The sequence below is a fragment of the Rhodoferax sp. genome (assembly GCF_028689295.1).
In the GTDB taxonomy this organism is placed as follows: Bacteria; Pseudomonadota; Gammaproteobacteria; order Burkholderiales; family Burkholderiaceae_C; genus Rhodoferax.
In genome coordinates, this window is the sequence record NZ_JAQTWL010000006.1 from 1 (window position 1) to 55,604 (window position 55,604).

The window sequence follows — 55,604 nt, forward strand, 5'->3', positions numbered from 1 at the left end:
AACCCGCCGAATCCGATGTGATGCAGCACCCGCCGCGCAATGTGCAGCAGCCCCTGTTCGGAGGCATGACGCTGGGACTTGCGCTGTTGCAAGGCCTGGGTGCGCTGGCCATGGTGATGCTGGCCACCGCCTGGGGCGCATCCCAGTTGACCGAAGGCAACACGCGCGCCCTGGCCTTTGCCGTGCTGGTGTTCACCAATCTGGCGCTGATTTTTTCCAACCGCAGCCGCGCCGGCTCGCTGTGGGCCAGCCTATGGGTGCCCAACCGCACACTCTGGTGGGTGGTAGCGGCCGCCGTGAGCCTGTTGGGTCTTGCGCTCTATGTGCCGTGGCTGGCACGCTTGTTTGTGTTCGAACCCCTGCCCTTGTCTTGGCTGGTGGCAGCCGCAGGGTTGGGGCTGGTCAGCGTGTTGTGGTTCGAGTTGCTGAAAACGCTCAAAAGAAAAATGGCGCCTCGCTAGTCAGCCACCTGCACCGGCACCCGCTGCGCCAGCGCGCACATTAGCTCGTAGCCCAGCGTGTCGGCGGCTTGCGCGACTTCGTCGATGCCCAACACCGCGCCGTTGGCCGCACGTCCCCACAGCGTTACCTCGGTGCCCATGCCGGACTCTGGCACAAGCGTCAAATCCACCGTGACCATGTCCATGCTGACGCGCCCAAGCAACCGGCTGCGTACACCCGCCACCAGCACCGGCGTCCCGGTGGGGACAACGCGCGGATAGCCATCGGCATAACCACAGGCCACCACGCCCAGGCGCATCGGTGCGTCAGCGACAAACTTCGAGCCATAGCCGACGCTGGCACCGGCCGCGATGTCCTGCACCGCGATGATTTTTGCCGCCAGAGTCATGGCCGGCTGCAAGCCCCACTCGCCGGCCGAGTGCTCGGGGTGATCGGGCGAGCTGCCATAGAGGCTGATGCCCGGGCGGATCCAGTCAGACGCCGCTACCGCGTCGGCGTGCCGCAGGCTGGCGGCGCTGTTGCATAAAGAGCGCTCGCCGGGCAGATCGCGCGTGACCTCGGAAAAACAGGCCATTTGCGCGGCAATGCCCTGGCTCCCATCGGCGTCGCTGAAATGCGTCATGAGCGAGATTTCGTCAACTTGCGGCAATGCGTTCAGGCGCGCCCAAGCGCTGCGGTAACGCGCCGGGGTGAAGCCCAGCCGGTTCATGCCGGAGTTCATTTTCAAGAACACGCGGTGGCCGACATGGGTCTTGCAGGCGGCCAGCATGTCGATTTGCTCATCGCAATGCACCGTGTGCCACAAGTCCAGGCGTGAACACAGCTCCAGGTCACGCGGCTCGAAGATGCCCTCCAGTAACAAAATGGGCCCGCGCCAGCCCAACTCGCGCACACGTTGAGCCTCGTCCAGGTCAAGCAAGGCAAAGCCGTCGGCGCTGCGCAGGCCGTCGAACACGCGCTCGATGCCATGGCCATAGGCGTTGGCCTTGACCACCGCCCAGACTTTGGCGTCAGGGGCGGTCTGGCGGTTGCGCGCCAGGTTGTGCTGCAGCGCAGCGGTATGAATGGTGGCGAGGATCGGACGTGGCATGGCGGATCTGGGGAAATAGCGTGTGGGGCGATTTTGACACTGCCCCGGCATGCTATAACCCGGTACCGTTTGGAGACAAGACACCCTCAAAGCGCCGCTTGGAGCGGTTGCCAAAAATATCGATGAAACGCGGCTTTTTTACCATCATGGCAGCGCAGTTTTTCAGCTCGCTGGCCGACAACGCCTTGTTTGTAGCCGCCGTGCAATTGTTGCGCACCAGCCACGCTCCGCAGTGGCAACAAGCCGCCCTGGTGCCCATGTTCGCGCTGTTTTACGTGGTGCTGGCCCCTTTTGTTGGCGCCTTTGCCGACTCCATGCCCAAGGGCCGGGTCATGCTGGCGAGCAACTTCATCAAGGTGGGCGGTTGCCTGTTCATGCTGTTTGGCACCCATCCGCTACTGGCTTACGCCGTGGTCGGCCTGGGCGCTGCGGCCTATTCACCTGCCAAATACGGCATCCTGACCGAACTGTTGCCAGCCTCGCAACTGGTCAAGGCCAATGGTTGGATCGAGGGGCTGACGATTGGCTCGATCATTTTGGGCGTGTTGCTGGGGGGCCAGCTGGTCGGGCGTCATGTCTCGCGGCACTTGCTCTCCATCGACATCCCCGGCATTGACACCGGCATCAACAACCCGGCCGAGGCCGCGATTGCCGTGCTGATTTTTGTGTACTTGCTGGCGGCCTGGTTCAACACCCACATTCCACTGACCGGCGGGCTGATGCGCCCGATGCCAAAGCACCTGCTGACCCTGCTACCCGATTTTTGGACCTGCAACGCCCGCCTGTGGCGCGACAAGTTGGGTCAAATCTCGTTGGCCGCCACCACGCTGATCTGGGGCGTGGCGGGCAATTTGCGCTTTATCGTGCTGGCCTGGGCCGCCGCCGCGCTGGGTTATTCGGTGACTCAGGCGTCGGCCCTGCAGGGGGTGGTGGCCATTGGCATGGCAGCGGGGGCGATGGTGGCGTCGGTGCGCATGCGCCTGGAGGACGGTCCGCGCGTAATCACCCTGGGCATCGTCATGGGCCTGCTGATCATCGGCCTGATCTTCATCACCAACGTCTGGGTGGCAGCGCCGTTTTTGATCTTGCTGGGCGCACTGGGTGGCTTTCTGGTGGTGCCGATGAACGCGCTGCTGCAGCACCGTGGTCATAACCTGATGGGCGCCGGCCGCTCGATTGCAGTGCAGAACTTCAACGAGCAAGCCTGCATTCTGGTGCTGGGCGCGCTCTACAGCCTGTCCACCGGGCTCGGTTTGCCGACTTTTGCTGCGATCACTGGTTTTGGCCTGGTGATTGCGGGTTTCATGTGGCTGATCCGGCGCTGGCATGCGCGCAACCTGATGCTGCACCATGAGGAAATCGACCGCTTGCTGGCCATCGCCCGCAACGACAAAGCCCACGGATGAGTTTATTAAAGGATCGCCATGACAACTGCTTATCATTTTGAAGTCCTGTCGATCGACGGGAAACCCGTTGCGTTGAAAAAGTTCAAGGGCAAGGTCATGTTGATCGTCAATACCGCCAGTGCCTGCGGCTTTACCCCGCAATTCGCCGGGCTCGAGAAACTGCATGAAAGCTATGGCAAGCAGGGCCTGGTGGTGCTGGGTTTTCCCTGCAATCAGTTCGGTGCGCAAGATGCGGGCAGCAACAGCGAGATTGCCGGATTCTGCCAGCTCAACTATGGCGTCACGTTTCCGATGATGGCCAAGATCGAGGTCAACGGCACTGGTGCCCACCCGCTCTACCAATGGTTGGCGGCCGAGGCCCCCGGCCTGTTGGGCAGCAAATCGATCAAGTGGAATTTCACCAAATTCCTGGTCGGCAAGGATGGCGCAGTGCTCAAACGCTACGCCCCCACGGACACGCCCGAGAGTCTGGCCAAAGACGTTGAAGCCGCGCTGGCGGCTTGATGCGGCACTTTAATGCTGCAAGGCGCGCAGCCGCTGCGCCGCGTCGCGCAGCCCGCTGGCGGTAGCGTCCCAGCCCAGGCAGGCGTCCGTGATCGACACACCGTAGCGCAACTCTTTGGGATCGGCCAGCTTCTGGTTGCCCTCGAACAGGTTCGATTCGAGCATCACCCCCTTGATGGATTGGCAGCCGTCCACAATCTGCCCCACCACATCTTTTAGCACCAGGCTTTGCAGGGTGTGATTTTTTCGCGAGTTGCCATGGCTGCAGTCCACCACAATATTCACCGGCAACTTGGCGCGGGCGAGTTCGGCCTCGGCTTGCGCAATCGCCACCGAGTCGTAATTGGGGACACTGCCGCCGCGCAAAATCAAATGGCCAAAAGCGTTGCCGCGGGTTTGCGTCAAAGCCACCTGACCCTCGCCATTGATGCCCAGAAAAGTATGCGGCTGGGCCGCTGACAACATGGCGTTGAGCGCGACGTCCAGGTTGCCGTCGGTGCCGTTCTTGAAGCCAACGGGTGAGGACAGGCCGCTGGCCAGCTCGCGGTGGGTCTGGCTCTCGGTGGTGCGCGCACCAATGGCGCTCCAGGCAATCAGGTCGCCCAGATATTGGGGTGTGATCGGGTCGAGCGCCTCGGTGCCGCAGGGCAGCCCCATATCGTTCAAGTCCACCAACAGTTGGCGCGCCAGGTGCAGGCCCTCGTCAATGCGGAACGAGTCGTCCATGCGCGGGTCATTGATCAAACCTTTCCAGCCGACGGTGGTGCGCGGCTTTTCAAAATAAACCCGCATCACGATGAAGAGCTGGTCCTGCAGTTCATTGGCCAGCGCCTTCAGGCGATGCGCGTAGTCCCGGGCCGCGTCCAGGTCGTGAATCGAGCACGGCCCCACCACCACCAGCAAGCGCGGGTCACGCCCTTGCAAGATGTTGACCACGGTGGCGCGCGCTGCGCTCACGGTGTGGGTGGCGCGTTCGCTGGCGGGCACGTCATCGTGCAGCGCGCTGGGCGGCAGCAGGGTGTGCTGCGCCAGCACGTTGAGGTTTTCGAGAGCGTTGGGGAAGGTCATGGTGGGTTCAATCAAGGCGGGCAGACGGGCTGATTTTATGAGCCTGGTCAGCAAGCCATCGAGATCAGTCCGGCGCGCGTGCCTGGCGCCACAATGAGACCAGTCCAACCACCCCCAAACATGCCTGTCTCCCGACCTTTTCCCCATGTTGTTGTCATCGGCGCCGGCATCGTGGGCGCTGCCACCGCCTTTTACCTCAGCCGCGCTGGCGCCCAAGTGACCGTGCTGGATGCGCAAGCGCCGTCAGCGGGCGCCACCGGTGCCTCGGATGGCGCGGTGTCGGTGGCCAGCAAACGCCCCGGCGTGATGATGCAACTGGCGCGCCAGGCGCGCGACCTCTACGCTCAACTGGTGCGCGAGGAGATCCTGACCGACCTGTTTCACACCCGCCCCACCTACTTGTTTGCCCGAACCGAGCAGGAAGTGGCGGTGATCGCGGCGCAGCAGCGCGACCTCGACAGCCAGGACGAGCCCACGCTGTGGCTCGACCGCGCCATGCTCGTGCGGCGCGTGCCGGGCGTGGGCGGCAGCGTACTGGCCGCCGGCATTGACTCGATGGCTTTTTTGGGTCTGGACAAGGTGATGATTCCGCGCAAGGGCCAGCTGATCGTGACCGACCGAGCGGCGTTTGGCTACGCGGTGCTGCCCGGGCCGCTGATGTCCGCCAGTTACCTGGCCTCCAAACACACGCCCACGCGCCAACAAAGTTCAGTCAACCTGGTGATCGACCCGCTGCGCACCGGCCAATTTTTGCTGGGCAGCAGCCGCGAGGCCGGCATTCTGGACCGCCAGACTGACATCCGCACGGTGGCGACCATCCTGCGCGAGGCCATCGATGTCTATCCGCCGCTGGCGCGCCAGCGCGTGATTCGCACCTTTGCCGGCATTCGCGCCACCACCGAAGACGGCCTGCCCATCAGCGGCCGACCACCCGAATTTCGTGCGCCGAGCCAGCGCCCTGAAGTGCGGCAAAGCTGGCGGCGCGCAAACCCTCGCAACGGCAGACCACGGTCTCGGGCGCGATGGCGAGGGCCGGTGCCTGGTAGAGCGCGCGCAACGCCGTTTGAGGGCGGCGGGCTGATTGCAGGCGGCCATCGAAATTGGCATCGGAACATGGCTTCCCCAGGGCCTTCGCAAGCTGTTGGGCGGCCCGCCGGCCATCACTGATGGCTGCCTCCGCACCCAGCACCTCGCGGCAATCCCCGGCCCAAACCACGGGCAAGCCTCTCCCCTCCTCACGCGGCAAGCCGGTCTGATTGGCATCCAGGCCATCGTGCAAGGCCAGATGAGCCACCTCATAGACGCGGGCCTGACCATGCCGATTGACCACGGCCACGCGCAAACCCTGCGGCATCGCTTCAATGGCGGTGACCCTGCAACCAGTGCGATAGGGAACACCCGAATGAAACAACTGGCAAGCATAGCCAAGTGCCTCGACCAACTGCGGCCAACTTCGCAAACCGTTGAAGGCCGCGCCGGGTTGCGCCAGCATGGCGCGGAATGGCCGACTGCGCTCCAGCAGCGCCAGCGGCGGATTGCCCGCGGCGGCCAATTGCGCCGCCAACGCCAGTGGCAGAGGCCCGCTGCCAGCGACCAGAATCGGTCCCTGCGGTACGTCACCGGTTTCCTTGAGCTGCAACCTGCATGCCGCCCGCCGTGATCACGCCCGGCAGTTCCCAGCCTGGCACCGGTAGCACCCGCTCAACGCCACCGACCGCCATCACCACGGCTTTGGGGCGAACACTGCGCACGCGCGCCGCGCGCCGGTCGTCGAGCAGATAACTGCCCTCGCTGTCCACTCCTAAAAGCACGCTTTGCAAATGCAGGGTGAGGCGATCACCTACCTGCGGCACCTGATCCAGCAAGCCTTGCCAGCGGCGTTCATGGCGAGAATTGCGCTTGATCGGACTCGTTCCGACGCCAGCGTAAGCGCGATGCACGGCACCACCGAGCCGGTCGCGCTGCTCGGCCAGCAGCACGCGCCAGCCCATGCCGGCCAGATCGACGGCCGCAGCGACACCGGCCGGACCACCGCCGACCACCAGCACGTCAGCTTGCAACACGATGCACCTCAGTGCCGGCGGCGCAGCCAGGGTGACCTGCACGCCAGAACGCGCAGGTGTCAGGCAGGCTTCTACCGGCGCCGCCCCATTGACCGACAGCAGACAGGCCTGGCAGGCGCCAATGCCGCAAAAGTAGCGCCCGCGCAAAGTACCCATGGCCGACCCGAGGTCATACAGACCAGCGCGGCGCATGGCTGCGGCAAAAGTTTCCCCGGGGCGGAAAACCACCGGATGCCCCAACCAAAAAAACGCACCGTCCATCATTCCCTTTTGCCATTACATTTGCACAAATTTAGTGGTTTATTAAACCTCAAAGCCATCCAGTCCAAAGCTGCGCCAGCCCTAAACCGGCAGTCGCGCGCCATCTCTATCGTCGCAACGTATTGACTCGCGAATTGACTAAACTGCGAAAAGCCATTTTTCGCCTCACGCCAAAACCAACTTCAGCTCCATAGAACGGCAGCACCATGAACCCCAACATTTCCCTGATCGGAGTGCCCACCGACATCGGCGCGGGTAGCCGCGGCGCCAGCATGGGGCCGGAGGCCCTGCGCGTGGCCAACATCGTCCCGGTACTGGAAAGCCTGGGCCTTCATGTGATCGACCGTGGCAACCTGAACGGGCCACGCAACCCATGGCTGCCGCCGGTTGACGGCTACCGTCATCTGGCCGAGGTCGCCACCTGGAACCATGCCGTCCACGACGCGGTGTATGCCGAGCTCCAGCAAAACCGTTTGCCCATTGTGCTGGGCGGCGACCATTGCCTGGGTATGGGTTCGATCAGCGCGGTGGCGCGCCGCTGCCGCGACACCGGCAAGAAACTGCGCGTGCTGTGGCTCGATGCCCACGCCGACTTCAACACCAGCGCGCTCACGCCCAGCGGCAACATCCACGGCATGCCGGTGGCCTGCCTGTGCGGCCATGGGCCCGATGTGCTCACTCGCATCGGCGGCCAGATACCGGCCATCAACCCCAAGTGGGTGCGCCAGATCGGCATCCGCAGTGTCGATGCCGGTGAAAAACGGCTGGTGCACGAGGCCGGGCTGGAGGTGTTCGACATGCGCTACATCGATGAGATGGGCATGCGCGCCGCCGTGGAGCTGGCGCTCGCTCTGGTCGATGCCAACACCCACCTGCATGTGAGCTTTGATGTGGACTTTCTGGACCCTGACATTGCCCCGGGCGTGGCCACCACGGTGCGCGGCGGCCCCACCTACCGCGAGGCGCAACTCTGCATGGAAATGATTGCCGACACCGGTCGCCTGGCCTCGCTGGACGTGATGGAGCTCAACCCGGCGTTTGACGTGCGCAACCGCACCGCCGAGGTGGCGGTGGACCTGATCGAGTCACTGTTTGGCAAGAGCACGCTGATGCGTCAGGCGGGCTAAGCGTCAACCAGGTGTTGATTTGGTGTGTAATTGCCGTTTTGGCAGCCCTGAACAGCTTTTTGACACCATGGATGAACTTGACCAAACCCTGATCGGCATGCTGCGCCAGAACGCGCGCATGAATGTGGCCGATCTGGCCTATAAGCTCAAGGTGTCGCGCGGCACTGTGACCAACCGCATGCGCAAGCTTGAAGACACGCAGGTGATACTGGGTTACACGGTGAAACTGCGGCCCGAATCCGAGCAGAACAGCATCCGGGCCTGGATGGAGGTGCTGGTCGAGGGCAACCAGACCCGACTGGTGATTGCCAGCTTGCTGGGCGAGCCCGGCGTGGCAGCGCTGCACGACACCAATGGCCGCTGGGACCTGCTGGCCGAACTGGAAGCCGCCTCCATGTCCGAACTGTCGCAGATTCTGGAGCGCATCCGTCTGATCAAGGGCATACGCAGCACCGAAACCAACATCCATCTGGCCACGTATCGCTAGCGCCGCGCTACGCATGAGCACACTCTCAACCCTGAAGATCAGCCCCAACCGCTGGCGCATGGCCGCGCTCTGCTGGCTGCTGTTGGCCGCCCTCCTGCCGGTCGGCCTGTCGAAGGCGGCCGACGTCCCGATGCGCACGGTGCGGGTGGGTGTCTATGAAAACGCGCCCAAGCTGGCTTTGGGCCAGGATGGTCAGCCCAGCGGCATTCTGGGCGATGTGCTGATGGCGGTGGCAGCGCGTGAGCGCTGGCAGGTGTCCAGTGTGCCGTGTGAATGGCAAGCCTGCCTTGACAAACTTGCCCGGCGCGAAATCGATTTGATGCCCGACGTGGCTTACACCGAGAAGCGCGCGCAAGGGTTTGATTTTCATAAGATTCCGGCGCTGCTGAGCTGGTCGCAAATATACAAGCGCAAGGACATCGCCATCCGGTCCATCACCGACCTGAGCGGCATACGCATCGCCGTGGTGGTGGGGTCAACGCAGGCGCAGTATTTGCAGAATCTGCTGGGCAGTTTCGCCATCACCGCCACGTTGGTCCATGTGGAGTCGTTCGAACAAGGCTTTGAGCAGGTGCGACAGCGCAACGCCGATGCGGTCGCCGTGAATCGTTTTTTTGGTGATTTGCAGGCTCCCCGATTCCAACTGGAGCCGACCGCCATCGTGTTTCAGCCGGTGCAACTTTTTTATGCCACGGCCAGCGGCACAAACCAGGATTTGCTGGCCGGCTTTGATCGTCATTTGGCGCGGTGGCAGAGTCAGGCCGATTCACCTTATGCGGTCGCCTTGCAGCGATGGATGCAAAATGCACCGGAATTTAGAGTACCGGGCTACCTGTGGTGGACGTTGGCCGGCCTGCTCATAGCGCTGCTGCTGGCGCTTGCCCTCAATGCTTGGCTGCGCCGCCAGGTGGTGCAGCAAACCGCCCATGTGCGCGCCGGCGAAGAACGGCTCAACACAATCCTCGACAGCGTTGATGCCTACATCTACATCAAGGACATGGAACTGCGCTACCAGTATGCCAACAGCCGGGTGTGCACCCTGTTCAGCCGCCCGCCGGAACAGGTGATTGGCCAAACCGACAGCACCTTTTTTGATGCCATCACGTCGGCCAAGTTGCGCCTCAATGATTTGCGCGTGATCGAGCAGGGCGAGCGGGTCGAAGAGGAAGAAGTCAACCGCAGCATCAATGGCTGTGTGGAGCAGAGCTTTTTGTCGGTCAAGCTGCCCCTGCGCGACTCCGATGGCCGCATTTTTGCCCTATGCGGCATCTCGACCGACATCACAAGGCGCAAGCAGGCCGAAGAAACCATCCATCAACTGGCGTTCTACGACCCATTGACCGGCTTGCCCAACCGCCGTTTGTTGCAGGACCGCGTGCAGCAGTTGCTTGGCGCAATGCCGCGCATGCCGCAAGGTGCCGCCCTGATGTTCATGGACGTCGATAACTTCAAGGAAATTAACGACACCCTGGGCCACGATGCGGGTGATGAACTGCTGCGACAGCTTGCCGAGCGCATGCGCGAATGCGTCAGGTCCCAGGACACGCTGGCGCGTCAGGGCGGTGATGAATTCGTGGTGATGCTGGTCAACCTCAGCACCCAACCTGGCGAAGCCGCGCGGCAGGCGCAACAGGTGTCCCAAAAAATCCTGACGCGCCTGCGCCAACCCTTCCAGTTAAGTGCGCAAACCTGCCAGTGCAGCGTCAGCATAGGCGTGGTTCTGATCGACGGTCCGGCCACCTCACGGGAAGAGTTATTCAAGCAGGCCGATTTGGCCATGTACCAGGCAAAAGTGGCCGGGCGCAACACTCTGAGGTTTTTCAATCCGGAGATGCAGAATCAGGTGATGGCGCGCACGACACTGGAAGCGGACCTGCGCTGGGCCCTGGCGCATGACGAATTTGTACTGTATTACCAGCCCCAGGTGGATGGCCAGGGGCGAACACTGGGCTTTGAGGCACTGCTGCGCTGGCAACACCCGATGCGCGGCCTGATCCCGCCCGCCGAGTTCATCCAGGTGGCAGAGGCCTGCGGCCTGCTTCTGGCCCTTGGAAATTGGGTGCTGCGCACCGCCTGTCTTCAATTGCAGGCCTTTTCAATGCAGGCCGGCCAGAGTTCATGGACGATCGGCGTCAACCTCAGCGCCGCACAATTTCGCCAGCTGGATTTTGTTGCCCAAGTGGAAGCGGCGCTGTCCTATTCTGGTGCCAATCCCGCACGTCTGGAACTGGAACTGACCGAGCGCCAACTGCAGCAGGATGTGCCCGACGTGATGGTCAAAATGAATGGTTTGCGAGATCTCGGCGTGCGCTTGTCGCTGGACGACTTTGGCACCGGCTACTCGTCGCTGGCCATGCTCAAGCGCCTGCCGCTGAACCAGCTCAAGATCGACCAGTCATTTGTGCGCGACATGATCTACGACACGCACAACGTCAGCATCATTCGCGCCATCGTCACGTTGGGTGAAAGCCTGGCGCTGTCCGTGATTGCCGAAGGCGTGGAGAGCATGGCTCAGCGCGATGCCCTGCAGGCGCTGGGTTGCCACCATTACCAGGGCTATCTGTTTGGACGGCCTGCCCCCATCCCGATTGCAGCCGATGCCTGAGCGTCGGCCGAAAACGTTCAGGCCGGCCGAATGCGCGCGCCAAAAATGGCCGATCCGACCCGCACCATCGTGCTGCCTGAGGCGATGGCGGCTTCCAGGTCGGCGCTCATGCCCATCGACAGGGTGTCGAGCGCCAGCCCTTGCGCATTCAAGTCTTCAAACAAGTCGCTGGCCATTTTGAATACGGCGCAAGCCGCCTCGAAATCTGGCGCAGGCTCAGGAATGCACATGATCCCGCGCAAGCGCAGGCGGCGCAGCCTGGCCACCGTTTGCGCCAGCGCCAGCGCGTCCGCAGGCACCACGCCCGACTTCTTGGGTCCGCCATCGACATTGACCTGAATGCACACTTGCAACGGCACTAGATCAGCGGGGCGCTGTTCGCTCAGTCGCTCGGCAATTTTGAGCCGATCCACCGTGTGCACCCAGTCAAAATGCCCGGCCACCAACCGTGTCTTGTTGCTCTGGATGGGACCGATGCAATGCCACTCGATCGGAAGCTGCCGCAGCGCGGTGATCTTCTCCACCGCTTCCTGGATGTAATTTTCGCCAAAGGCGGTCTGCCCGGCCGCGAAGGCCTCCTGCACGGCATCGGCGCCAAAGGTTTTGGAGACCGCCAGCAGCGTTACCGCTTCGGCTGGGCGACCCGCTCTCAGGCAGGCGGCCTGGATGCGCTGCCGCACGGCGCTGAGCTGTGTTGAAATCTTGGTCATAATTGCCAAGCGTAACAAACAAAAGGGACTTCTGTGGACATTACCCAGTTGCTGGCTTTCAGCGTCAAAAACAAGGCGTCCGATTTGCACTTGTCGGCGGGGTTGCCGCCCATGATTCGGGTCAATGGCGATGTGCGCCGCATCAACGTGGAGCCGCTGGACAACAAGCAGGTCCACGCCATGGTCTATGACATCATGAATGATGCACAGCGCAAAAAATACGAAGAATTTCTGGAAATTGACTTCTCCTTCGAAATAGAAAGCCTGGCGCGTTTTCGGGTCAATGCCTTCAACCAGAACCGCGGCGCCGGCGCGGTGTTCCGGACCATTCCGAGCAAAATCCTCACGCTCGAACAACTCAACTGCCCCAAGATTTTCGGCGAGCTGGCATTAAAACCGCGTGGCATGGTGCTGGTGACCGGCCCCACGGGCTCGGGCAAGTCCACCACCCTGGCCGCCATGGTGAACTACCTCAATGAAACCGAGTTTGGCCATATCCTGACGGTGGAAGACCCCATCGAATTTGTCCATGAGTCCAAGAAATGCCTGATCAACCAGCGCGAGGTGGGGCCGCACACGCAGAGCTTCGCGGCAGCGCTGCGCTCTGCCCTGCGCGAAGACCCCGACTGCATCCTGGTCGGTGAAATGCGCGATCTGGAAACCATCCGCCTGGCCATGACGGCAGCCGAAACCGGCCACCTGGTGTTTGGCACGCTGCACACCTCCAGCGCCGCCAAGACTATCGACCGGATCATCGACGTGTTTCCAGCCGCCGAAAAAGAAATGATCCGCGCCATGCTGAGCGAGTCGCTGCAGGCGGTGATCTCGCAGACGCTGTGCAAGACCAGGGACGGTCAGAGCCGGGTGGCCGCGCACGAGATCATGCTGGGCACCAGCGCCATTCGCAACCTGATTCGCGAAGCCAAGGTGGCGCAGATGTATTCGAGCATCCAGACCGGTAACAACGTCGGCATGCAAACCCTTGATCAAAATTTGACCGACCTGGTCCGGCGCAATGTCATCAGCGCGGCAGAAGCCCGCTCCAAGGCCAAAATTCCCGAAAACTTCCCAGGGTGATCTTATGGAACGCGATCAAGCAACCACTTTCATTACCGACCTGCTCAAGCTGATGACCAGTCGCAACGGCAGCGACCTGTTCATCACCGCCGATTTCCCACCGGCCATCAAGGTCGATGGCAAGATCACCAAGGTGTCGCCGCAGCCCCTGAACGAGGGGCACACGATGGCGCTGACGCGCTCCATCATGAACGACAAACAGGTGGCCGAGTTCGAACGCACCAAAGAATGCAACTTTGCCATTGCACCGTCTGGTCTGGGACGTTTTCGGGTCAATACCTTTTTGCAACAGGGCAAAGTCGGCATGGTGCTGCGCACCATTCCCATGACCCTGCCCACCATCGACGGCCTGAATTTGCCGCCCATCCTCAAGGAGATCGTCACCACCAAGCGCGGGCTGTGCATCATGGTGGGCGCCACCGGCTGCGGCAAGTCCACCACGCTGGCGGCCATGGTGGACTGGCGCAACGAAACCACTTTTGGCCACATCATCACCGTCGAAGACCCGATCGAGTTCGTCCACCCGCACAAAAACTGCGTGGTGACGCAGCGCGAGGTCGGCATCGACACCGACACCTGGGACGCCGCCCTGAAAAACACCTTGCGCCAGGCCCCCGACGTCATCCTGATGGGGGAAATCCGCGACCGCGAGACCATGGAGCACGCGGTGGCTTTTGCCGAAACCGGCCACCTGTGCCTGGCCACACTGCACGCCAACAGCGCCAACCAGGCGCTCGACCGGATCATCAATTTCTTCCCGGAAGAGCGGCGCGCGCAGCTCCTGATGGACTTGTCGCTCAACCTCAAATCACTGGTGTCGCAGCGCCTGATCCCCAAGCAGAACGGCAAGGGGCGTCTGGCGGTGGTCGAGATCCTGCTCAACTCGCCGCTGATTTCCGACCTGATCTTCAAGGGCGAGGTGACCGGCATCAAGGAGGTCATGAAGAACAGCCGCAACATCGGCATGCAAACCTTCGACCAGGCGCTGTTCGACGCCTACGAGAGCAACCAGATCACCTACGAAGACGCGCTGCGCAATGCCGATTCGGTCAACGATTTGCGCTTGCAGATCAAACTCAACAGCCAGCGCGGCAAGAACCAGAATTTGAGCGCCGGCACCGAGTACATGACCATCGTTTGAAACAAAACCGGAGACGAGCAAAGATGAACCCAAGAACTTACCAAGCCATCCCCGCAGCACGCGTTGCCTTTTTGGGCCTGGGCGTCATGGGCCACCCCATGGCCGGCCACTTGGCGCGCGCCGGCCATCAGGTCACGGTGTACAACCGGACAGCTGCAAAGGCAGTGGCGTGGTGCGAAGAATACACAGGTGCAGGCGGTCAAGGTGGCACAGTCCATCACGCGCCCACGCCCTGTCTGGCAGCACACAACGCTGATCTGGTGTTCTGCTGCGTCGGCAACGACGAGGACCTGCGCAGTGTGACGCTGGGCGGCGAAGGCGCCTTTGTCGGCATGAAGCCCGGTGCCGTGTTTGTCGATCACACCACCGCTTCGGCCAATGTGGCGCGGGAGCTCTATGCGGCGGCGCGGGCACAGGGACTCAATTTTGTCGATGCCCCGGTATCGGGTGGTCAGGCGGGCGCGCAAAATGGCGCGCTCACGGTGATGTGCGGCGGCGACCAGGCCGCTTTTGAGGCCGCACAACCGGTTGCCATGGCGTTTTCCAAGGCGTTTACCTACCTGGGCGCGAGCGGCGCCGGGCAACTGGCCAAAATGGTCAACCAGATTTGCATTGCCGGCCTGGTGCAGGGCCTCGCCGAAGCCATTGCCTTTGGCCAGAAAGCCGGCCTGGACATGAACCTGGTGCTCGACGTGATCGGAAAAGGCGCGGCGCAAAGCTGGCAACTCGACAACCGCGGCAAAACCATGGTGGCTGACAAATTCGACTTCGGCTTTGCCGTGGACTGGATGCGCAAAGACCTGGGGCTGGTGCTCGACGAGGCCAAACGCAACGACTCCAGCCTGCCTGCCACCGCCTTGATCGACCAGTTTTATGCCGATGTGCAGCGCATGGGCGGACGACGCTGGGACACCTCCAGCCTGATCAAGCGGCTACGCTAAAGCAGCTTATTTTTTCATCTCTGCCGCTGACGGTTTTGGTAACAGGGCGCGCAGCTCGTCTTCGCTGATGATCTCGAAAACGCGCACCACTTTTTGAACCCCTGGGATTGCACGCGTGATCTCGGTGGCGCGATCGGCTTCGCGCTGGGAGACGCGGCCCATCAGGTAAACAGTGCCGCGCTCCGTGACGACCTTGAACGCGTTGACGTAAAGGTCCTTGGCATCGAGCAGGGCGGCTTTGACCCGGCCCGTGATCAGGGTGTCGGAGGAGCGTTGTGTCATGGACGTATTGCCCAGCACCGCCAGCTCGTTCACTACCGACTGCACATTGTCCACGCGCGAGACGATCTGCTCCACCAGTTGGCTGTCTTGCAGGCTGGGAACTTCGCCGGTGAGCAGGACACGGCGGTTGTAACTGCTGATATTGACATGCACGCGCTCACTCAGGTTGTCACGGACGCGGCTGGCGCCGCGCAACTCGATCCCCTCGTCTTCCAGTTGGGTGCCCGAGGTGCGCCGGTCTGTTGCCACCAGCGAGCCCACCACGGCGCCTCCCACGATGACCGGAAAACAGGCGCTTAACGAGGCGCCCAGCGTGGCGCTGACGAGAATCAGGCCGAGAAGTTTTTTGGATGCAAATGTCATGGGTTTTCCTAATCGCCAAGTAACAGGGTGTCGACCGCATCGCACAGGCAATGCAGGGTCAGCAGGTGAACTTCCTGGATGCGCGCGGTGCGCTCGTGGGGCACGCAGATGTGCACATCGGTGTCGCGCAACGCCTGCGCCATTTTGCCGCCGCCGTGGCCGCTCAGTCCGATGACGACCATGTCGCGCGCATGCGCCGCGTCGATGGCGGCCAGCACATTGGCCGAGTTGCCGCTGGTGGAGATGGCCAACAGCACGTCGCCGGGCTGTCCCAAGGCGCGCACCTGGCGCGAAAAAACATGGCTGAAATCGTAATCATTGGCCACAGCAGTGAGGATCGAACTGTCGGTGGTCAGCGCGATGGCCGCCAACTCGGGGCGCTCGCGCTCGAAGCGGCCAACGAATTCAGCCGAAAAATGCTGGGCATCGGCGGCCGAGCCGCCATTGCCGCAACTCAGCACCTTGCCGCCGCTGGTGACGCAGGCCAGGAGCGCCTGCACTGCGTCGGCAATCGGCTGGCTGAGCAGCGGCGCTGCCTGGTACTTCAGGTCGGCGCTGTCAATGAAATGTTGTTGAATACGTTGTTGCAGCATGGCCGCAATGATACCCGCGGCAATCTTATGCCGGGCTTAACCTGGCCCTGGCAAGCCCCAGCTTTGCAAAGTCTTACATTCACCCCGCCTCAAAGGCACCAGCCAGCCATTCGATGCCGCCGGCTTGCACTGCCACCACATCAAAACGGCAGGGCGGCAGCGTGCCCAGGCGCATCAGGTAATGGCGCGCCGCAAACACAATGCGCTTTTGCTTTGCCCAATTGACGCTGGCCGCAGCGCCACCATGGCGGCTTGAGGCGCGTTGGCGCACCTCGACAAAGACACAGGTGCCATCGGCCGCACGCATGATCAGGTCAATTTCGCCACCGCCGCGTCCCGGCGTTCGATAATTGCGCTCAAGCAGCCGCAAACCGGCTCGTTGCAAATGCGCCAGCGCCAGCGCTTCAGCCTGATCGCCCAGCTGTTTGGTAGTGGATCGCTGCGCAGGTGCCGACCCCGTTTTGACAAGAGGAATACCCATTGACTTCAAGCTCCTTGAATCCGGTGAGCGCCAGCTACGCCGAAGCCCTGCGGGCCGCGCAACAGGCGTGTGGCCAGCAAAACTACCCGCGCGGCGCCTTGTATGTGGTGGCCACGCCGATTGGCAACCTGGCAGATATTAGCCTGCGCGCCCTGCATGTGCTGCAACTGGCCGATCTGATTGCCTGTGAAGATACGCGCCACACCCAGGCGCTGTTGCGTGCCTATGGCATCGACAAGCCGCCGACTCAGATGCTGGCGCTGCACCAGCACAACGAGGCGCAGGCGGGGCAAGCGGTGCTGGAGCGGCTGCGCCAGGGACTGCGCGTGGCCTATGTGAGTGATGCCGGCACGCCCGCCATCAGCGACCCCGGTGCCCGACTGGTGGCGGACGCGCGCCAGGCCGGTTTGGAAGTGCTGCCGCTGCCCGGCGCCAGCAGCATCACCACCGTTCTGAGTGTGGCCGGCCTCACTCTGGATGCCCAGCACCCGGATGGTTTTGTCTTTGCCGGTTTTTTGCCCAGCAAGAGCGGCGAACGCAACACCGCAGTGCAGGCGCTTGCCAAGGAGGCGCGGGCCGTGGTGTTGCTGGAGGCACCGCACCGAATCGAAGCCTTGGCTGCGGCACTGGCCATGTTGGGCACCCGTGCGGTCACGGTGGGACGCGAGCTGACCAAGCAATTCGAGGAAATTGCCACGCTGGCGGCGCAGGATTTTCCGGCCTGGCTGGCGCAGGACAGCAACCGCCTGCGCGGCGAGTTCGCGCTGGTGCTGCACCCAACCCCGGCTAACCTTGCCAGCGGCCCCGACAGTCGCGTGCTGCAATTGCTTCTGGCCGAGTTGCCCCTAAAAACCGCTGTCAAACTGGCCGCCGACATCACCGGCGAGCCGCGCAACGCGCTTTACGAACTGGCTCTGGCATTGAAGACAAAGCGGATTACGCCAAAGCTTGCTACTTGATGCAGACCGATCGCACCATTTTCAGGTCTGTCAGCCCCATCATGACTTTTTCCATGCCGTCCATCTTCAGGGTGCGCATGCCGCCCTCGACAGCGGCGGCAAAAATGTCGGCCACCCGGGCGCGCTCCTGAATCAGTTTCTTGATGCCTTCGTCGGCAATCAGCAACTCATGCAAGCCGACCCGGCCTTTGTAACCCGTTTGATTGCATTTGTCACAACCGGCATGGCGGTATAACTTGAGTGGCCCGCCAGCGCCGAACTGCGTTTGCCAGCCGGCAATGAGTTGCTTCAATTCTTCCTCATAATGGTTTTTCCATTGGGCGGAATGGCGCAGCTCGTCGGCGTATTCGACGGCAAACAGGCGTAGTTCCTCGGCATCTGGCACATAGGCCTCTTTGCAGACGCACAACTTCTTGGCCAGGCGCTGCGCCAGAACGCCAAGCAGGGCGTCGGCGAAATTGAACGGGTCCATGCCCATGTCCAGCAGGCGGGTGATGGACTCTGGCGCCGAATTAGTGTGCAGGGTGGAAAACACCAGGTGGCCTGTGAGCGAGGCTTCAATACCCATGGACACGGTTTCATGGTCGCGCGACTCACCCACCATGATGATGTCGGGGTCGGCCCGCAAAAATGAGCGCATGATCATCGCAAAGTCGATGCCCGCCTTTTTGTTGATCTGCACCTGGCGCAGGCCTTTCTGGGTGATTTCAACCGGATCTTCGGCGGTCCATATCTTGGTGTCGGGCGTGTTGAGGTTTTTCAGGATCGAGTGGAGCGTGGTGGTTTTGCCCGAGCCGGTGGGGCCGCACACGTAAAACAGGCCATAGGGTTTGGCAATGGTTCTGAGCACCCGTTCCATGTTGTGCGGGGTCAGGCCCAGCTTGTCCAGCGGAATCGGTTCGCCGGCTGCCAGAATCCGCATCACCACGTCCTCGACCCCACCCGCAGAGGGGATGGTGGCCACGCGCAGCTCGATGTCGATGGGGCCGTACTTCTTGAATTTGATCTTGCCGTCCTGGGGTCTGCGGCGCTCGGAAATATCGAGGTCGCACATGATTTTCAGGCGCGTCACCATGGCCTGGCGAAAATGCGCCGGCACCTCGATGTAGGGTTGCAGCGAGCCATCGATGCGAAAGCGGATACCGGTTTTGAGCTTGCCCGGCATGGGCTCAATGTGGATGTCGGAGGCCCCCTGATGGTAGGCGTCGAGGATGACCTTGTTGACGAATTTGACGAGTTCGTTGTCAGCCGCCGCAGACTCCAGCGAATCATCGTTGTTGCCATCGTCCATGGGCGAACTGTCCATGTCGGCGAGCATGTCACTGATGCTGCCGCTCTCGGCCTCGACGCCAAAAATCTGGCCCAGGGTCTGCATGAACTCATACCGCGTCGTGACCCGGTAAGAAAACTTGCTGATGCGCGGAAAAACCTGGGCCACGATGCGCGAACTGCGCACCGCTTCGGGATCCAGGCACATGATGACCAGACCATCCGGTGATTCTTCCAGCGGGATCCAGCCCTGCTCATCGATGAACTCGCGCTTGAGCGCACTGTGCAGACCCTCGGAGCGAATGTGGCCCTCGCTGAAAGGCTCATAGGGCACGGCAAAAAACTTGGCCAGCGACGGACCAATCTGTGCCGGGCGAACCTGATATTCGGTGAGCAGCACATGCTCGACCGTCAGACCCTGTTTGCGCGCTTGCTGCAGGCAGTGCTCCAGTTCCGACGCACTCATGACATCGCTGGTGACCAGGCCATCGTATTTGGTGACCATGCGCCGCACGCCGTCTTCCTGCTTGCGAATGCGCTGGCGGATGGCTGTGGCGAGGGTCTTGCAGAGCTGAGTGACGCCTTCAGTATCCAGATCGCTGAAAGCCTGGTCCTTTTTGCTGTTGATGATTTGCAGCACACCATACAGCGTGTCGCCAGCCAGGATCGGCGCCGTCAGCATTTGCCGCGTGCGATAGCCTGAGCGCTTGTCCACCTCTTTGAAGAATGTCAAGGACGGGTGCAGGTTTCTAAGCGCCTCGTCGTCATAAACATCAGGCAAATTGACCAGCTTTTGACTGAACGCCACATAACCCGCGACGCTTTTTGGCGAGATCGGCAGTTTCAGATCACGGCTGCTGTTGAGTCCGGTCTTGATCTTGGAGATGATGGCGTTGCGCTCCTCGTTGACCACATAAAGCGTCAGCCGATCGGCAATGAACAGATTGCAAATATCCTGACTGGATTCCAACATGATTTGTTCAATGTTGTCAGTCTCATGGATGCGTGCGGTAATTTCTTGAAGCCGCTTGTAAAAAAGAGCTTCTACGGTCATGCCGCCATGATCCAGATTGGAGAATTGGTTGGGAGCGTTCATGTTGACGCAAGCCTGGACATCACGAACCCCATTTATTTAGCTGCCATGTCGCACCCTGAAATCGTCGAATGATCAGCATTGGAAAAATTGCAGGACGGTCCCGCTCAAGGTGATTTGATCGCCCTCAGCCAGCATTCTGGGTTCCTGGCCAACCGGGGAGCCGTTGAGCAGGGGCGCGTCGTCCCCTTCAACCAGGTGCATAAAGTAATTTTGGTCGCGCCTTGTGATGGCGGCAACTGCAAGGCCAGGCTTGCCGAAGGTGGTGACCATTTTGGTCAGCGGCAATTCCCGCCCGGCGGCTGGCCCGGAAATGACTTTGATGCGGCCCACAAGGCCTGTGGCAGGCCCAGCCGGGCTTGCCGGTGGCGGTGGCGGTGGCGGTGGCGGTGGCGGTGGCGGTGGCGGTGGCGGTGGCGGTGGCGGTGGCATCAGACTGGCGTTGACTGTCAGGTCTTCCTGATTTTCTTGGCCGCCATCATCGTCGCCCGACCCGGATGAGAATTTGATTTTGAAATTGCCGATTTCAATGACATCGCCATCATGCAGCGTCTGCTTTTTCACGGCGATGCCGTTGACGTAAGTGCCGTTGGTGCTGTCGAGGTCCTCGATACTCACTTGCCGGTCTTCAAGGACCAGACATGCATGTCGGCCACTGACTGCCATATTTTCCATGACAACATCGCTGTGGGGACGCCGCCCCAGAGTGGTTCGATCCTTGATAAGCTGGACTTCCTGGATGATTTCACTGCCAAGCTTGATGGTGATTTTGGGCACAAACAGCTCCTGTAAACGTGAGTTCTAGACTAACTGACAAGCAAACGCGACAACTTGCCAGGTTCGTCTGGCGCATCTTTGGCGTGGATCAATACAACTGCAATATTATCCCGTCCACCTTTGGCATTGGCCAGATTAATTAGAGCAGACGCTAGCTTGACGATATTTTTCTCTTGAACCATCAGGCAGGCCATGCTGGCATCATCCACCATATCGGTCAAGCCATCGGAGCACATCAGGTAAAAATCACCGGCGACGACCTGGAAAGTCCGGACCTCAATGAGCACTTCAGTTTCCACACCAAGAGCGCGCGTCAATAGATTTCCGCCCCGCGCAGCGGCAGCATGTTCGCGAGAGATCAGACCGGCATCCACCTGCTCCTGCCGCATGGAGTGGTCTTTGGTGATTTGCGTCAACACTTCGCCGCGCAGCCGATAACAGCGTGAGTCTCCCAGATGCGTCAAAAACAGGTGATCGCGCTGAAAAATAGCCGCCACCAGAGTGGTGCCCATGCCTGAATAAACGGGGTTGTCGGTGGCTGCCTGCAGGATCGCCCGGTTGGCAGTAGCGACACTGGCGGCCAGCGCGCGGCAGATGTCGTCCCGATGGCTCAGCGGCGCGCTGCCGGACAGGCAACGGGTGAGTTCCGCCGTGATCGAAGTGGTTGCCATGCCACTGGCGACCTCGCCCGCGTTGTATCCGCCCATGCCATCGGCCAGCACGGCCAAGCTACAACTTTCGTCAAAAAGCACGGCATCTTCGTTGTTGCGACGAATCAAGCCCGGATCGGTTTTGGCACAAAAGGTGTAGTTCATGATTGGTTCATCAGCCAAGCGGAAAGGTGCGGCAAAATTCTTCCACCGCGCTCGATCGCTTCCAGAAACAACAAAGCCGGATTGTCCATCAGGAAATCCGGCTTTGTGGCCTTGACCCGGTCAAGCGCCTTGCTTCACAGGCTCGGTGCTTAGAGCATGGCCTTGAGCAGCTTGGCCATCTCGGACGGGTTTCGCGTGACCTTGAAGCCACACTCTTCCATCACCGCCAACTTGGCCTCGGCGGTGTCGCCCCCACCAGAAATCAGGGCGCCGGCATGTCCCATGCGTTTGCCAGCGGGTGCAGTCACACCGGCGATGAAGCCGACGATGGGCTTCTTCATGTTGAGCTTGCACCAGCGCGCGGCCTCGGCTTCGTCCGGGCCGCCGATCTCGCCGATCATGATGACGGCATCGGTGTCGGGGTCGTCGTTGAAGGCCTTCATCACGTCAATGTGCTTGAGGCCATTGATGGGGTCGCCACCAATGCCGACCGCGCTGGACTGGCCCAGACCGATTTCGGTCAACTGCGCAACGGCTTCATAGGTGAGGGTGCCTGAGCGGCTGACCACGCCAATGCGACCCTTGCGGTGGATATGACCCGGCATGATGCCGATCTTGATCTCGTCGGGCGTGATCAGGCCGGGACAGTTGGGGCCGAGCAACAAGGTTTCCTTGCCTCCAGCAGCCACTTTGGCTTTCATGCGGTTGCGCACTTCAAGCATGTCCTTGATCGGGATGCCTTCGGTGATGCAAATCGCCAAGTCAAGCTCGGCTTCAACGGCTTCCCAGATGGCCGCGGCTGCACCGGCTGGCGGCACATAAATCACGCTGACGGTGGCACCCGTGTCGGCGGCGGCTTCCTTGACCGAGGCGTAGATCGGGATGTTGAAAATCGACTCGCCGGCCTTCTTGGGGTTGACGCCCGCGACAAAGCAGTTTTTGCCATTGGCGTATTCCTGGCACTTTTCAGTGTGAAACTGGCCCGTCTTGCCGGTGATGCCCTGGGTGATGACCTTGGTGTCTTTGTTGATGTAGATCGACATTTTTATTCCTAATCAGTTGGGGACAGCGCTGGCTCGCGTCGCATAGCTGCGGTCCGTCCCGCAAATTTATTGGCCAACTGCCTTAACGGACGCCTGGGCAGCTTCTGCCATGGTATCCACGGAAATGATGGGCAGGCCGCTGTCTTTCAGCATATTCTTGCCCAGTTCTTCATTGGTGCCCTTCATGCGCACGATCAGCGGCACATTCAGATTGGTGGCCTTGCAGGCGGCGATGATGCCGGTGGCAATGGTGTCGCACTTCATGATGCCGCCGAAGATGTTGACCAGAATAGCCTTGACCTTGGGGTTTTTGAGCATGATCTTGAAGGCTTCAGTGACCTTCTCGGGAGTGGCGCCGCCACCCACGTCAAGAAAATTGGCAGGCTCGGCGCCAAACAGCTTGATCGTGTCCATGGTCGCCATGGCCAGGCCGGCGCCGTTGACGAGGCAGCCGATGTTGCCGTCCAGGCTGATGTAGGCGAGGTCGAACTTGCTGGCTTCGACTTCGGCCGGGTCTTCTTCGTCGAGGTCGCGGTAGGCCACGATCTCGGGGTGGCGGAACAGCGCGTTGTCATCGAAGTTGAACTTGGCATCAATCGCCTTGATATTGCCGTTGCCTTCGAGAATCATCGGGTTGATTTCAACCAGTGAGGCATCGGTGTCCATATAGACCTTGTACACCTTTTGCAGCACATCCACGGCCTGCGCGGTGGAACCTGCGGGTACGCCGATGGCGTTGGCCAGCTTGGTGGCCTGCGCCACGGTCAGGCCGGTGGCCGGGTCAACAATCTCGGTGATGATTTTCTCGGGCGTGTCATGCGCGACTTCTTCGATCGACATGCCGCCCTCAGATGACACGATCATGGCCACGCGCTGGCTGGCGCGGTCGGTCACGGCCGACACGTAGTATTCTTTTTTGATGTCGGCACCATCTTCAATCAGCAGGCGGCGCACTTTTTGACCTTCGGGACCAGTTTGGTGTGTGATCAGTTGCATGCCCAAGATTTCACCCGCGAGTTTTCTCAAATCGTCGATTGAGCGCGCCAGTTTGACGCCGCCGCCCTTGCCGCGACCACCCGCATGAATCTGCGCCTTGACAACCCACACCGGGCCGCCGAGTTTTTGAGCGGCTTCCACCGCTTCTTGAACGGTGAACGCTGCAATGCCGCGAGGCACTGGCACACCAGCTTGACGCAAGATTTCCTTGCCTTGGTACTCGTGAATTTTCATGAGCTCTCTCAGGAATAAATGATTGGATAGCCGTCTGATTTGCCCAACGGGGCACGCCATGGACGCCGTGCGGATCAACTGCGGACTGTATCATGCTGCATTGCGGCAATCTGTTGCCAGCCTTACAAGCACATCACTTTTCGGGATTTGATTTCACCATGCTGAAAATCTTCATCGACGGCGAAGCCGGCACCACCGGCCTGCAGATTCGCGAACGGCTGCAAGCCATGTCCGGTATCGAACTCATCAGCATTGCACCTGAACGCCGCAAAGACCCGCTGGCCAAGCGCGAGCTGATGGCGCAAGCAGATATGGTCATCCTGTGCCTGCACGACGATGCGGCCGTTGAATCGGTGGCCATGATCGACGAGTTGGCCAGTATCAGCGGCCAGACTGGCCCCAAAATCATCGATGCCTCCACCGCGCACCGCACCGCGCCAGGTTGGGTTTATGGCTTTGCCGAACTCCAGCCGGGACAGCGCGAGGCCATCCGGGCGGCGCACCGCGTGACCAACCCTGGCTGCTATGCCACAGGGGCCATCGCGCTGCTGCGACCGTTGATCGCTGCCGGACTGATCCCGGCTGATTTCCCTGTATGTTTGCCCTCGGTCAGCGGCTATTCGGGCGGTGGCCGACCGATGATCGAAGCTTACGAGCAGTGCACGGCACCGGCATTTGAGCTGTATGCACTGGGTTTGAAGCACAAGCACGTTCCGGAAATCATGGCCTACACCGGCCTGACGCGGCGACCCTTGTTTGTGCCCGCCGTGGGCAACTTCAAACAGGGCATGCTGGTGCAGATGCCGTTGCACCTTGACCTGCTGCCCGGCCGGCCCAGCGCCGACGACCTGCATGACGCCCTGGCGCAGCACTACGCGGGCAGCGAATGGGTCAAGGTCTTGCCGGCCACCGCAGATCACAAGCTCGATGCGGTGGCACTGGCTGGCACCAACCGGCTGGAGCTGCGCGTCTTTGCCAATCAAGCAGCAGGCGACAGTTTCCACCATGCGGTACTGGTAGCGCGGCTGGACAACCTGGGCAAAGGCGCCAGCGGTGCAGCGGTGCAAAATTTGCAGTTGATGCTGGGGCTGTAAAACTCAATCTTCATCGGCGCCCGACATCACGCGGTGGATGGTGTCACCGCCAAAACCGCGACTGGCCAGAAAACGCATCTGTCTGGCCCGTTCATCAGCATCCTGCGGCGGGTGTTCAAACTTTTTTCGCCACACTTCGCGCGCACGCCCCAGTTCATTGGCGCGCAACGCAGTGACGGCTTCGGCAACCAGTTCTGGCGCCAGACCTTTGCCCTCCAATTCCTGCTTGATGCGTGACGCGCCAAATTTGGCGGCGCGCCGGTTGACCACCGACTCGACCACGCGCTGCTCGCTGATAAAGCCCTTGGCCTGCAGGTCATCGAGCGCCAGTGCCAATGTGCCGGGCTCTTCTTCGAAGCGCTGCAGCTTGCGCTCCAGCTCGGTGCGCGAGTGCTCGCGGCCGCTGAGCAGGCGCAAGGCCCGTCCTTTCAGAGAGGGTTGGTCAAAGGCCATGGATTGCCGCGTCGCTGCGCTCCTCGCAAAGACAGTGATTTTTTTATGCTCTGGGCTGCTTTGGATGCCGTGCCAGTCAGGCGGCCTTTTTGCCTGCCGCTTTGGATGTTGTCTCAGTCACTTCGGCGCCGGGCATGAGGGCGATGCCCAGGGAAGCGCGCACCTTGTTTTCAATCTCACGCGACAGGCCCGGGTTTTCTTTCAGGAATTCACGTGCGTTGTCCCGGCCCTGGCCAATTTTTTCACCGTTGTAGGCGTACCAGGCCCCCGATTTTTCCAGGATGTTGGCGGTCACGCCCATGTCGATGATTTCGCCTTCGCGGCTGATGCCCTGGCCGAACATGATGTCGAACTCGGCGGTCTTGAACGGCGGTGCGACCTTGTTCTTGACCACTTTGACCTTGGTTTCATTGCCGATGGCCTCATCGCCTTTCTTGATGGTGCCGGTGCGGCGAATGTCGAGCCGCACCGAGGCGTAGAACTTGAGCGCGTTGCCGCCGGTGGTGGTTTCCGGGCTGCCGAACATGACGCCGATCTTCATGCGGATCTGGTTGATGAAGATCACCATGCAGTTGGTTTTCTTGATGTGGGCGGTGAGCTTGCGTAGCGCCTGGCTCATCAGGCGGGCCTGCAGGCCGGGCAGGCTGTCGCCCATTTCGCCCTCTAACTCGGCCTTCGGCGTCAGTGCCGCCACCGAGTCCACCACGATCAGATCGACCGCGCCCGAGCGCACCAGGCTGTCGACAATTTCCAGCGCCTGCTCGCCAGTATCGGGCTGGCTGATCAGCAGGTCTTGCAGGTTGACGCCGAGGTTTTGCGCATACTGGATGTCGAGCGCGTGCTCGGCGTCGACAAAAGCGCACTGGCCGCCGGTTTTCTGCATCTCGGCAATCACCTGCAGCGTCAGGGTGGTTTTGCCGCTGGACTCCGGGCCGTAAATTTCCACCACCCGGCCGCGCGGCAGGCCACCGACGCCGAGCGCAATGTCCAGCCCCAGCGAGCCGGTGGACACCACCTGGATGTCTTCAATGACCTCGCCCTCGCCCAAGCGCATGATGGTGCCCTTGCCAAACTGCTTCTCGATCTGGGCCAGCGCCACTTGCAGCGCCTTGGCTTTTTCGGGATTGATGGGGGTGGGGGCTTTGACGGTTGCGTCCATGGTTTCTCTCCTGGGTTAACGTTGATCGGCTGCGGGTCGGGAAGGTTTTCATCCTCTGTCATTAACAACAGGCTGGATGCTTGAACAGTAGTTTATTTCAGTTGTTAAACTCCGTAAACATATTTATTAGTAAATTTGATTTACTATTTTGACATGACAAAAATCACTGCGGACAAGCGCTGGCGCCAGACCCACATGGGCTATTGGCTGGCGCAGGCATCCGCACATTTTGACGCGCGCGTGCTGACCTTGATGGCCGCCAACGACCGCATGCCGCTGGCGCTGGCCAACCTAGCGGCGCGCGGCCACCTGATGGCCTCTCACGTGCACATCACCCAGCACCTGGCGCTGGAGGGGTCGCGCCTGACCGAACTCGCGGCACGCGCGGGGGTCAGCAAACAGGCCATGGGCAAGCTGGTGGACCAGTGCGAAGCGTGGGACCTGGTGCAGCGTCAAAGCGACCCGCGTGACGCACGCGCCTGCCTGGTGCTGTTCACGCCAGCCGGCCTGAACTGGTTGCAGGCCCATCAGGAGGCTGTCACGCAAGCCCAAACCGAACTGCGCACAGCGATAGGTCCCGAGGTGGCCACCGTCATGCTTCTCGGGCTGGAAGCCTATGCCGCCTAAAATGCCCGAAAACAAGACGCCATGAAGCCTGAAGCACAAATCCGACCGACCCCAACGAGGAGACATTGATGCGTATTTTGATAGCCGAAGACGACCAGGTTCTGGCGGATGGCCTGTTGCGCACCTTGCGTAGTTCAGGGGCCGCCGTCGATCACGTGGCCAGCGGCAGCGAGGCCGATGCAGCCTTGATGACCAACACCGAGTTCGACCTGCTGATTCTGGATCTGGGACTGCCCAGAATGCATGGCCTGGAGGTGCTCAAGCGCCTGCGCGCGCGCGGGTCGTCGCTGCCGGTGCTGATCCTGACAGCCGCCGACAGTGTCGAAGAGCGCGTCAAGGGGCTCGATTACGGCGCCGACGACTACATGGCCAAGCCCTTCAGCTTGCAGGAGCTTGAAGCGCGGGTGCGCGCTCTGAGCCGACGTGGCATGGGCGCGGCCAGCAGCACCATCAAGCACGGGCCGCTGATCTACGACCAGGGCGGTCGCGTGGCCAGCATCGACGGCGTCATGGTTGAGCTGTCGGCGCGCGAGCTGGGTCTGCTGGAGGTGCTCTTGCAGCGCGCCGGCCGGCTGGTCAGCAAAGACCAATTGGTGGAGCGCCTGTGCGAATGGGGCGAAGAGGTGAGCAACAACGCCATCGAGGTCTATATCCACCGCTTGCGCAAGAAAATAGAAAAGGGCCCGATCCGCATCGCCACCGTGCGCGGACTCGGCTACTGCCTGGAAAAGATCCCCGGCTAATCACTTTTTGTTGTGAGCATGAATCCACGCGAGCAGCGCTCGCTGTTTGGCGAGATCCTGGACTGGATGCTCACGCCACTGCTGCTGGTGTGGCCGCTGAGCCTGGTCGTGACCTGGCTGGTGGCGCAAAACATTGCCGGCAAGCCGTTCGACCGCGCCCTCGAATACAACGTGCGCGCCATGGCGCAGCTCATCACCGTCGAGCGCGGTCACGCCAAATTTTCGCTGCCGCGCCCCGCGCGCGAATTGCTGCGCGCCGATGATTCCGACACGGTCTATTACCAGGTGCTGGGCCCGCGCAGCGAATTGCTCAGCGGCGAGGGCGACCTGCCGTCGCCACCGCTGGTCGAGCCGGTGGTGCTCGACCAGGTTCGCTTGCGCGATGACGTGGTCAAGGGCTTTGACGTCAAGGTGGCTTATTTGTGGGTCAATGTCTCGGGGCCGGACACCCGACCGGCACTGGTGCAGGTCGCCGAGACCATGGAAAAACGCTCGGTACTGGCTACCGAAATCGTCAAGGGCGTGATGCTGCCGCAGTTTTTCATTTTACCGCTGGCCGTGCTGCTAGTATGGCTGGCGCTGGTGCAGGCCATCAAGCCGCTGCACCAGCTCGAGGAGCGCATCCGCGCCCGCAAGCCAGATGACCTGAGCCCGATCGATGCGCAGGCGGTGCCGGTGGAGGTGGCCCCCCTGGTCGATTCGGTGAACGACCTGCTGTTGCGCCTGACCGACTCGATTGCCACCCAAAAACGCTTTCTCGCCGATGCCGCCCACCAGCTCAAAACGCCATTGGCGGGGCTCCGCATGCAAGCCGAGATCGCCCAGCGCGAAGGCGCCAGCGCCGACGACCTGAAGCATTACCTGCGCCAAATCGGCCGCGCCAGCATCCGCGCCACCCATAGCGTCAACCAGTTGCTGGCGTTGGCACGAGCCGAAAGCAGTGGCTCTGCCATGCCGCGCGAGGTGTGCGATCTGGCCGAGTTGACCATGTCGGTGGTGCGCGACAGTGTGCCCCGCGCGCTGGAAAAACACATTGATCTGGGTTATGAAGGCACACAACCCGGCACCCCCAGCTGCACCGTGCTGGGCAACTCCACGCTACTCAAGGAAATGGTGCGCAACCTGGTTGACAACGCCATCAACTACACCCCGTCGAGTCTGGACAAGCCCGGCGTGATCACAGTCCGCGTGCTTACCGACCCATTCGGTCACATCCTGGTGCTGCAGGTCGAGGACTCGGGTCCGGGCGTGCCCGAAGCGGAGCGCGAGCTGATTTTTCAGCCCTTTTACCGAGCTCTGGGAACCGAAGCCGACGGCTCGGGTCTGGGCCTGCCGATCGTTCTCGAAATTGCCCAGCAGCACAACGCCAGTGTCAGCCTGGAAGAAACGCACCCTGGTCAGACTCCGGCTGGCGCACGCTTTGTCGTGCGCTTCAACGCCTATGCCAGCGACTCGGTTTAACGGGCTGCCCCGTCGTCCGTGCAGGCTTCAAGCACAAGGCCGGACATGACAGCCCCGAGATCTGGCAACTGCGCTTGCAGGGCTTGATCCAGGGCGGGCAAACGCAAGCGCCAACCTTTATCAGCCTCGACCTCCTGCAACAGCCAGCTTTCTGGTGACCATGACGCTTCCAGCAGGGCGCGCACCGCGTCGGCTTGAGCCTGGTTCAGCGGCCCCGATTGCAGGCAAACAGTGGGCTCAGGCGCAACGGCCAAGGGCGGCTGCCCCTCAGCGGCGCGCAACACGGTGATGGCCTCAGGGTGAATTTGCTGCGCCAGGCGCTGTGGCTCGCGCTGTTGCGTCGGACCAAAACCATAGGGCAGCAACCAACCCTCGCCCCAAGCCCAATACAGGGTATTGAGCAGCAGCAATAGCCAGGCAAGCGTGCGCCACTTCATGCGTCGGGCTCACAGTGGTAATAGCATGGGCCGGGCTGGGCGCGCACGCTGACCTCGGCGCTGTTGATGCGCTGCACACCCTGTGCGCCAGCCACCCGCAGGGCGCCGCTGGCGTCCACGCCCTGCGCCACCCCCCGCATACCGTCACTGAGCGTGACCGGCACTTGCGCCAGTGCATCGCGGGCGTTGAAAGCGCTCTGGAAAGGTGCAAAACCATACGCCTCGAACCTCTGCACGTTCTGCACCAGCGGTGCCGCAATACTTGACAACGCCTTCGCCGCGTCCACATCGGGCAGCAACTCACGCAGGCCGACCGGCGCGGTGGACAGGCCAGCCACGTCGGGGGTTTGCAGGTTGAGCCCGACGCCAATCACCACGTAACGACCGGCGCTGGTCTCGCCCCAATTGGCGGTCTCGATCAGAATGCCGGCCAGCTTGCGGTCATGCCACCACAGGTCGTTGGGCCACTTGAGGCGAATATCGGGATGCAGGCTCTGCGCCACGCTCAAGCCCACCGCCAGCGACAGGCCAGACCAGTCGGCAGGGGCCAGGTTCAGGCCCAATGAAAAAGTCAGCGCCTGGCTCCGCTGGCCAGTCGGCTGCGCGCCGCTATGCCATTGCCGCCCCATGCGGCCACGCCCGGCGGTTTGCTGCTCGGCCACCAGCAGCACGGGGTCCGGGCGGCCGGCGCGGGCGCGGCGCATCAACTCGGAATTGGTCGAATCCACTTCGGGCAAGACCTCCACGGTAAAACCCGGCAGGGCAGGGGCCACTGCTTCCCAAATAGCCTCGGCGGGCCAGCGCACGGGGGTCAGCGGAGCGCGCGTGATGGCCATCGCCTAGCGCCGCTTGGGTGCCAGCAGGGTGCCGCGACACGTGGCGGCGCCGCACCAGCAGGGATATTCAGCCTTGAGCTTTTTGGTGTAGCGCTCGTCGATGATCAGGCCGTAGTCGTAGTTGAGCTCTTCACCGGCGGCAATGTCGCGCAGCGCCTTGATGAAAATGCGGCCATCCTCCTCGTCAGCCTCGCAATTGGGATCACAGGCATGGTTGATCCAGCGCGACGAATTGCCGCCATACAGGGCGTCGATGACTCGGGTTTCGTCAATGTGAAAGTAAAACGTGTGGTTGGGGTTCTGCGGGTCATGCGGGTGCCGCGCCTGGGCTTCTTCCCAGGTGATGACCTCGCCCACGTATTCGATCAGGGTGTCGCCCGCCGCAATGTCCTGCACGGCATAGACCCCCTTGCCATGGATGCCGGAGCGGCGAACCTGGAGTCGGCGGGGATTAGTGGACGATTTTTTTGGCACGTTTGAAAATTTGGTATCGTGAACTCGTATGGGTGCGCGTGTGCGCACCTGCCTGTGTGCGCCCGCCCGTGCGAGCGCGAGAAAATGGATTGTAGTCAGATGAAAACATTGATCATTGCTGAGAAACCTTCGGTCGCGCAAGACATCGTGCGCGCCCTGACACCGGTGTCGGGCAAGTTCGAGAAGCACGACGAGCATTTCGAGAACGACACCCATGTGGTGACCAGCGCGGTTGGCCACCTGGTGGAAATCCAGGCGCCCGAGGCCTTTGACGTGAAACGCGGCAAGTGGAGTTTTGCCCACCTGCCGGTGATTCCGCCGCACTTCGACCTCAAGCCCGTTGACAAGACCAAGACGCGGCTCAATGCCGTGGTCAGGCTGGCCAAGCGCAAGGATGTGGGCCAGCTCATCAACGCCTGTGACGCCGGGCGCGAGGGCGAACTGATCTTCCGGCTGATCGAGCAGTACGCCTTCGGCAACGAAGATGCCGCTCTACCTCATGTCAAGACGCAGCGCAAGCCGGTGAGCCGCCTGTGGTTGCAAAGCATGACGCCGCAAGCGATTCGCGACGGCTTTGACGCGCTGCGCAGCAACGCCCAGATGCAGCCCCTGGCCGACGCCGCGCGCTGCCGCAGCGAGGCCGACTGGCTGGTCGGCATCAACGGCACGCGCGCCTTGACCGCCTTCAACTCGCGTGACGGCGGCTTCTTTTTGACCACCGTGGGCCGGGTGCAAACGCCGACCTTGAGCGTGGTGGTGGAACGCGAGGAACAGATCCGCAAATTCATCAGCCGCGACTACTGGGAGATCCACGCCACTTTTGCCGCCCAGGCCGGTGACTACCCTGCCAAGTGGTTCGAACCCGGCTGGAAACGCGCGGCTGCCAATGCAGCTGCAGGCAACGACGAGGTGGACGCCGAACTCAAGGCCGACCGCGTCTGGACGCAGCGCGAGGCAAAGCAAATTGCCGATGCCGTGCGCGGCCAGCAGGCCAGTGTGACGGAGGAGAGCAAGCCGACGACCCAGGTGTCGCCATTGCTGTTCGACCTGACCAGTTTGCAGCGCGAGGCCAATGGCAAATTTGGTTTCAGCGCCAAGACCACGCTGTCGATTGCGCAAAGCCTGTACGAACGCCACAAGGCCCTGACCTACCCGCGGACCGACTCGCGCGCGCTGCCCGAAGACTATGTGCCGGTGGTTAAACAGACCTTCGAGATGCTGGCGGGTAGCGGCATGAAGCACCTGGCACCCCACGCGCTCACCGCACTCAACAACAACTACGTCCGCCCGAGCAAACGCATTTTTGACAACGCCAAGGTCCGCGACCACTTTGCCATCATCCCGACGCTGCAAGCGCCGCACGGCTTGAGTGAAACCGAGCAAAAGATTTACGACCTGGTGGTGCGCCGCTTCATGGCGGTTTTTTTCCCGGCCGCCGAGTACCAGGTCACGACCCGCATCTCCAAGGTGCTGGAGCACAGTTTCAAGACCGAAGGCAAGGTGCTGGTGAAGCCGGGCTGGCTGGCCATTTACGGCAAGGAGGCGGTTGACGAAGTCGAGGGCGGCAAAGACGGCGACAAGGGCCAAAACCTGGTGCCGGTGGCACCGGGCGAGCAGGTCAAAGCCGAAACGGTCGAGCCCAAAGCGCTGAAAACCCGACCCCCGGCGCGCTACACCGAAGCCACTCTGCTCGGTGCCATGGAAGGTGCCGGCAAAACTGTGGAAGACGACGAGCTGCGCGAGGCCATGCAGGAAAAAGGCCTGGGCACACCTGCCACCCGCTCCAGCATCATCGAGGGCCTGATTTCGGAGGCCTACATGCACCGCGAGGGCCGGGAACTGATCCCTACCGCCAAGGCCTTCCAGTTGATGACCCTGCTGCGCGGCCTCGACGTGCAGGAACTCACCAAGGCCGAGCTCACCGGCGAATGGGAATTCAAGCTGGCGCAAATGGAGCACGGCAAGCTCAAGCGCGAGACCTTCATGGCCGAGATTGCCGCCATGACGGAGCGCATGGTCAAGAAAGCCAAGGAATACGACCGCGACACGGTGCCAGGCGACTACGCCACGCTGCACACCCCCTGCCCCAACTGCGGCGGCGTGGTGAAAGAAAACTACCGCCGCTACACCTGCACCGGAGCCGATGGCAAAAGTGACGGCTGCGGTTTTTCGTTTGGCAAGACACCGGCGGGCCGGACCTTCGAGCTAGCCGAGGTCGAGCAGTTTTTGCGCGACCGCAAGATCGGCCCCTTGAGCGGTTTCCGATCCAAGGCCGGCTGGCCATTCACCGCCGAGATGGTCATCAAGTTCGACGAGGAAACCAAAAACTACAAGCTGGAATTTGACTTTGGCGACGACAAGAAGGGCGAGGAATCGGGCGAACTGATCGATTTCTCCGCCCAGGAATCCTTGGGGCCCTGCCCGAAATGTGGTGCGCGGGTGTTCGAGCATGGCAAAAATTATGTCTGCGAAAAATCGGTGCCCACCGACGCCCAGGCAACGCCGAGCTGCGACTTCAAAACCGGCCAGATCATCCTCCAGCAGCCGATCGAGCGCACGCAAATGGTCAAGCTGCTGAGCACCGGCAAGACCGATTTGCTCGACAAGTTTGTCTCCATGCGCACCCGGCGCGCCTTCAAGGCCATGCTGGCCTGGGACCCGGCCGCTGGCAAGGTGAACTTCGAGTTTGCCCCAAGCAAATTCCCGCCGCGCAAAACCGCAGCCACACCGCTGACCAAAGCAGCAGTCGCCGCCAAGGCGGGTGCCACGGCGAAGGCTGCGGCGGCGAAAAAAACGGTGAAAGCACCAGCCAAAAAAGTGGCCAAGGCAGCCACCGCCAAAGTGCCGCGTAAAGCACCCGCCGCAGGCAGCGCGGGCTCAACACCCAGCGCCGCCCTGGCCGCAGTGATCGGTGCGGAACCCGTGGCGCGCACCCAAGTCATCAAGAAGCTGTGGGACTACATCAAGGCCAACAAGTTGCAGGATGCCACCAACAAGCGCGCCATCAATGCCGATGCCAAGCTGATGGCGGTCTTTGGCAAACCGCAGGTGACGATGTTTGAGCTGGCCGGGATTGTGGGCAAGCATTTGGTGTGAGGTGGGGGAAAACGACCCCGCTATTGATCCAGCCAGCGGCAAATCGGCTGCCACTGGGCCAGATCCCGCGCCACGCGCTCGAACGCCAGGTCGAACACGGTGAGGCCTCGAGCCGCCAGCTGGACGTAGTTTTGCGTGTCGCGCACATAGCCCAGCACCGGCAGGCCGGTGGCTTCCACAAAAGTGCGCAATTGCTCGGCGGCGCGGGTGCGCTCATCGACCCGCATGCCAACAATGCCAATATCAATTTTGGCGGCCCGGGCGCTCTCGGCTAGTTCATTCAAAAAATCCTGCGTGGCGAAGATGTCAAACACGCTGGGCTGCAGGGGCACCACCACTTTGTGCGCGCGCTTGAGGATTTCCTTGAGTCGTTTGCCGTGCAAACCTGCGGGGGTGTCCAGCACCACATGGGTGGTGCCCTTGGGTGGCTTGGCAATCTGGTCGTTGCCCAGTTCCCAACTGCGAATGGGCCGCGCCTGCTCCGGGCGCAAGGACAACCAGAGTTTGCTTGACTGCTGGCGGTCGGCATCTCCCAGCATCACAGGATGGTTTTGCCCGGCAAGATAGCCGGCGATTTGGGTGGACAGGGTGGACTTGCCCACGCCTCCCTTGGGGTTGGCGACGACGATCACTGGCATGGATGACACCTCCTGCAATTTGAATGGCAGATGTTAACGACAACAACGACCCACGGGAAAACCCTTTGACGGCCGTACAGCATTGACATCAAAATGTCACCTCACAGTCATACCATGCCCGTCTCAGCCGTGCGCGGCTGATTCGTTTTCTCAACTCACTTTGACCAACCCAAGGAATGTCATCCATGAAAATTCGCTACTCATTGATCGCTGCTGGCGTTGTCGCCTTCGGTGTCGGCGGCTCTGCCGTGGCACAGGAAAAAACCCTGCGACTGCTGACCTGGGCCGACTACGCCCCCACCGATGTGGTGGCGCAGTTTGAAAAAGAAAGCGGCTACAAAGTCGAACTGACCCTGTCCAATAACGAAGAAATGATCTCCAAACTGCGCGCCACAGGTGGTGCAGGCTTTGACTTGGCCCAACCTTCACAAGACCGCATCACCGGCCCGCAGCAGGAGTTTGGAATTTACAAGCCGATGGACCTGAGCAAGCTAAAAAGTGAGCTGTTCATCCCGTCGATGCTGGAAGCCACCAAGAAAAACACCACACTGGCGGGCAAGGTGTACGGCCTGCCGCACATCTGGGGTACCGATGGCCTGGTGGTCAACACCAGCCTCACCAAAATGGCCGACTACGCGGACCTGTGCCGCGCTGACGTCAAGGGCAAAACCGCCGTGCGCCTGAAACGCCCGACCCTGCTGGCCTTTGCCTTTGCTGCGGGCAAGGACCCGTTTGCCTTGTACGGCAACCCCAAGGCCTACGCTTCGCTGATGGATGAGGTGGGCAAGACCGTCATCGCCTGCAAGCCCAACCTGAAGTTCTTCTGGGACAACAAGGACCAGTTGCTCAACGGCATGCGCACCGGCGAGATCGTCGGCGCCATGATGTGGGACACCGGCGGCTGGAAGCTCAATGGCGAAAAGGCTGAAATCCAGTTCATCGCGCCCAAGTCCGGGGCGCTGGGCTGGATCGACACCTTTGCCCTGCCGGCCAAGGGCAAGAATGACGCCGCAGCCTACGCCTGGATCAACTTCAACATGCGCCCCGAAATTGCGGCCCGCGTGGCCAAATCGGCTGGCAACTTCACCGGCTCCAAAGGTGCTGACCAATTGATGGACGCCAAGCTGAAAGCCCAGTTTGCCGCCAGCTTCCCCGAAGCCGCGCTGAAAAATGTCAAGTGGTACCCCGCCGTGCCCGCTGGCATTGAAGACATCGAAGGCCGCGTGCTGGACCGCATCAAAGCGGCCAACTGATTTTGACGGCGCAGCCTGACCTGCAGGCCACCCGCGTGGCCAAGCACTACGGTGCTTTCCGCGCGGTGGACGAACTCTCTTTCAGCGTCGCGCGCGGCAGCTTTTTCTCCATCCTCGGCCCCTCGGGCTGCGGCAAGACCACGCTGCTGCGTATGATTGCGGGCTTTTTGGAGCCCGACGCCGGTGACATCCAGATCGGTGGCAAAGCCATGAACGGTGTGTCGCCCAACCAGCGCCCGGTCAACATGGTGTTTCAACACCTGGCGCTGTTCCCGATGATGAACGTGGGCGAGAACGTGGGTTACGGTCTGGCGCGCCGCGGTATTGCCAAAGACGAAATCAAGCGCCGGGTGGGCGAGATGCTGGAGCGCGTCAGCCTGCCAGGCGCCCAAACCAAGCGGGTTGAACAGCTCTCGGGCGGACAAAAACAGCGCGTGGCGATTGCCCGCAGCCTGGTGCTGGAGCCCACGCTGCTGCTGCTTGACGAGCCGCTGGGCGCGCTGGATTTGAAACTGCGCGAGCACATGAAGATCGAGCTGAAAGCTTTGCAGGCGGCCTTTGGCACCACCTTTGTCTACATAACGCACGACCAGTCCGAAGCGCTGGTGCTGTCAGACCATGTGGCGGTGATGAACGCCGGCCGCTTCGAGCAGGTCGGCACGCCGCAGCAGCTCTATTACGAGCCGCAAACGCCGTTTGTGGCGGGTTTTGTGGGCGCCAACAACCGCATCGCCGGTGTCGCCACCCAAGTCGACGGCCTTGGAGTGACCGTGACCAGTCCTGAGGGCTTGGTGATCCCGGCGCGCGCCATCGGCAAGGTGACCCGGGGCGACACAGTCGAGGCTTTTGTGCGACCCGAGGTGGCGCGCCTGGCGCGCAACGCCGCGGTGTTGCTGGACGCCGGCTTGCCGACTTTTAGCGCCCGCGTGGACAGCCTGCTGTTTGACGGCGCCAATTCGGCGGTGCTGCTGCGCGAGGCCCAGTCCAACACCGAATTCCGCATCGCCTTGCCGCAAACTGGCGAGTTCGCCGACCTGAGCGTCGGTGAAACCGTGACCTTCGGGTTCGACGCGCAACGCGCGGTGTGTTTTGCCAGTTGAGCCATGAAAACCCAGGCCCGCTTGATGCTGCTGTTGCTGCTGGCACCCGCGCTGCTGTGGCTCATTGGCTTGATCGTGCTGCCGCATGTGGAGCTGGGCATTTTGTCGCTGCGCGCGCGCGTGGCACCGCGCGTGTACGAGCCCAGCCTGGCGCAATTTGCCACTTTTGTGGACGAACCCCTTTACTGGCACACCTTTGTGCGCACCGCCTTGATGTCGATTGTGGCCACCGCCATCACGCTGCTGATGGCCTTCCCGGTGGCTTGGACGATTGCCAAAATCGCCCGCGGGCGCAACAAGTCCATGCTGTTTGTCATGTGCCTGATCCCGTTCTGGGTCAGTGAAACCGTGCGCACGCTGGGCTGGATGATCCTTCTGCGCGAGTCCGGCGTGCTGCCCGCCCTGCTGGTCAGCCTGGGTGTGACACCCGCCCCCATTGAGATGCTGTACCACGACGCCACCATTTTGGTCGGACTGGTTTACACCTCGATGCTGTTCATGGTGATTCCGCTGATCAGCGCGCTGGAGAGCCTCGACGACTCGCTCATTGAAGCGGCCTATGACCTTGGTGGCAACGGTTGGTCGATCCTGCGCCAGATCATCATCCCGCACGCGGCGCCCGGCATGGTGGCGGGCTGCATCGTGGTGTTCATGCTCACTTTGGGCAACTACCTCACGCCGACGCTGCTGGGCGGCAAAAACTCGCAGTGGTTCACCGAGCAAATCTACACCCAGTTCATTACCCGCTTCAACTGGGAGCAGGGCGCGGCGTTCGGCTTTTTGCTGCTGGGCCTGTCAACCGCCATCGTCTGGGCTGGTTTGAAATTGAGCGGTCAAAAGTTTGGTGAAGTGATGCAAAAGACATGATCGCGTCCTTGCCCCGCCCGCTGTGGCTGCGCGCCAGCACCGTGCTGTACGGTGTGGCGTTCTTTGCCTTTTTGTTTCTGCCACTGGTCGTGGTCGCGGTGTTTGCGTTCAACGACGCGCCCTACCCGGCGCCGCCCTGGCGCGGCTTCACGCTGGACTGGTTTTTTGGCCATGATGGCGCGGGCCGCAGCGGCCTGTTTGCCGACCGCGCCATGCTCGGCAGTCTGTGGACCAGCGTGGTGGTGGCGACCTGGGTGACGCTGCTGTCGGTGCTGGTCGGTACCGCCAACGCGTTCCTGATCGAGCGCACGCAGTTTCGCGGCAAGCAAGCCTTGTCTTTGTTGATGCTGGCGCCGCTGGTGATTCCCGGCGTGATCCTGGGCATCTCGATCCTGGCGTTTGCCAGCCGCATTGCCAACCTGGCCGACGACCTCTGGGGCCTGGAGCTGGAATTTCTGCGACCCGGTTTGCCGCTGGTGGTGCTGGGCCAGTTTTCCTACATCGTGTCGATCGCCACGCTCACCATCACCGCGCGCCTCAAGCGTTTTGATGTCACGCTGGAAGACGCCGCCTACAACCTCGGTGCGTCGCGCGCTGCCGTGTTCCGGACCATCACCCTGCCGTACCTGAAACCCGCGATGATCGGCTCGGCGGCGATCTCGTTCCTGATGAGTTTCGAGAACTTCAACACCACGCTAATGCTGGTGGGCTCGGACGCGCCGCTCACGGTGATGATGTACGGCCGCATGCGTGAAGGCGCCACGCCGGTGCTCAATGCGGTGAGTTTGCTGCTGATGGTGGCCTCGGCGCTGTTGGCGCTGACGTTGATGCGGGGGTCGAGGTCGGGGGCGACCGATACCACCAACTGACAGGGGTTCGATGCGTCGTTGGCGCAAGCCATCGCAAATTTAGGCAGCCTGAAACTGATATTTGTTAATCCTGCTTTAAGGCCCAAAGCGTAGACTTCGCTGCATCTATGACATCCCTACACCTGTTGCTTTGGATTGCGGGTGGCGTCCTGCTCCAACTTGCCCTCTATGTGTGCATTGGGTTCTGGCGCCATTGGCAGGCGTACAGAGCGTTGCGCACCGCGGCAGAAGAGTTTGAAATTGCCGTCCATCCTGAAGCTGCGCCAGAGCTGATGCAACCGGAAGCCGCCGCATGGACGGGCCATCGCACTTTTCACGTCGAGCGCAAGGTGCCCGAAGATGCCACGGCTCAGGTCTGCTCGTTTTACCTTGTCCCTGAAGACCAAAAGCCACTGCCGCCGTTTTTGCCGGGTCAGTTTCTCACCTTCCAGTTTGACGTTCCTTCGCAAACCGGTGGCACGCAACCAGTCATCCGCTGCTACTCCCTGTCCGATGCGCCACATCCCAACCACTATCGCATTTCCGTCAAACGCGCACCCGCACCCGTTGGCAGTCAATTTCCACCAGGTCTGTCATCAAATTACCTTCACGACCATGTCAACGTAGGTAGCCAGTTGCAGCTGCGCGCGCCCACAGGCCATTTTCATATAGACCAGAGCGACGCGCCGGTGGTGCTGGTTGGCGGTGGCATCGGCATCACGCCCATGCTGAGCATGCTGAGCTGGTGTCTGACGGCGCAGCCCGGGCGCGAGTTGTGGCTGTTTTACGGCGTGCGCAACTCCGCTGAACTGGTGATGCAGGCGCAATTGCAGGCGCTGGCAGCGCAACATGCGAACTTTCATCTTCACCTGTGCCTGAGCAACCCGCAGGCCGGTGAGGCGGGTGTGCATCAACCAGGGCCGGAGCAGCGCCACCGCAGCCGTGTGGATGTCGCGCTGCTGCGCCGCCTTTTGCCGCTCAAGCCCTATCACTTCTATATTTGCGGCCCCACGCCCATGCTGCGAAGCCTGGTGCCCGCGTTGGAGGATTGGGGCGTGCCAGAGGGGCGGATTCACTTTGAGGCTTTCGGCCCGGCGTCCATCCCGCGCAAAAACCCGGCAACCGTCAGGCAAGCCGCACTCCAGGGCGACGACAAGCAAGGCGCTGTCTTGGTGACCTTTGCCAAGTCGGGCCAACAGGCGACCTGGGAGCCCGGCATGGGCGCGTTACTGGATTTTGCGGAAAGCCACGGCATTGCGGTCAGCTCCGGCTGCCGGGCGGGTGCTTGCGGCAGTTGTCAGACCAGCATCCGCACCGGTGAGGTGGCCTACGCGCAGGCGCCAGATTTTGATCCCGAGCCGGGCAGTTGCCTGTTGTGCGTTTGCACGCCGAAGTCGGCTGTCACCCTGGAGGCGTAAATGAAAAGTTCAAAAAGTTCATTGTGGCGCGAGCATGTGTTGCCCTTTGCCTTGCTACTGGGACTTTTGGCGGCCGCCACCCTGGCCGGCGACTATCTGCTGCACCGCCTGAATCTGGTGTGGGTGGGGCGCTATCTGGGCATACCGGGCACCTTGCTGATCATCGGCTCGCTGTACTACTCGGCGCGCAAACGCAAGTGGGTCACCACGGGCGACCCCAAATCACTGCTAAAAATGCATGAGTTCGGCACCTGGCTGGGCTCCCTGATGGTGCTGATCCATGCCGGCATCCATTTCAATGCCATCCTGCCGTGGCTGGCGACCGTGGCCATGGCGGTGAACGTCATCAGCGGGCTGGTCGGCAAGATGTTGCTAAACCAGTCGCGCCAGCACGTACAGGGCGAGCGCGAACGGTTCCAGCTGCGCGGCTTGTCCAAAACCGAGGTGGAACAAGCCGTGTTTTGGGACGCTGTGGCACTGGGTGCCATGGCGCAGTGGCGCAAGGTGCACATTCCCATTTTCATCGTGTTCTCCGTGCTGGCCCTGGGCCACATTCTCAGCATCTTTTTGTTCTGGGGCTGGCTATGAGCCGCACGCTCAAACTCCTCCTGGCCATCAACCTGCTGGTGCTGGCCGTGCTGACTTTTTCCTATCCGCACCTGATGGTCGGGCCGGGCAAGTTGATTCCGGGCCATCAGCAGCTCGATTCCGATTGTTTTGCCTGCCATGCCGCATTCACCGGGGCCGATTCCCAAAAGTGCGTCAGCTGCCACAAGCCCGCCGATATTGGCCGCAGGACAACCAAAGGAGCGCCGGTTTTAAAGCCGCTCACGTCCACACCTTTCCACCAGGAACTCATCAGCCAGGACTGTGTGGCCTGTCACAGCGACCACGCGGGCGTGAAACGCTACCGCCTGAAAGGCTATTTCGACCACGCCCTGCTTAAACAAGAAACCAGCAACCAGTGCCAGAGTTGCCACAAGTCACCCACGGATGCACTGCACAAACAAATCACCGGCAACTGCGCCCAATGCCACACCCAGCAAAAATGGACACCCGCCACCTTTGAGCACAACAAATACTTTGTGCTGGACCGCGACCACACCACCACTTGTGTGACCTGCCATGTGCGCAATGACTACAGCCGCTACACCTGTTATGGCTGCCATGAACACACAATGGAAAATATCCGGCGTGAGCACATCGATGAGGGTATTCGCCAGTTTGACAACTGCGTGGAATGCCACCGCAGCGCGGACAAGGACGCCATCAAAGGCGAACGCAAGGGCGACCGGGGCAAACGCGAGGACGACTGAATCGGCATCGGTACACTCCAAAGCCATGCCCACCCGCCACACCATCGGCCAACAGCGTTACCAGTTTGCGGACCTGCGCACGCTGCTGGCCAAGGCCAGCCCGCTGCGCTCGGGCGACCAGCTCGCCGGTGTGGCGGCGCTGGATGCCAAAGAGCGCATTGCGGCGCAAATGACGCTGGCCGAGCTGCCACTGCGCGCCTTCCTCAATGAAGCCGTGGTGCCGTATGAAAGCGACGAAGTCACGCGGCTGATTTTCGACAGCCACGATGCCAACGCATTCAAGGCGGTGAGCCATCTGACCGTGGGTGAGCTGCGCAACTGGCTGCTCTCGGACCACGCCAGCACGGCCACCCTGACCGCCCTGGCGCCCGGCCTGACGCCGGAAATGGTGGCCGCCGTGAGCAAGCTGTGCCGCCTGCAGGACCTGGTGCTGATCGCCAGCAAGTGCGAGGTCGTCACCCGTTTCCGCAATACCCTCGGCCTGAAACAGCGGCTGGCCACGCGCCTGCAACCGAATCATCCCACCGACGACCTGCCCGGCATTGCCGCCAGCCTGCTCGACGGCTTGCTGCTGGGCGCTGGCGACGCCGTGATCGGCATCAACCCGGCCAGCGACAACGTGCCCCAGGTGGAGCGGTTACTGCACATGCTGAACGACCTGATTGGCCACTACGGCATTCCGACCCAGTCCTGTGTGCTCACGCATGTGACCAACACCTTGGCTGCCATCGAGCGCGGCGCGCCGGTGGACCTGGTGTTCCAGTCGATTGGCGGCACCGAGGCCACCAACAGCAGCTTTGGCATCACGCTGGCCCTGCTGGCGGAAGCGCGTGAGGCCGCCCTGTCCTTGCAACGCGGTGCCCTGTTTGACGATGGCCAGCGCGGTGACCATGTGATGTATTTCGAGACCGGCCAGGGCAGTGCCTTGAGCGCAAACGCGCACCACGGTTGCGACCAGCAAACCCTGGAGGCGCGCGCCTACGCGGTGGCGCGGCACTTCAAGCCGCTACTGGTCAACACCGTGGTCGGCTTCATCGGCCCGGAGTACCTGTTCAACGGCAAGCAGATCACCCGGGCGGGGCTGGAAGACCACTTTTGCGGCAAGCTGCTGGGCCTGCCGATGGGCTGCGACGTTTGTTACACCAACCATGCCGAGGCCGACCCAGACGACATGGACAGTCTGATGCTGATGCTGGGCGCGGCCGGCTGCAACTTCATCATGGGCGTGCCGGGTTCGGACGACATCATGCTCAACTACCAAAGCACTTCGTTCCATGACGCGCTGGTCTTGCGCCAGCTGCTGGGCTTGCGCGCTGCGCCCGAGTTCGAGGCCTGGCAACACGCCATGGGCATCACCACCGCAGGCGATGCGCCGCGACTCGCCGACCGGCTACCGGCTGCCTTTTCGCCAGCGCTGCAACAGCTCGGAGGAGCTTGAGGTGAAAGATGAGCCCTGCCCTTCGACGAGCTCAGGACACTCTGAAGCGTTGCCAACCCTCCCTGCCCTGGTCACCCCCACGCCCTGGGATGCGCTGAAAAGCTTCACCGACGCCCGCATCGCCCTGGGGCGCGCCGGGGTCAGCCTGCCGACTGCCGCGCATTTGGCATTTCAACTGGCGCACGCCCAGGCGCGTGACGCGGTACACCTGCCGTTTGACGCGCACGGCATTCAGACCAGCCTGCAAGGGCTGGGCCAGCCGACGCTGCGGCTGCACAGCCAGGCCACTGATCGCACCATGTATCTGCAGCGCCCGGACCTGGGGCGACGGCTCGACGCGGCCTCGCTGCAGAACTTGGCCGATTGGCAGGCACAGCAGGGCGATGCGCCGGGCTTTGATCTGGCCTTTGTGCTGGTGGACGGCCTGTCGTCATTGGCGATTCACCAGAACGCGGTGGCCCTGGTGTCGATCATGTTGCAGCGCCTGCAGTTTGATACCGCCCAGTCCTGGACGGTGGCGCCCTTGACCGTGGTGGCGCAAGGCCGTGTTGCCATCGGCGACGAAGTGGGTGCAGCCTTGCGCGCCAAAACCGTGGTGGTGCTGATTGGCGAGCGCCCCGGTTTGAGCTCGCCTGACAGCATGGGCATCTACCTCACCTGGGCGCCTAAAGTGGGCACCACAGACGCAGCGCGCAACTGCATCTCGAACGTGCGCCCGGCGGGCTTGTCGGTTGAAGCGGCGGCAAGCACCCTGCACGTTTTGCTGACCAGGGCGCGCCAGCATCAACTGACGGGAGTTGGCCTGAAAGACGATTTGGATCACACCCTGATTGGTTCGCAGGACGCACCACGCCATCAAGCACAACTCCCTGTCTGGCAGAGCCAGGCGCGCGACTCGCGGTAAAGTGCTGTCATGCCAGGCTTCACCCTCACCGACAGCCAGCAGCAGGCGCTGCTGCAAGCCGCGCGCCAGGCCCAGCGCAATGCCTACGCGCCTTACTCCAACTACCCTGTCGGTGCCGCCGTGCTCGACGCGCAGGGCCGCATCCACGCCGGTTGCAATGTGGAAAACGCCGCCTACCCCGAGGGCCTGTGCGCCGAAGCTGCGGCTTTGAGCGCGATGGTGCTGGCCGGCGGCAGGCAGGCCCGCGCCGTGCTGGTGGTGGGCAGCGGTGGCGAGGGCAGCTGGATCACGCCCTGCGGCGGCTGCCGTCAAAAGTTGCGTGAGTTTGGCGCACCCGATTTGATCATCCAAAGTGCCAACGAACTGACACTGGGCCCGCGCCACACCCTGGCGCAATTGCTGCCCGAGAGCTTTGGGCCGGGCCACATCAAGGGCAGCTAAAGCGCATGCCATCACGCCCCATGAAGACCATCAACACCATCCGCCAGCGCGCGCCCCATTTGCAACCCCGCATTGCGGTGGTGCTGGGCTCGGGCTGGGGGGCTTTGACCGACCACCTCACCGACGCTGTTCAGATCCCATACGCCGGGCTGGCGGGTTTTCCGCAGCCCGGCGTGGCCGGCCACGGCGGCAGCCTGTGGCTTGGGCACCTTGGCGCGCAGTCCGTGGCCGTGCTGAGCGGACGCCAGCATGGCTATGAATCGGGTGCGGTGGACGGCATGGCAGAACCCTTGCGCGTGCTCAAAAACCTGGGCTGTCACACGCTGGTGCAGACCAACGCGGCCGGCAGTTTGCAACCTGACATGCCGCCGCAAAGCCTGATGCTGCTCAGCGACCACATCAACCTGCCGCAGCGCTCACCGCTGGTCGGCAGCAGCGGCTCCGAGCGCTTTGTCAACATGGTCGACGCCTATGACCCGGCACTGCGTGCCCATGCCCGGCGCGTGGCCCAAACGCACGGTGCGGCGCTGTTTGAAGGCGTGTACGCCTGGGCTTTTGGCCCGCAGTTTGAAACCCCTGCCGAGATCCGCATGCTGCGCCTGCTGGGTGCCGATGCGGTGGGCATGAGCACCGTGCCCGAAACCATTCTGGCAAGGCACCTGGGACTGCGCGTGCTGGCCCTGTCCTTCGTCACCAACCTGGGCGCGGGCATGTCCCCGGAAAATTTGAGCCACGCCCACACCCTGCAGCAAGCGCAGCTGGGCAGCCTTGCCGCCAGCCGTTTGCTGGCCGACATCGTTGCCCAGATGGACCTACCCTCATGACGACCCCTTTGCCAACCCAATGGCCAAACAACCCGCAGGCCAACGCCCGCCTGGCCCTGGCCTGCCTCGACCTCACCAGCCTGGGCGACGCGGACACCGAGGCCGACATTGCAAGCTTGTGCCAGCGCGCGCAAAGCCCGTTCGGCCCGGTGGCGGCGGTCTGCGTCTGGCCGCGCCTGGCAACGTTTGCACGCGCGCACTTGCCTGCGTCCATCGCCGTGGCGGCAGTGGCCAACTTTCCGCACGGCAACGCCGACAGTGACGCAGCACTCCGCGATGTCGAAGGCATCGTAGAAGCGGGTGCGCAAGAGGTGGACCTGGTGCTGCCCTACCGCAGCCTGATGGCCGGTGACGAACGCACCGCCGCCGAACTGCTGGTGGCGGTGCGCAAGGCCTGCCCCGGCCTGCTGCTCAAGGTGATTCTGGAAACCGGCGAACTCAAGACACCCGCGCTGATGGAGCGTGCCTGCCAGTTGAGCTTGGACGGAGGCGCCGATTTCCTGAAAACCAGCACCGGCAAAACCCCGGTCAGCGCCACGCTGGAAGCCGCGCGCATCGTGCTCGGCGCCATTGCCGCGAGCCCCGCCGCACGCAACCGTGTGGGCTTCAAGGCCGCCGGCGGCATTCGCACCGTGGCCGAGGCTGCCGCCTACCTGGCCATGACGCAAGAACTGCTCGGCGCGCACGCACTGACACCGCATCGCTTTCGCATCGGTGCCAGCAGCCTGTTGAACGACATTGAGGCGATGCTGTCCGGCGCGGCCGAACCCAATACCGCACCGCCCGACGCGTATTAAAACCTCACCATGCTGGCACAAGAAATCATTCGTATCAAACGTGACGGCCACACTCTGGCGCGCGCCCACATCGACGCTTTTGTGCGTGGCCTCGTCGATGGCTCCTGGAGCGAAGGCCAGGCGGCCGCGCTGGCCATGGCCATGTTTCTCAAGGGCATGAGCCGCGCGGAAACGGTTGACCTAACCCTGGCCATGACACATTCCGGGCTGGTGATGGACTGGTCGACCGCCAAATTGAACGGCCCGGTGCTGGACAAACATTCCACCGGCGGCGTGGGTGACAAGGTGAGCCTGATGCTGGCCCCCATCGTGGCGGCATGTGGCGGCGTGGTGCCGATGATCTCGGGTCGCGGCCTGGGCCACACCGGCGGCACGCTCGACAAGCTCGCCAGCATCCCGGGCTACCAGTGCGCGCCCGATGTGCCCACGCTGCAACGGGCGCTGCACAGCGCGGGCTGCGCCATCATTGGCCAGACGGCCGACCTGGCGCCGGCCGACCGCAGGCTGTACGCCATTCGCGATGTGACGGCCACGGTCGAGTCGGTGCCGCTGATCACCGCCAGCATCCTGTCGAAAAAACTCGCCGCCGGCCTGCAGGCCCTGGTCATGGATGTGAAAGTGGGCAACGGCGCCTTTGCCGATTCGCTGGCCATGGCCACCACCCTGGCCGAATCGCTGGTGCAGGTCGCCAACGGTGCCGGGCTGCCGACGCGCGCCTGGCTCACCGACATGAACCAGGTGCTGGGCAGCACTTGCGGCAACGCGCTGGAAGTGCTTGAGGCCGTGCAGTTTCTGCGTGGTGACGCTGTGGACCCGCGGCTGCTCGATGTCACCCGGCGCCTGAGCGCCGAGCTGTTGCTGATGGGCGGCCTGGCTGGCGACGAGGCCCGGGCTCTGCAACAGGTGGATGACGCCCTGCGCAGCGGTCGCGCGCTGGAACAGTTTGCGCGCATGGTCGCTGCCTTGGGCGGCCCGGCGGACTTCTGCGAGCGCCCCGGTCATTACCTGCCACCCGCGCCGGTTCAACTGCCGGTGCTGGCGCCACGCGCTGGTTTTGTGGCTGACATGGCCACACGGGACATCGGCTTGGCCGTGGTGGACCTTGGCGGCGGCCGCCGCATGGCCAGCGACACCATCGACCCGCGGGTTGGTTTTAGCCAGTTTGCTCAGCTGGGCCAGGCGGTGCGGGCGGGCGAGGTGCTGGCCGTGGTGCACGCGGCCGACGCCAGCGCCGCAGCGCTTGCCCGACAGACGCTGCTGGAAAAAATTCAGATTCATGAGCATTCGTCGGCGCAGCGCCCGGTGATGCTCAAACGCATCACGACTTAAAACGGGTTGAGTCATTGCGAATGAAGTGAAGCAATCCATGACTTCCGAAGACATGGACTGCCGCGCTTCGCTCGCAGTGACCACACGGGTTCAGTCAGGCGCCGGCTGCTCGCCGTCGATGTACAGCCAGCGCCCGTCCTCAAACACAAAGCGGCTGATCTCGTGCATGCGCCCGCCGCGCCCGTTTTCACGGTAACGCGCGACAAACTCCACCACCCCCGCGTCACCCGTGGCCTGCGCGTGGCGCACTTCCAGCCCCAGCCATTTGAGCGGCGGCAGTTCCAGTTCGCCGGGCGACGTGGACGGGTGCCAGGTGACCAGCAGGTAGTCGATCAGCCCGAGCCCGTAGGCGCTGTAACGCGAGCGCATCAGCGCCTCGGGCGTGGGCGCGTGCACACCTTGCGCCAAACCCGCGTGCCAGGGGCCGCAACAGTCGCCATAGGGCAGGCCGCTGTCGCACGGGCAGGCGGCGCGGTCGGCCAAGGTGTTCTTTTTCATGCGTGCAATGGTAACGGGATGACGCTCGACGGATATAGGCCCGACGGGTCGTAAACTGGTGGCCGATCATGCCCATTGCCTTGACTTCACCCTTTTACCGCTTGCACGCCGCAAGCGCCTGATGTGATGCGCCTGGCCTGGAGAAACATTCGCTCGCTGCCAGGCTGGTTGCCCGGCTTGGCCACCTTGCTGAACTACCAGCCCGCCTGGTTGATTCGCGACTTGGTGGCGGGCCTGGCGCTGACCGCGATCCTGGTGCCGGTGGGCATGGGGTATGCCGAGGCCTCGGGGCTGCCCGCCATCCATGGCTTGTACGCCACCATCATTCCCCTGATCGTGTATGCCATTTTTGGCCCCAGTCGCATCCTGGTGCTGGGGCCAGATTCGACCCTGACCGCCGTGATTGCGGCGCTGATCCTGCCGCTGGCCGCCGGTGATGTTGAGCGCGCTGTGGTGCTGGCAGGCATGCTGGCCATTTTGTCAGGGGTCTGCTCCATGCTGATCGGGCTGGCCCGTCTGGGTCTGCTGGCCGACCTGCTGTCCAAACCCATCCGGATTGGTTTTTTGAACGCCATCGCCCTGACCGTGCTGGTCAGCCAACTGCCCAAGATTTTTGGCTTTCCGACCGAAGCCGAGAGTCTGACGCAGCAGGCGCAGCACCTGTGGCAAGGCCTCGCCAACGGCCAGGGTAACGGGGTGGCGATGCTGATTGGCAGCACCAGTCTGGCCCTGATTCTGCTGCTGGCGCGCTGGCGACCGCGCTGGCCTGGCCTGTTGCTGGTGGTACTGCTGGCCACGGGCGTGTCGGCCTGGTTCAACCTGGCCAACACTGCCCAGTTGTCGGTACTGGGACGCCTGCCGCAGGGCCTGCCAGACTGGCAGTTTCCAGCGGTGTCGTGGTCCGATATGCGGCAATTGGTGCCCGGCGCCGTCATTATTTCCCTGCTTTCGTTTACCGATACCAGTGTGTTGTCGCGCGCGCTGGCGCAACGTGGTGGCTACCGGGTCAGCCAGAGTCAGGAGATGGTGGCGCTGGGCCTGGCCAACATTTCCACCGGGCTGTTTCAGGGGTTTTCCATCAGCAGCAGCGCCTCACGCACCCCTGTGGCCGAAGCGGCCGGGGCCAAAACGCAAGTGACCGGCCTGGTGGGTGCGCTGGCCATCGGCGTACTGCTGGTCTCTGGCACCGGGTGGCTGCAGAGCCTGCCCAGCGCGGTGTTGGGCGCCGTGGTCATTGCGGCCTGCCTGTCGTTTGCCGATGTCGCGGGCATGCGGCAAATGTACCGACAGCGCAAGGTGGAATTTGCCTTGTCGCTGGCCAGCTTTGTCGGCGTGGCCCTGATCGGCGTCATGGAAGGCATTTTCATCACCCTGGCGCTCGCCATACTGGTGCTGCTGTGGAATGCCTGGCACCCCTACTTTGCGGTGCTGGCGCGGGTGGACCGCACCAAGGGTTACCACGACATCACCCGGCACCCCGAGGGCCGACGCGTGCCCGGCCTGGTTCTGTTCCGCTGGGATGCCCAACTCTTTTTTGCCAACGGCGAGATTTTTCAGGCCCAGGTGCATCGCGCCATCACCAGCGCGCCCACCCCGACGCGGCGCCTGGTGGTGGTGGCCGATGCCATCACCGACATCGACATCACCGCCGCCGACATGCTGGTCAACCTGCACCATGACTTGACGCAGCAGGGCATTGAGCTGTGCTTTGCCGGGCTCAAGGGCCAGGTCAAGGACCGGTTGAAGGATTACGGCACGCTGGACCTGATCGGCCACGACATTTTTGCCCCCACCGTCGGCAATGCGGTCAACCTCTACCGGACCAGCCATGCCGTGGACTGGAAGGACTGGGATGAAGTTTAGGCTTGCGGGTCAGACCACTCGCGTAGCGACGTGCTCTGACCCCAACTGATTAGGGTGGCGCGCCTGCCGGGTGGCCAGCGTGCGGCCGGCCTTGGCGGGTGACGCTGTGCGCGGCGGCAACAGGCCGTGCAGCGCCTTGGGGTTGGCGCGCGCACCGCTGGCAACATAGTCCGCCAGCAGGGCCTGGCGCACCAAGTCTGGCGACTGGCTGGCGCTGAGGTAGTCAAACAAGGCGTCGACCAGCGCCTCGGGCGTCAACCGGTGCGTGCTGCGCTGGCGCTGCCACAGCCAGTCCGAAAACGCCATGAAACACCAGAACGGCGAGGCCGCAGCGCTGCCATTCACCGCGGGCTGGTGCAGCAACAGCGTAAGCGTTTGTGCAAAACGGCCCGAGTTGGCCAGCAGTTCCCAGTAACGCGCCAGGCGGCCAAAACGTTGCAGCGTGGCGGCATCGACCACGCCAGTCTGCAACACGTTGTAGGGCGGCTCGGGCGCGTAAACCATGCCATGCGCAGCGCTGTGGCGAGCAATCGGCGCGCCGCGCAAGCGTTTCAAAATGCCAAGCTGGATCTCTTGCGGGCCAATCGCCAGCAGCCGGTTAAAGCCATCGGCAAAACTCTGCAGCGTTTCACTCGGCAGGCCAAAGATCAGGTCAACGTGCAGGTGCGCGTGGGTGTGGGCCAGCAGCCAGCGCAGGTTGGCCTCGGTAGCCATGTTGTCCTGGCGCCGCGAGATGGTCTGCTGCACCGCCACGTTGAATGTCTGCACGCCGACTTCGAGCTGCAGCACGCCCGGCGGGAACTGCGCCAGCATGGCCCGAAGACGGTCCGGCAGGTGGTCGGGGATGACTTCAAAGTGCAAAAAGAGACCTGCGTTCGAACGCTGCGCCGGCTCGTCACTGCGAGGAACGTCAGCGACGCGGCAGTCCATGACCGCAGGCTGCGTGGATTGCCGCGCTTCGCTCGCAATGACATCCAAAAAAAATTGCAGGATACGCACCGAATGCTCGATCTTCAGATTGAAAGTCCGGTCAACAAACTTGAAGGTGCGCGCGCCGCGCTGGTACAAGGCATCGAGCGCCGCCAGCATCCGGTCCAACTCAAAACCCCAGGCGGTTTTGTCGAGCGCGCTCAGGCAAAACTCGCACTTGAACGGGCACCCGCGCGAAGCCTCCACGTACAGCAGGCGGTGCGCCAGGTCGGCCGCGCTGTATTCGCCGTAGGGCAGTTCCAGCTCGGCCAGCGGCGGCTGCTCACCGGGGATGATTTTCATGAGCGGTTGCGGACCATCCAACAGCGCGCGGCACAGCTTGGCAAAACTCACATCGCCCCAGCCGATGATGACATGGTCGGCCAGTAAAGTGATGGCTTGCTGATCGGTCTCGTGGCTCACCTCCGGCCCGCCCAGCACTATTTTGAGGTCGGGCCGCGCGGCCTTGAGCAGCCGGATCACCTCGGTGGTTTGCGTCACGTTCCAGATGTACACACCAAAACCCACAACCTGCACCCCGGCGGGCGCTTCTGCCGATGGCACAGTCCCCAGCGTGGCCAGCAGGTCCGCCACCACCTCCTGCGCCGGACGGGAGATCGTGTACTCGCGCAGTTCGGTGAACGCACGCAGGCCCGCACCGCCATGCCGGTCGAGGTTGGCCAGCAGATAACGCATGCCCAGCGAGGCGTGGATGTAGCGGGCGTTGAGCGTGGCCAGGACGATGCAGGGGAAATTGGTGCGTGTCATGCCAATGAGTCGGTCATAGTGTGTGAATGAGCCGTGAGATCCGGAATCTGTGTCCGTAAATTATGGATTCAAAGGCCGGAAATTATGGAATCAAGGGGCAAAGGCGTGCGGGTATAGGTTGCGCGAGAATGCGCAGCTGAACCATCCACCCCACCAAGCCCCCGCGCTTTGGCCTATCATCCGCCCATCACTTCTCAGGGACGGGAACACCATGGACACGTGCGCAAAAGGGCGGGCGATTTCAAACCCGGCAGCGACAGCAGCCAGATCATGACCACTGGATTGCGCCACTTTATTTGTCGCAATAACCCTTGCGCGTCACTTTAAGTGGCGCGATACTGGCCGCTTGCCACCAAAATCCCGAGCACATGCCGCGAATCACCCCTCAAACCGAGCTTGACCAATTGGCTGCGCTGATGGCTGCGCAACCCGATGGCCTGGGAATTGAGGCTATCCAATCGCAGAGCAAAAGCTTGACGCGCCGCACCTTGCAGCGCCGGTTGGCCTTGCTGGTCAAGCAAGGTCGGATTCAGATGTTGGGCGAGGCGCGGGCGGTGCGGTACGTGTGTAGCTCGCAGACCGTTGCATTCATCCAGGCACCGATACCCACGTTGCAGGCTTCTGCCGAGGTTTACGTGCCTGTTTCATCGGAAGGTGAAGAGATCAAAGCCTACGTGCGCCAACCGCGTGCCATGCGCCCGCCAATGGGCTACAAACTAGCGTTTCTGGAGCAGTACCACCCCAATCACACGGCCTATTTGCCGCAAAGTCTGCGAGATCAATTGCACGCCATGGGCACAGCGCGGGCGCAGCAGACTCCCGCTGGCACCTTTGCGCGTGACATCCTCAACCGCTTGCTGATTGACCTGTCTTGGGCCTCTTCGCAACTGGAGGGCAACACCTACAGCCGGCTCGACACCGAGCGGCTCATTGAGTTCGGCCAGGCCGCCGAAGGCAAGAACGCGCTGGAAACCCAGATGATCCTGAACCACAAGCAGGCCATTGAATACCTGGTGCTCGACCCCGCCGACGCCCAAGTGACGCCCGATTGCATCGTCGCGCTGCATGCATTTTTGTCGGATGGTTTGATGGCCGACCCCACAGCGGTGGGCCGCCTGCGCTGCCGGGCGGTAGAGATCGGCGGCAGCGTGTATTTGCCGGTGGCCTTGCCGCAGCGGCTGGAGGAACTGTTTGGCATCGTCATCCAGATGGCGGCGGAAATTGACGATCCCTTCGAGCAGGCTTTTTTTCTGATGGTGCATTTGCCCTACCTGCAGCCGTTTGAGGATGTGAACAAGCGCGTGTCGCGGCTGGCGGCCAACATACCGCTCATTCGCCACAACCTGTGCCCGCTGTCTTTCATCGACGTCCCGCAGTTGGCCTATGTGGACGCGATGATCGGCGTCTATGAACTCAATCGCATCGAGCTGCTGCGTGACGTTTTCGTCTGGGCCTACGAGCGCTCATGCCAGCAATACGTGGCGGTCAAGCAGAACCTGGTGCCGCCAGACATTTTTCGTCTGCGTTATCGCCAGGCCTTGAGCGACGTGGTGGCGGCCATCGTTCAAAACGACGAGGCCGCCACCGAAGCCACCGTGAATGTCAGGCTGCCGCCCATGGTCGCCGCCGCCGACAAGGTCCATTTCACCCAACTGGTGCTGCAAGAGTTCGCCGCCTTGCACCCTGGGAACGCGGTGCGGTTTGGCATCCGGCCCTTGGCGCTTGCCGCTTGGACGAAAAGGCATGGTGGGGCATGAGCTACAGCCACGACTCGGAAACACCTCGAAATGCAAGTACTGCCGCAATGGGGCCTATCGGACACAGCGCGCCGATATCGCACCACGCTGGGCGATATGTTTTGGTTGATAGTGAGCAATCCCTTTATGAATCAACGACTTCTATCAGCCACCAGCAGTTGATAAGGGCGATAACCGTGAAGATCAGCAAAGGCCTAGAGCTCCCCGTGCTGGCGCTGTCTGGTGTGGGGCACTTGCCTGCACCGGAGGAGGACGAGAAAGAAACCGCGCGGGTGTTTTATGTGGCGGCGATGCGGGCGACGCAGAGGTTGGTGATTGGGGTGGGAGTGTGTGTTGGGTTGGGAGGCGGATAAGCGAGAATCACCACACCTAGCGTGGCCTCATTCAATTGCTGCACACTTTGACATACAAGTCATATATGGATCGCGTACAACAGCTCAGCTACGAAAAAGATTTCCGCATCGTCTTCCTTGAAGCCAAGGGAGACGGATTTCAGCGCCTATTCGAAAAACTGATGGCGAAAGGCCACCCTAACGATTTCATGGCCTGCCGACCATGGGGCAATGTCGGCGACCGGAAAAATGACGGATACCTGCCATCGGCCCGAACCCTATTTCAGAGCTATGCGCCCAATAAGCTGAGTGCAGCCGAAGCCATCAAGAAGATCAATGAGGATTTCGAGGGCGCAAAAGAGCATTGGGAAAAGTATTTTGATGAATGGACCTTTGTCCATAACGCACCCGATGGGCGCCTGGGTCCCCACATCATCGAAGCGCTGGCCAAGCTCGCGCAAGAAAACCCAAATATCAAAATCGGCCATTGCGGCTGGGAAGAAATGCTGGCGAAGTTTCGCCAGCTCAGTCTGCAGGATCTCGAATCCTGGTTCGGCCCATCGCTGACCATGGAAGCAAACGTCAATCTGGGCTATAGCGATTTGATGGCGGTACTCACACATATCAGCGTTGCCCCCGCGCCAGCAACGAGCGAAGTCAAGGATGTATCGCGAGGGAAGATCGAGGCAAACCTTTTGTCTCAGGTGGTCGCCGATTTTTTGAAGATCGGCATGCAGAAGTCGCCGCTAGTCATGCAGTTCTTCGATAACTGGAAGAACCCCGTGTATGGCGAACAAATTGCTTCGGTTTTCAAGAGCCAATACGTGTCTCTGAGGGACGCGACGCCCGCGCTTCATCCCGATGAAATCTTTGGACAACTTGAAACCTGGGCAGGGGGAGTCGTGAACACGACACCCACCCACAAGGCGGCAGTGCTGGCGGTCATGGCTTACCTGTTCGACAAGTGCGAAATATTCGAAGACGCCCAAGCAGTGAGGTCAACATGATCTTGCCGTCTAAGCATCTCCCGCAAGATCGCGCGCTGCTGACTGTGGGAGGTCATGTTCTGACTTTTCTCGCACGTCCCAAGACGGTCTCCGCACTGTGGGAAGAATTGAACCAACAGGACCAAGGGCTGAGTGCCACGCGTCCTCGGCGAATCACCTACGACTGGTTCGTGCTGGCGCTGGACCTGCTGTACTCCCTTGGAACCATCGAACTTGAAAACGGCCTTGTTGCACGGAGGACAGCTTGATCCATAACCTATTCAGCACGCTGCCCACCTTCAAGAATCTCGGTGAACTGAAGCCGGGTCTGAACGTGCTGCTGGCCCAAAAAACCGAGGGCTCAACCAGTAAGCAGACCCGCAATCGCGCAGGCAAAACCAGTTTCATTGAAGCTATTCATTTCCTGTCGGGCTCGGAAGCCGGCCCTGATTCCATCTTCCGCACGCCAGAGTTGGCCGAATACACCTTCGGCATGGACTTCGAGTTGAAGGCGCGTACCGTCGTCGAGCGCAGTGGCAGTGCTAAAGCCAAGATCTACGTGACGACACCACCAGCGGCCAAGCGCAAACTGTCGGCAACCGATTGGGTCACGTTCCTCGGTGAGGAAATGTTCGGCTTGAGCAGCCTCGAAGCGGCAGGTAGCAAGCCCCCTTCATTCCGATCACTGTTCGCCTACTTTGTGCGCCGCCAGATGAGCGGCGCATTCACAACACCGGAGAAGCAGGCCACCATGCAAGGAACAGGCGACATGCAAATGGCGCTGATGTTCCTCCTTGGATTGGACTGGCAGATCGCGCGCGATTGGCAAGCTGTCCGCGATCGTGAAAAGACATTGGATGAGCTAAAAAAGGCAGCTGGTGCGGGCGCATTCGGTTCGATCATCGGCAAGGCCGCTGACTTGCGCACGCAGTTGACCCTGCAGGAGGCCCGTCTCAAGAAACTTTATGCGGAAACCGAGTCCTTTCAAGTGTTGCCCGAATACCGGGAGCTAGAAATCGAAAGCGCCAAGC

The 55,604-nt window shown here is 61.9% G+C and carries 57 protein-coding genes and 1 pseudogene (1 of these 58 running past the window's edge); 37 read left to right on the forward strand and 21 right to left on the reverse strand.

The window, feature by feature from the left end; all coding sequences use genetic code 11:
* A partial coding sequence (locus PHF15_RS06900) for a cation-translocating P-type ATPase C-terminal domain-containing protein (protein ID WP_300119970.1) occupies positions 1-461 on the forward strand: 461 nt, incomplete at its 5' end.
* Here the strand turns inward: PHF15_RS06900 and alr are convergent.
* The gene (gene alr / locus PHF15_RS06905) at positions 458-1,552 is read right to left on the reverse strand and encodes an alanine racemase (protein ID WP_300119971.1); all 1,095 of its coding nucleotides are present in this window, start codon (positions 1,550-1,552) and stop codon (positions 458-460) included. The genes PHF15_RS06900 and alr overlap by 4 nt on opposite strands.
* 122 nt (positions 1,553-1,674) lie before the next feature.
* Here alr and lplT point away from each other — a divergent pair, with 122 nt between their 5' ends.
* Positions 1,675-2,958 (forward strand): lysophospholipid transporter LplT, encoded by a 1,284-nt coding sequence (gene lplT, locus PHF15_RS06910; RefSeq protein ID WP_300119972.1) that lies wholly within the window; start codon positions 1,675-1,677, stop codon positions 2,956-2,958.
* A gap of 18 nt (positions 2,959-2,976) precedes the next feature.
* Positions 2,977-3,462 (forward strand): glutathione peroxidase, encoded by a 486-nt coding sequence (locus PHF15_RS06915; protein ID WP_300119973.1) that lies wholly within the window; start codon positions 2,977-2,979, stop codon positions 3,460-3,462.
* Positions 3,463-3,471: 9 nt separating this feature from the next.
* On the opposite strand, the gene PHF15_RS06920 is transcribed toward PHF15_RS06915, so the two are convergent.
* Positions 3,472-4,530 carry a 3-deoxy-7-phosphoheptulonate synthase gene (locus PHF15_RS06920; protein WP_300119974.1) on the reverse strand — a complete coding sequence of 353 codons (1,059 nt, stop codon included), beginning with the start codon at positions 4,528-4,530 and terminating at the stop codon, positions 3,472-3,474.
* Between the two features lie 120 nt (positions 4,531-4,650).
* On the opposite strand from PHF15_RS06920, the gene PHF15_RS06925 reads away from it, so the two are divergent.
* Positions 4,651-5,697 (forward strand): FAD-dependent oxidoreductase, encoded by a 1,047-nt coding sequence (locus tag PHF15_RS06925; protein WP_300119975.1) that lies wholly within the window; start codon positions 4,651-4,653, stop codon positions 5,695-5,697.
* Between the two features lie 118 nt (positions 5,698-5,815).
* Positions 5,816-6,190, forward strand: a complete 375-nt coding sequence (locus PHF15_RS06930; RefSeq protein WP_300119976.1) for a hypothetical protein — start codon at positions 5,816-5,818, stop codon at positions 6,188-6,190.
* Here the strand turns inward: PHF15_RS06930 and PHF15_RS06935 are convergent.
* Complete coding sequence (locus PHF15_RS06935) at positions 6,147-6,857, reverse strand: FAD-dependent oxidoreductase (RefSeq protein WP_300119977.1); 711 nt, start codon at positions 6,855-6,857, stop codon at positions 6,147-6,149. The genes PHF15_RS06930 and PHF15_RS06935 overlap by 44 nt on opposite strands.
* A 203-nt stretch (positions 6,858-7,060) precedes the next feature.
* Here PHF15_RS06935 and rocF point away from each other — a divergent pair, with 203 nt between their 5' ends.
* The 3 genes from rocF to PHF15_RS06950 all read left to right on the forward strand — a co-directional run bounded on the left by rocF (position 7,061) and on the right by PHF15_RS06950 (position 11,073).
* Positions 7,061-7,981 carry an arginase gene (rocF, locus tag PHF15_RS06940; protein WP_300119978.1) on the forward strand — a complete coding sequence of 307 codons (921 nt, stop codon included), beginning with the start codon at positions 7,061-7,063 and terminating at the stop codon, positions 7,979-7,981.
* A gap of 67 nt (positions 7,982-8,048) precedes the next feature.
* Positions 8,049-8,468 (forward strand): Lrp/AsnC family transcriptional regulator, encoded by a 420-nt coding sequence (locus tag PHF15_RS06945; RefSeq protein ID WP_300119979.1) that lies wholly within the window; start codon positions 8,049-8,051, stop codon positions 8,466-8,468.
* 13 nt (positions 8,469-8,481) lie between these two features.
* Positions 8,482-11,073: an EAL domain-containing protein gene (locus tag PHF15_RS06950; protein ID WP_300119980.1), complete on the forward strand. Its 2,592-nt coding sequence runs from the start codon at positions 8,482-8,484 to the stop codon at positions 11,071-11,073.
* Between the two features lie 17 nt (positions 11,074-11,090).
* Here PHF15_RS06950 and PHF15_RS06955 read toward each other — a convergent pair whose 3' ends face one another.
* A complete protein-coding gene (locus tag PHF15_RS06955) occupies positions 11,091-11,783 on the reverse strand; it encodes a YggS family pyridoxal phosphate-dependent enzyme (RefSeq protein ID WP_300119981.1) in 693 nt (230 codons plus the stop codon).
* 33 nt (positions 11,784-11,816) lie between these two features.
* On the opposite strand from PHF15_RS06955, the gene PHF15_RS06960 reads away from it, so the two are divergent.
* From PHF15_RS06960 to PHF15_RS06970, 3 genes are read left to right on the forward strand one after another with little or no spacing between them, the layout of a single operon-like run.
* Positions 11,817-12,860, forward strand: coding sequence for a type IV pilus twitching motility protein PilT (locus tag PHF15_RS06960; RefSeq protein WP_300119982.1), 1,044 nt, complete (start codon positions 11,817-11,819; stop codon positions 12,858-12,860).
* A gap of 4 nt (positions 12,861-12,864) precedes the next feature.
* On the forward strand, positions 12,865-14,001 hold the full coding sequence (locus PHF15_RS06965) for a PilT/PilU family type 4a pilus ATPase (protein WP_300119983.1): 1,137 nt from the start codon (positions 12,865-12,867) through the stop codon (positions 13,999-14,001).
* A gap of 23 nt (positions 14,002-14,024) precedes the next feature.
* Complete coding sequence (locus PHF15_RS06970; RefSeq protein WP_300119984.1) at positions 14,025-14,942, forward strand: NAD(P)-dependent oxidoreductase; 918 nt, start codon at positions 14,025-14,027, stop codon at positions 14,940-14,942.
* 6 nt (positions 14,943-14,948) lie between these two features.
* On the opposite strand, the gene PHF15_RS06975 is transcribed toward PHF15_RS06970, so the two are convergent.
* The 3 genes from PHF15_RS06975 to PHF15_RS06985 form a co-directional block, all read right to left on the reverse strand.
* The gene (locus PHF15_RS06975) at positions 14,949-15,587 is read right to left on the reverse strand and encodes a BON domain-containing protein (protein WP_300119985.1); all 639 of its coding nucleotides are present in this window, start codon (positions 15,585-15,587) and stop codon (positions 14,949-14,951) included.
* 8 nt (positions 15,588-15,595) lie between these two features.
* Positions 15,596-16,180 carry a phosphoheptose isomerase gene (locus PHF15_RS06980; protein ID WP_300119986.1) on the reverse strand — a complete coding sequence of 195 codons (585 nt, stop codon included), beginning with the start codon at positions 16,178-16,180 and terminating at the stop codon, positions 15,596-15,598.
* Between the two features lie 79 nt (positions 16,181-16,259).
* Positions 16,260-16,661 (reverse strand): YraN family protein, encoded by a 402-nt coding sequence (locus PHF15_RS06985; protein WP_300119987.1) that lies wholly within the window; start codon positions 16,659-16,661, stop codon positions 16,260-16,262.
* Between PHF15_RS06985 and rsmI the strand changes: the two genes are divergently transcribed.
* Positions 16,661-17,620 (forward strand): 16S rRNA (cytidine(1402)-2'-O)-methyltransferase, encoded by a 960-nt coding sequence (gene rsmI / locus PHF15_RS06990; RefSeq protein ID WP_300119988.1) that lies wholly within the window; start codon positions 16,661-16,663, stop codon positions 17,618-17,620. The two genes, PHF15_RS06985 and rsmI, sit on opposite strands and share 1 nt — an antisense overlap.
* Here the strand turns inward: rsmI and PHF15_RS06995 are convergent.
* Both PHF15_RS06995 and PHF15_RS07000 read right to left on the reverse strand, forming a co-directional pair.
* Positions 17,613-19,985: an ATPase, T2SS/T4P/T4SS family gene (locus PHF15_RS06995; RefSeq protein WP_300119989.1), complete on the reverse strand. Its 2,373-nt coding sequence runs from the start codon at positions 19,983-19,985 to the stop codon at positions 17,613-17,615. The two genes, rsmI and PHF15_RS06995, sit on opposite strands and share 8 nt — an antisense overlap.
* A 72-nt stretch (positions 19,986-20,057) precedes the next feature.
* Positions 20,058-20,315 (reverse strand): FHA domain-containing protein, encoded by a 258-nt coding sequence (locus PHF15_RS07000; protein ID WP_300120150.1) that lies wholly within the window; start codon positions 20,313-20,315, stop codon positions 20,058-20,060.
* On the opposite strand from PHF15_RS07000, the gene PHF15_RS07005 reads away from it, so the two are divergent.
* Positions 20,305-20,445, forward strand: coding sequence for a hypothetical protein (locus PHF15_RS07005; RefSeq protein ID WP_300120151.1), 141 nt, complete (start codon positions 20,305-20,307; stop codon positions 20,443-20,445). The two genes, PHF15_RS07000 and PHF15_RS07005, sit on opposite strands and share 11 nt — an antisense overlap.
* Before the next feature lie 95 nt (positions 20,446-20,540).
* Here PHF15_RS07005 and PHF15_RS07010 read toward each other — a convergent pair.
* The 4 genes and pseudogenes from PHF15_RS07010 to sucC all read right to left on the reverse strand — a co-directional run.
* Positions 20,541-20,759: pseudogene (locus PHF15_RS07010) on the reverse strand (FHA domain-containing protein); the annotation flags it as partial.
* Positions 20,760-20,788: 29 nt separating this feature from the next.
* Positions 20,789-21,574 (reverse strand): Stp1/IreP family PP2C-type Ser/Thr phosphatase, encoded by a 786-nt coding sequence (locus PHF15_RS07015; RefSeq protein ID WP_300119990.1) that lies wholly within the window; start codon positions 21,572-21,574, stop codon positions 20,789-20,791.
* A gap of 149 nt (positions 21,575-21,723) precedes the next feature.
* Positions 21,724-22,617, reverse strand: coding sequence for a succinate--CoA ligase subunit alpha (gene sucD / locus PHF15_RS07020; RefSeq protein WP_300119991.1), 894 nt, complete (start codon positions 22,615-22,617; stop codon positions 21,724-21,726).
* A gap of 66 nt (positions 22,618-22,683) precedes the next feature.
* Positions 22,684-23,847, reverse strand: a complete 1,164-nt coding sequence (gene sucC / locus PHF15_RS07025) for an ADP-forming succinate--CoA ligase subunit beta (protein WP_300119992.1) — start codon at positions 23,845-23,847, stop codon at positions 22,684-22,686.
* Positions 23,848-24,005: 158 nt separating this feature from the next.
* On the opposite strand from sucC, the gene argC reads away from it, so the two are divergent.
* Entirely contained in the window at positions 24,006-24,941 is a 936-nt protein-coding gene (gene argC / locus PHF15_RS07030; protein WP_300119993.1) for an N-acetyl-gamma-glutamyl-phosphate reductase, read from the forward strand.
* 3 nt (positions 24,942-24,944) lie between these two features.
* Here the strand turns inward: argC and recX are convergent, their stop codons facing one another.
* The gene (recX, locus tag PHF15_RS07035) at positions 24,945-25,394 is read right to left on the reverse strand and encodes a recombination regulator RecX (RefSeq protein ID WP_300119994.1); all 450 of its coding nucleotides are present in this window, start codon (positions 25,392-25,394) and stop codon (positions 24,945-24,947) included.
* Between the two features lie 76 nt (positions 25,395-25,470).
* Entirely contained in the window at positions 25,471-26,553 is a 1,083-nt protein-coding gene (recA, locus tag PHF15_RS07040) for a recombinase RecA (RefSeq protein ID WP_300119995.1), read from the reverse strand.
* A gap of 153 nt (positions 26,554-26,706) precedes the next feature.
* On the opposite strand from recA, the gene PHF15_RS07045 reads away from it, so the two are divergent.
* From PHF15_RS07045 to PHF15_RS07055, 3 genes are all read left to right on the forward strand, one after another.
* On the forward strand, positions 26,707-27,180 hold the full coding sequence (locus PHF15_RS07045) for a MarR family winged helix-turn-helix transcriptional regulator (protein ID WP_300119996.1): 474 nt from the start codon (positions 26,707-26,709) through the stop codon (positions 27,178-27,180).
* Positions 27,181-27,248: 68 nt separating this feature from the next.
* A complete protein-coding gene (locus tag PHF15_RS07050) occupies positions 27,249-27,923 on the forward strand; it encodes a response regulator transcription factor (protein ID WP_300119997.1) in 675 nt (224 codons plus the stop codon).
* 12 nt (positions 27,924-27,935) lie between these two features.
* Entirely contained in the window at positions 27,936-29,384 is a 1,449-nt protein-coding gene (locus PHF15_RS07055; protein WP_300119998.1) for a sensor histidine kinase, read from the forward strand.
* Here PHF15_RS07055 and PHF15_RS07060 read toward each other — a convergent pair.
* Genes PHF15_RS07060 through PHF15_RS07070 form a run of 3 tightly spaced genes read right to left on the reverse strand, consistent with a single transcriptional unit; the run spans position 29,381 to position 31,131 of the window.
* Positions 29,381-29,821 carry a hypothetical protein gene (locus PHF15_RS07060; RefSeq protein ID WP_300119999.1) on the reverse strand — a complete coding sequence of 147 codons (441 nt, stop codon included), beginning with the start codon at positions 29,819-29,821 and terminating at the stop codon, positions 29,381-29,383. The two genes, PHF15_RS07055 and PHF15_RS07060, sit on opposite strands and share 4 nt — an antisense overlap.
* Positions 29,818-30,657 (reverse strand): biotin--[acetyl-CoA-carboxylase] ligase, encoded by an 840-nt coding sequence (locus tag PHF15_RS07065; protein WP_300120000.1) that lies wholly within the window; start codon positions 30,655-30,657, stop codon positions 29,818-29,820. The genes PHF15_RS07060 and PHF15_RS07065 overlap by 4 nt, the downstream gene beginning before the upstream one ends.
* 3 nt (positions 30,658-30,660) lie before the next feature.
* Positions 30,661-31,131: an SET domain-containing protein-lysine N-methyltransferase gene (locus PHF15_RS07070; protein ID WP_300120002.1), complete on the reverse strand. Its 471-nt coding sequence runs from the start codon at positions 31,129-31,131 to the stop codon at positions 30,661-30,663.
* 99 nt (positions 31,132-31,230) lie between these two features.
* Here PHF15_RS07070 and PHF15_RS07075 point away from each other — a divergent pair, with 99 nt between their 5' ends.
* Positions 31,231-34,227, forward strand: a complete 2,997-nt coding sequence (locus PHF15_RS07075; RefSeq protein WP_300120003.1) for a DNA topoisomerase III — start codon at positions 31,231-31,233, stop codon at positions 34,225-34,227.
* Between the two features lie 20 nt (positions 34,228-34,247).
* On the opposite strand, the gene PHF15_RS07080 is transcribed toward PHF15_RS07075, so the two are convergent.
* Positions 34,248-34,865 (reverse strand): ParA family protein, encoded by a 618-nt coding sequence (locus PHF15_RS07080; protein WP_300120004.1) that lies wholly within the window; start codon positions 34,863-34,865, stop codon positions 34,248-34,250.
* 185 nt (positions 34,866-35,050) lie between these two features.
* Here PHF15_RS07080 and PHF15_RS07085 point away from each other — a divergent pair, with 185 nt between their 5' ends.
* The 13 genes from PHF15_RS07085 (at position 35,051) to deoA (ending at position 47,400) form a co-directional block, all read left to right on the forward strand.
* Complete coding sequence (locus PHF15_RS07085; RefSeq protein ID WP_300120005.1) at positions 35,051-36,118, forward strand: extracellular solute-binding protein; 1,068 nt, start codon at positions 35,051-35,053, stop codon at positions 36,116-36,118.
* Positions 36,119-36,120: 2 nt separating this feature from the next.
* A complete protein-coding gene (locus PHF15_RS07090) occupies positions 36,121-37,218 on the forward strand; it encodes an ABC transporter ATP-binding protein (protein ID WP_300120006.1) in 1,098 nt (365 codons plus the stop codon).
* Positions 37,219-37,221: 3 nt separating this feature from the next.
* Positions 37,222-38,085 carry an ABC transporter permease gene (locus PHF15_RS07095; RefSeq protein WP_300120007.1) on the forward strand — a complete coding sequence of 288 codons (864 nt, stop codon included), beginning with the start codon at positions 37,222-37,224 and terminating at the stop codon, positions 38,083-38,085.
* Positions 38,082-38,954 carry an ABC transporter permease gene (locus PHF15_RS07100; protein ID WP_300120008.1) on the forward strand — a complete coding sequence of 291 codons (873 nt, stop codon included), beginning with the start codon at positions 38,082-38,084 and terminating at the stop codon, positions 38,952-38,954. The genes PHF15_RS07095 and PHF15_RS07100 overlap by 4 nt, the downstream gene beginning before the upstream one ends.
* A gap of 212 nt (positions 38,955-39,166) precedes the next feature.
* Positions 39,167-40,351: a 2Fe-2S iron-sulfur cluster-binding protein gene (locus PHF15_RS07105; protein WP_300120009.1), complete on the forward strand. Its 1,185-nt coding sequence runs from the start codon at positions 39,167-39,169 to the stop codon at positions 40,349-40,351.
* Positions 40,352-40,939, forward strand: a complete 588-nt coding sequence (locus PHF15_RS07110) for a hypothetical protein (RefSeq protein ID WP_300120010.1) — start codon at positions 40,352-40,354, stop codon at positions 40,937-40,939. It begins immediately after the preceding gene.
* A complete protein-coding gene (locus PHF15_RS07115) occupies positions 40,936-41,667 on the forward strand; it encodes a cytochrome c3 family protein (protein WP_300120011.1) in 732 nt (243 codons plus the stop codon). Before PHF15_RS07110 ends, PHF15_RS07115 begins: the two co-directional genes overlap by 4 nt.
* 25 nt (positions 41,668-41,692) lie before the next feature.
* On the forward strand, positions 41,693-43,105 hold the full coding sequence (locus PHF15_RS07120) for an ethanolamine ammonia-lyase subunit EutB (protein ID WP_300120012.1): 1,413 nt from the start codon (positions 41,693-41,695) through the stop codon (positions 43,103-43,105).
* Positions 43,106-43,154: 49 nt separating this feature from the next.
* The gene (eutC, locus tag PHF15_RS07125; protein ID WP_300120013.1) at positions 43,155-44,009 is read left to right on the forward strand and encodes an ethanolamine ammonia-lyase subunit EutC; all 855 of its coding nucleotides are present in this window, start codon (positions 43,155-43,157) and stop codon (positions 44,007-44,009) included.
* A gap of 9 nt (positions 44,010-44,018) precedes the next feature.
* The gene (locus PHF15_RS07130; RefSeq protein WP_300120014.1) at positions 44,019-44,450 is read left to right on the forward strand and encodes a cytidine deaminase; all 432 of its coding nucleotides are present in this window, start codon (positions 44,019-44,021) and stop codon (positions 44,448-44,450) included.
* A 5-nt stretch (positions 44,451-44,455) separates the two neighbouring features.
* Complete coding sequence (locus PHF15_RS07135) at positions 44,456-45,274, forward strand: purine-nucleoside phosphorylase (protein WP_300120015.1); 819 nt, start codon at positions 44,456-44,458, stop codon at positions 45,272-45,274.
* Complete coding sequence (gene deoC / locus PHF15_RS07140; protein WP_300120016.1) at positions 45,271-46,071, forward strand: deoxyribose-phosphate aldolase; 801 nt, start codon at positions 45,271-45,273, stop codon at positions 46,069-46,071. The genes PHF15_RS07135 and deoC overlap by 4 nt, the downstream gene beginning before the upstream one ends.
* 9 nt (positions 46,072-46,080) lie before the next feature.
* The gene (gene deoA / locus PHF15_RS07145; protein ID WP_300120017.1) at positions 46,081-47,400 is read left to right on the forward strand and encodes a thymidine phosphorylase; all 1,320 of its coding nucleotides are present in this window, start codon (positions 46,081-46,083) and stop codon (positions 47,398-47,400) included.
* Between the two features lie 90 nt (positions 47,401-47,490).
* On the opposite strand, the gene PHF15_RS07150 is transcribed toward deoA, so the two are convergent.
* A complete protein-coding gene (locus PHF15_RS07150; RefSeq protein ID WP_300120018.1) occupies positions 47,491-47,898 on the reverse strand; it encodes a YchJ family protein in 408 nt (135 codons plus the stop codon).
* Positions 47,899-48,024: 126 nt separating this feature from the next.
* Here PHF15_RS07150 and PHF15_RS07155 point away from each other — a divergent pair, with 126 nt between their 5' ends.
* Positions 48,025-49,761 (forward strand): SulP family inorganic anion transporter, encoded by a 1,737-nt coding sequence (locus PHF15_RS07155; RefSeq protein ID WP_300120019.1) that lies wholly within the window; start codon positions 48,025-48,027, stop codon positions 49,759-49,761.
* A gap of 9 nt (positions 49,762-49,770) precedes the next feature.
* On the opposite strand, the gene PHF15_RS07160 is transcribed toward PHF15_RS07155, so the two are convergent.
* The gene (locus PHF15_RS07160) at positions 49,771-51,498 is read right to left on the reverse strand and encodes a DUF4080 domain-containing protein (RefSeq protein WP_300120020.1); all 1,728 of its coding nucleotides are present in this window, start codon (positions 51,496-51,498) and stop codon (positions 49,771-49,773) included.
* Positions 51,499-51,866: 368 nt separating this feature from the next.
* Between PHF15_RS07160 and PHF15_RS07165 the strand changes: the two genes are divergently transcribed.
* From PHF15_RS07165 to PHF15_RS07185, 5 genes are all read left to right on the forward strand, one after another.
* The gene (locus PHF15_RS07165; protein ID WP_300120021.1) at positions 51,867-53,255 is read left to right on the forward strand and encodes a Fic family protein; all 1,389 of its coding nucleotides are present in this window, start codon (positions 51,867-51,869) and stop codon (positions 53,253-53,255) included.
* Entirely contained in the window at positions 53,252-53,608 is a 357-nt protein-coding gene (locus PHF15_RS07170; protein ID WP_300120022.1) for a 3'-5' exonuclease, read from the forward strand. The genes PHF15_RS07165 and PHF15_RS07170 overlap by 4 nt, the downstream gene beginning before the upstream one ends.
* Positions 53,609-53,673: 65 nt before the next feature.
* Positions 53,674-54,594 carry an ABC-three component system protein gene (locus tag PHF15_RS07175; RefSeq protein WP_300120023.1) on the forward strand — a complete coding sequence of 307 codons (921 nt, stop codon included), beginning with the start codon at positions 53,674-53,676 and terminating at the stop codon, positions 54,592-54,594.
* Positions 54,591-54,842, forward strand: coding sequence for an ABC-three component system middle component 6 (locus PHF15_RS07180; RefSeq protein ID WP_300120024.1), 252 nt, complete (start codon positions 54,591-54,593; stop codon positions 54,840-54,842). The genes PHF15_RS07175 and PHF15_RS07180 overlap by 4 nt, the downstream gene beginning before the upstream one ends.
* A protein-coding gene (locus tag PHF15_RS07185) for an ABC-three component system protein (protein ID WP_300120025.1) crosses the window boundary here: on the forward strand, positions 54,839-55,604 show its start. It continues 953 nt past the right edge of the window; the window shows 766 of its 1,719 coding nt (coding positions 1-766); it begins with the start codon at positions 54,839-54,841; its stop codon lies beyond the right edge, outside the window. Before PHF15_RS07180 ends, PHF15_RS07185 begins: the two co-directional genes overlap by 4 nt.

Bases quoted from the DNA above. Each gene is read 5' to 3' on its own strand.
- PHF15_RS07175 (WP_300120023.1), top strand. From the start codon at position 53,674: ATGGATCGCGTACAACAGCTCAGCTACGAAAAAGATTTCCGCATCGTC.
- PHF15_RS07050 (WP_300119997.1), top strand. From the start codon at position 27,249: ATGCGTATTTTGATAGCCGAAGACGACCAGGTTCTGGCGGATGGCCTG.
- PHF15_RS07100 (WP_300120008.1), top strand. From the start codon at position 38,082: ATGATCGCGTCCTTGCCCCGCCCGCTGTGGCTGCGCGCCAGCACCGTG.
- sucD (WP_300119991.1), bottom strand. From the start codon at position 22,617: ATGTCGATCTACATCAACAAAGACACCAAGGTCATCACCCAGGGCATC.
- PHF15_RS07110 (WP_300120010.1), top strand. From the start codon at position 40,352: ATGAAAAGTTCAAAAAGTTCATTGTGGCGCGAGCATGTGTTGCCCTTT.
- PHF15_RS06925 (WP_300119975.1), top strand. From the start codon at position 4,651: ATGCCTGTCTCCCGACCTTTTCCCCATGTTGTTGTCATCGGCGCCGGC.
- lplT (WP_300119972.1), top strand. From the start codon at position 1,675: ATGAAACGCGGCTTTTTTACCATCATGGCAGCGCAGTTTTTCAGCTCG.
- PHF15_RS06915 (WP_300119973.1), top strand. From the start codon at position 2,977: ATGACAACTGCTTATCATTTTGAAGTCCTGTCGATCGACGGGAAACCC.
- PHF15_RS06965 (WP_300119983.1), top strand. From the start codon at position 12,865: ATGGAACGCGATCAAGCAACCACTTTCATTACCGACCTGCTCAAGCTG.
- PHF15_RS07060 (WP_300119999.1), bottom strand. From the start codon at position 29,821: ATGAAGTGGCGCACGCTTGCCTGGCTATTGCTGCTGCTCAATACCCTG.
- recX (WP_300119994.1), bottom strand. From the start codon at position 25,394: ATGGCCTTTGACCAACCCTCTCTGAAAGGACGGGCCTTGCGCCTGCTC.
- PHF15_RS06975 (WP_300119985.1), bottom strand. From the start codon at position 15,587: ATGACATTTGCATCCAAAAAACTTCTCGGCCTGATTCTCGTCAGCGCC.
- PHF15_RS07045 (WP_300119996.1), top strand. From the start codon at position 26,707: ATGACAAAAATCACTGCGGACAAGCGCTGGCGCCAGACCCACATGGGC.
- PHF15_RS06920 (WP_300119974.1), bottom strand. From the start codon at position 4,530: ATGACCTTCCCCAACGCTCTCGAAAACCTCAACGTGCTGGCGCAGCAC.
- PHF15_RS07130 (WP_300120014.1), top strand. From the start codon at position 44,019: ATGCCAGGCTTCACCCTCACCGACAGCCAGCAGCAGGCGCTGCTGCAA.
- PHF15_RS07180 (WP_300120024.1), top strand. From the start codon at position 54,591: ATGATCTTGCCGTCTAAGCATCTCCCGCAAGATCGCGCGCTGCTGACT.
- PHF15_RS06995 (WP_300119989.1), bottom strand. From the start codon at position 19,985: ATGAACGCTCCCAACCAATTCTCCAATCTGGATCATGGCGGCATGACC.
- rocF (WP_300119978.1), top strand. From the start codon at position 7,061: ATGAACCCCAACATTTCCCTGATCGGAGTGCCCACCGACATCGGCGCG.
- alr (WP_300119971.1), bottom strand. From the start codon at position 1,552: ATGCCACGTCCGATCCTCGCCACCATTCATACCGCTGCGCTGCAGCAC.
- PHF15_RS07095 (WP_300120007.1), top strand. From the start codon at position 37,222: ATGAAAACCCAGGCCCGCTTGATGCTGCTGTTGCTGCTGGCACCCGCG.
- PHF15_RS07160 (WP_300120020.1), bottom strand. From the start codon at position 51,498: ATGACACGCACCAATTTCCCCTGCATCGTCCTGGCCACGCTCAACGCC.
- PHF15_RS07085 (WP_300120005.1), top strand. From the start codon at position 35,051: ATGAAAATTCGCTACTCATTGATCGCTGCTGGCGTTGTCGCCTTCGGT.
- PHF15_RS06970 (WP_300119984.1), top strand. From the start codon at position 14,025: ATGAACCCAAGAACTTACCAAGCCATCCCCGCAGCACGCGTTGCCTTT.
- PHF15_RS07015 (WP_300119990.1), bottom strand. From the start codon at position 21,574: ATGAACTACACCTTTTGTGCCAAAACCGATCCGGGCTTGATTCGTCGC.
- deoC (WP_300120016.1), top strand. From the start codon at position 45,271: ATGACGACCCCTTTGCCAACCCAATGGCCAAACAACCCGCAGGCCAAC.
- argC (WP_300119993.1), top strand. From the start codon at position 24,006: ATGCTGAAAATCTTCATCGACGGCGAAGCCGGCACCACCGGCCTGCAG.
- PHF15_RS06985 (WP_300119987.1), bottom strand. From the start codon at position 16,661: ATGGGTATTCCTCTTGTCAAAACGGGGTCGGCACCTGCGCAGCGATCC.
- PHF15_RS07135 (WP_300120015.1), top strand. From the start codon at position 44,456: ATGCCATCACGCCCCATGAAGACCATCAACACCATCCGCCAGCGCGCG.
- PHF15_RS06935 (WP_300119977.1), bottom strand. From the start codon at position 6,857: ATGATGGACGGTGCGTTTTTTTGGTTGGGGCATCCGGTGGTTTTCCGC.
- recA (WP_300119995.1), bottom strand. From the start codon at position 26,553: ATGGACGCAACCGTCAAAGCCCCCACCCCCATCAATCCCGAAAAAGCC.
- PHF15_RS06945 (WP_300119979.1), top strand. From the start codon at position 8,049: ATGGATGAACTTGACCAAACCCTGATCGGCATGCTGCGCCAGAACGCG.
- PHF15_RS07155 (WP_300120019.1), top strand. From the start codon at position 48,025: ATGCGCCTGGCCTGGAGAAACATTCGCTCGCTGCCAGGCTGGTTGCCC.
- PHF15_RS07065 (WP_300120000.1), bottom strand. From the start codon at position 30,657: ATGGCCATCACGCGCGCTCCGCTGACCCCCGTGCGCTGGCCCGCCGAG.
- PHF15_RS07115 (WP_300120011.1), top strand. From the start codon at position 40,936: ATGAGCCGCACGCTCAAACTCCTCCTGGCCATCAACCTGCTGGTGCTG.
- PHF15_RS07080 (WP_300120004.1), bottom strand. From the start codon at position 34,865: ATGCCAGTGATCGTCGTCGCCAACCCCAAGGGAGGCGTGGGCAAGTCC.
- deoA (WP_300120017.1), top strand. From the start codon at position 46,081: ATGCTGGCACAAGAAATCATTCGTATCAAACGTGACGGCCACACTCTG.
- PHF15_RS06950 (WP_300119980.1), top strand. From the start codon at position 8,482: ATGAGCACACTCTCAACCCTGAAGATCAGCCCCAACCGCTGGCGCATG.
- PHF15_RS07165 (WP_300120021.1), top strand. From the start codon at position 51,867: ATGCCGCGAATCACCCCTCAAACCGAGCTTGACCAATTGGCTGCGCTG.
- PHF15_RS07150 (WP_300120018.1), bottom strand. From the start codon at position 47,898: ATGAAAAAGAACACCTTGGCCGACCGCGCCGCCTGCCCGTGCGACAGC.
- sucC (WP_300119992.1), bottom strand. From the start codon at position 23,847: ATGAAAATTCACGAGTACCAAGGCAAGGAAATCTTGCGTCAAGCTGGT.
- PHF15_RS07005 (WP_300120151.1), top strand. From the start codon at position 20,305: ATGCGGCCCACAAGGCCTGTGGCAGGCCCAGCCGGGCTTGCCGGTGGC.
- PHF15_RS07120 (WP_300120012.1), top strand. From the start codon at position 41,693: ATGCCCACCCGCCACACCATCGGCCAACAGCGTTACCAGTTTGCGGAC.
- PHF15_RS07075 (WP_300120003.1), top strand. From the start codon at position 31,231: ATGAAAACATTGATCATTGCTGAGAAACCTTCGGTCGCGCAAGACATC.
- PHF15_RS06980 (WP_300119986.1), bottom strand. From the start codon at position 16,180: ATGCTGCAACAACGTATTCAACAACATTTCATTGACAGCGCCGACCTG.
- PHF15_RS07170 (WP_300120022.1), top strand. From the start codon at position 53,252: ATGAGCTACAGCCACGACTCGGAAACACCTCGAAATGCAAGTACTGCC.
- PHF15_RS06930 (WP_300119976.1), top strand. From the start codon at position 5,816: ATGAGCCACCTCATAGACGCGGGCCTGACCATGCCGATTGACCACGGC.
- PHF15_RS06955 (WP_300119981.1), bottom strand. From the start codon at position 11,783: ATGACCAAGATTTCAACACAGCTCAGCGCCGTGCGGCAGCGCATCCAG.